Source organism: Nocardia sp. NPDC055165 (assembly GCF_053606985.1).
This window is the reverse complement of record NZ_JBSGSS010000004.1, coordinates 286,318-343,418: the sequence shown is the minus strand read 5'-3', so window position 1 is coordinate 343,418 and position 57,101 is coordinate 286,318. Positions and strand designations below refer to the sequence as shown.

The following is a 57,101-nucleotide window of genomic DNA, read 5'->3' as shown; positions in this document are numbered from 1 at the left end:
GAGATCGAATCTTCGGGCTCACGGGTGGGGGTGATCGTCGGGCGTCCGTTGGGTGGGGTGAGCGTCGGCGAGGCCGAGGGAAAATCTGGTCGTCTGTTGTGTGGCAGTTCCTGGGATGGAAGTTGCCGTGAGCGAGCGTGTTCGGCAGCGCGTGTTTGCCGATCAGCAATGAACGTTGGTGTCCTATCGGAAGATGTGTGGCATCGGTTTTTCTCGGCGGCAGCTGGGCTCCGCTTTTCTCGTTGAGTAGCGCCACGGTGGTCGTCGCGGGCGGCGTGTTCGGCCGGACGCTAGTCGACCGCTGGGTGTGTGGAGATCGGTGCGGAGAAGTCTGGTGGTGATCGGGCGTCGTTTGGTCCACGTAGGGGTGGGGTCAGAAACTTGGCGGGTCGGATGTCCGCGTGACGGGCTGGGACTGTTGGCCGACGATTCATGTGGCTCTGTGTGAGATGGGCGCGGGGCGAGCGGTGAATTGGTTGGGGTGCTGTGCTGATGCTGAGGGGTGCTTCTCTGCTGACTCCGGGGTGCGTGGGTGATGGGGAGTGCGGGTGGGATTTGTGGCTGGGATTGGGTGTTCGGTAGTCCCAGGGGTTTGAGGCTGTGTTTTTGGCGCGCTGGCGCGCGCGTGTCCGCGGCCCTGAGGGGCCGCCGGTCAGCGCTCGAGACTCGCGCCTGCGGCGCATGCGCTTCGAGCGCTGACCGGCGACCCGGCCGCGGACCGGCCATTTCGTGGCCGCCGCTCCCTAGGGGTCGCGGGTGCGGGGTTGGGTGTGCGGTCATGGCGGATCTGGGGAGTGCGGTGTGGCTGGGCGTGCTGTCTGGATGGGAGTGCGGTGCGCGGTCTGGATGCTGGGTGGGAGTGCGGACCCCAGATGGATTTGAGGGCAGGGGTGGATGGGACGGGCTGAGTGTGGGAGCTCTTGGGCGAGCTCGGACCATGCGTTGCGGCGCTCATCGGCCGTCTGATGTGGCGCCCCGCTCCCCCGTTGTTTCCCGTGAAACATCGATCGCGGGCTCTAATTTGTGAGTGTTGGGTGTGTCCTTGTCGGCGTGCCGCGATTCAGCTTTCCTAAGTGTCTCGAGGCTGGCAAGCTGTCAGAGTCGGGCGGGAGTGAGCCACCCTCCTCGAGTCTTCGAGTTCTCCACCGACACAGTTAGTTTGTGACGACACGGCGCCGACGTTCGTCGGGGATACGTGATCTGAAGTTTCTCGGGTTAGGAGCAATCTATGTCGAGCGGTCCGGCGAATGTTTCACGGGAAACAGCGTCGCGGGTCCCGGGGATGCTGGATTCCAGCAGCTTCGACGCGGAGACGTTCGGGAATACTCCTTTCGGGCACATCTCCCCGGCCGAGACCCCGATCGCGGCGGAAGCGCAACGCGCCAGCCAGATTCTGCATCCAGGAAAGGTCACTGTGCCGAAACCTCGCGAGCAACGGATCATCACTATCGCCAACCAGAAGGGCGGCGTCGGTAAGACGACTACGACGGTCAATCTCGCTGCGGCGCTAGCGCACCAGGGAATGACGGTCCTTGTGGTCGATCTTGATCCGCAGGGCAACGCGAGTACGGCGCTGGGCGTCGCACACAACTCGGGTGTGCCGTCCAGCTACGAGCTCCTGATCGGTGAAGTGACGGTCAAGGACGCGATCCAAGTGAGCCCGCACAGCGAGCGATTGCTGTGTGTCCCAGCCACGATCGACCTTGCCGGCGCGGAGATCGAACTGGTCTCGATGGTCGCCAGGGAAGGCCGGTTGAAGACCGCGATCCGCGAGGCGGGCATGGTCGGCTTCGACATCGATTACGTGTTGATCGACTGCCCGCCCTCCCTCGGTTTGCTCACGGTCAACGCGCTCGTGGCGGCCAAGGAGGTGCTGATTCCGATCCAGTGTGAGTACTACGCGCTGGAGGGTGTCGGTCAGTTGCTCCGCAATATCGGGCTGGTGCAGGCGCACCTGAACCCGGAGCTACACGTGTCGACCGTCCTGCTGACGATGTACGACGGCCGCACCAAGCTGGCCGACCAGGTGGCCGAGGAAGTGCGTAATCACTTCGGCGATGTGGTCCTCAAGTCGATGATCCCGCGCAGCGTGAAGGTCTCGGAGGCGCCGGGCTATGGGATGACCGTGCTCGATTACGATCCAGGCTCGCGCGGTGCGATGAGCTACATGGACGCGGGGCGCGAGCTGGCCGCTCGTGCGCAGCTGAAGCAAGACGCGTCTTAAGCGTGAGTTGGAACGAGGAAGGGATCGGTAGCCGATGAGTCAGGCGAAAAAGGGCGGTCTCGGTCGCGGGTTGGCCGCATTGATCCCGACGGGTCCGGCAGTGGCGCCGGGCTTGAGCAGTGCCGCCGCGAGCGTGATCGGAATCAACCCGATCGGCCCGCAACCGGCCGAGGCGTTCCTGCATCGTGTTCCGGACGCGGAGCCCGCGCCGGAGCCCGAGCCCGAATCCGATCTGGTCTCCCCCGGCGGCGCGGTGTACCGCGAGGTCCCCGCTGACCTGATCGAGCCGAACCCGAAGCAGCCGCGTCAGGTCTTCGAGGAAGACGCACTCGCGGAGCTCGTGCACTCGATTCGCGAGTTCGGTCTCATGCAGCCGATCGTCGTGCGCCGCGTCGAACCGGGCGTCGACAAGTTCCAGTTGGTCATGGGCGAGCGCCGCTGGCGCGCATGCCAAGAGGCCGGACTCGCCACGATCCCGGCGATCATCCGGGACACCGACGACGGCTCGATGCTGCGTGACGCGCTCCTGGAGAACATCCACCGCGTGCAGCTGAACCCCCTCGAGGAGGCGGCGGCCTATCAGCAGCTGCTCGAGGAGTTCGACGTCACGCACGAGGAATTGGCTTCGCGAATCGGTCGCTCGCGGCCGGTGGTGACGAATATGATTCGTTTGCTGAAGCTGCCGATTCCCGTGCAGCGTCGGGTGGCCGCCGGGGTGCTCTCGGCCGGACACGCCAGGGCGCTGCTCGGCTTGGATGCCGGCGCGGACGCCCAGGAAGAATTGGCTGCACGAATCGTCCGTGAGGGAATGTCGGTTCGGTCTACGGAGGAAGCGGTGCAACTCGCGAACCGCGAGCCCACGCCGACCGCTTCCCCGGCACCGAAGCGTAAACCGATCCACATGCCGGGTCTGCAAGATGTTGCCGAGAGACTGTCGGGGTCCTACGACACCCGAGTCACGGTCAGCCTCGGCAAGAACAAGGGCAAGATCGTTGTCGAGTTCGGGTCCGTCGAAGATCTCGAGCGCATCGTGGCGCTGATGGAGCAAGTCGGCCCCGAAACGTCACTGTGACTGAAAGAGGCGGCACGTACTGTGGATAGTGATGTGGCGTGAGCGTGGATGAATCCGACAGCTGGAGGCTGAACAGAGCGGTGTCGACCAGCGTCACGGCTTTGACTCTCGACGGGCTCGGTCAGCTCCCGGCGCACACCCGGCGGTGTGTGTTCTGGGAGCTCGACCCGGCTGTCGCCGCGGACTCGCACGCGTTCAGCGATCCGGTCTTCGAAAAGGAAGCCTGGCTCTCGACGGTGATGCTCGAGTGGGGTTCGTGCGGGCAGGTGGCCCACGTGGACAACAACCTCGCGGGCTGTGCGCTGTACTCACCTCCGAGTGCCGTGCCACGTTCCGCGCTGTTCCCCACGTCCCCAGTAAGCCCGGACGCGGTCCTGCTGACCACGCTGCAGGCCGAATTCCCCTACGATGAGGCCGATGTAGCCCATCGCCTTGTTCAGGCCGTGGTGGCCGATCTGGTGCGTCGTGGCGTGCGGGCGCTGGAAGCATTCGGCATTCGCAACGGCCCACCGTCGAGTTCGGTAGCCGATCGCGGCTTCGGATCGTCGATGCGGTTGATGGAACGGATCGCGGCGCCGCTGCGGGACCCGTCGTCCGCGACGAGGTGCACTCCCGAAACCTGCATGATCGACGCGGATTTCCTCGCCGAGGTCGGTTTCGAAGTGGTGGCCCCGCACCACCGCTTCCCCCGGCTGCGCCTGGAACTCGACTCCGATCACGGCTGGAAGGAAGATGTCGAGCGCGCGCTCGACCAACTCCTGGCGGCGGCGTCGATGGAACCGCCCTCGCGCGTCGGCGCGCACTGACCCGAGACAACAAGAACGGCCCCGCGGACAACCGCGGGGCCGTTGGTCTTGTGTGGGCTAGACGCGCGGGGCGGGCACGTTGCCAGCGTCGGCGGCCGCCAGCTCTTCGGCGAGCAACTCGGCGAAGGTGTAGGTGCCGGTCGGCTGGTCGTCCTGGCCGAGCAGATAGAGCCGCTTCACCGAGATCAGAATCGCTTCGGCGATCACGTCGCGCATGCGCGGGTTGGTGAGCACCGAGGCGTCGTAGTCGTTGGTGAGGTAGCCGAGGTCGACCTGCACGGTCGGCATCTTGGTCAGGCGCAACAGGTCCCAGGTGCGCTGATGAGTCCGGCAGTCCTGCACCGAGGTTCGGGCCACCACTTCGCGCTGGATGAAACCGGCCAGTACCTGACCGATCATCGACACCGAACCGTGCGAGTTGCCCCAGTAGAAGCCGGCCACTCCCTTCGCGGACGGGTTGTCACTGGTCGCGCAGCGCAGCGAGATCATCAGGTCGGCATCGAAGGCGTTGGAGGTGTCGGCGCGTTCGACATCGGTGGGGTTGGCGCCCCACGGCCGGGACAGGAAGGTTTCCATACCGGTCGCGGCCATCCGGCCCTCGAGCCTGGAAGCCAGATCCCACAGGATCTCCGACTCGTAGACGTCACCGTATTCGGTGGGTACCGCGAAACCCTTGTCGGCGCCGCCGAATCCGGGGTCGATGACGATCCGCTTGCCGGTGAGCTGCGGGCCCGCCCGGTGCACCACTTCTTCCTCGGCGATGCGATGCGGGTTGCCGCCGGTGACGCGCGCGCCGAGCAGATCCAGCGAGCGCAAGGTGTCGGGTCCGCAGATACCGTCGGCGGACAGGCCGATCTCGCGCTGGAACGCGCTGAGCCCGTCGTGGGTGTGCGGGCCGAAGTGCCCGTCCACCCGGTACACGTAGAAGCCGAGATCCTGCAGCTTGCGCTGCAGGGTGGCCACGTCGTCACCGTAGAGCGGCGCCGACAATTGGTAGATCAACGTGCGAGCACCCAGCCGGTAGGAGGCTTCCTTCAGCGCGCGATAGGTGGCCGGACCGACCACCCCGTCGACGAGCAGACCGCGCTGCTGCTGGAACGCGCGGATCGCCGAATCGAGGGGCCGATCGAACACCGCCTCGGTGTCCTTCCAATACTCCGGTCCGTCAGTGGATTCGACGTGTGGGAGATGCAGGAAACCGAGGCTTGCGAGGGTGCTCCGAACCTCTGCGACGGCTGGTCCTGAATCGCCGTGACGAAGTCGGTGCATGCGTAAGAGCCCTTTCCTTCGGCCGGAGCGTCCGTCGATTGTCTCAGACCCGGGCCGCTTTGCGGGAATCCCGGGTCCAGGCATCCTACGGCGCGTCGGCCGGTAGGAGACGCTTTTATCGGATGCTCTGTGTTAGATGAGACCGTCGAGCTCGCGCAGCAGCGCCGCCTTACCTTTCGCGCCGACGATCTGCTTCACCGGCTTGCCACCCTGGAACAAGATCATCGTGGGCAGCGACAGGATCTGGTAGTCGCGGGCGGTGCCGGGATTGGCCTCGGTGTCGAGCTTGGCGATGGTGAGCTTGTCGGCGTGGGTGCCTGCGATCTCCTCCAGCACGGGGGCGACCATCTTGCACGGGCCGCACCAGTCGGCCCAGAAGTCGACGAGCACCGGCTTTTCGCTGAGCAGGACGTCGTCGGCGAAGGACTGGTCGGTGACGGTGATGGTGTTGGCACTCTCGGCCATGGGTGTCTCCTCGACAGGGGTGGAACTCGAAATCAGTTGGCGCGCACGGCGGCCGGGCCGTCGGCATGGTCGAGCGTGTTGGCGGTGATGTCGCCCTGCTCGGCGAGCCAGCGTTCGGCGTCGATCGCGGCGCGGCAGCCGGTGCCCGCGGCGGTGATCGCCTGCCGGTAGGTGTGGTCGACGAGGTCGCCCACGGCGAAAACGCCCGCGACATCGGTGGCGGTGCCCGGATCGGTCACCTGCACATAGCCTTCGCCGTCGAGTGCGACCTGGCCCTTGACGAGTTCGCTGCGCGGATCGTGCCCGATGGCGACGAACAGGCCGGTCGCGTCGAGCTCGGACTCCGCGCCGGTGCGGGTGTCGCGCAGGGTGAGGCTGGTGACGCTCTTCTCACCGTTGACCTTCACGACCTCGGAGTTGAGCTGGAACTTGATCTTCTCGTTGGCCTTGGCGCGCTCGAGCATGATCCGTGACGCACGGAACTCCTCACGGCGGTGCACGATGGTGACACTCGCGGCGAACTTGGTGAGGAAGGTCGCTTCCTCCATGGCGGAGTCGCCGCCGCCGACCACGACGATGTCCTGGCCCTTGAAGAAGAAGCCGTCGCAGGTGGCGCAGGCGCTCACACCGCGGCCGAGCAGGTCCTGCTCCCCCGGCACGTTCAGGTAGCGCGCGGCCGAACCCATCGCGAGGATCACGGCGTAGGCCTCGAAGGTCTCGTCACCGACGGTGACCTTCTTCACGGGGCCGGACAGGTCGATCGCGTCGACGTCCTCGGTGCGCAGCTCGGCGCCGAAACGCTTGGCCTGGTCGCGCATCTGCTCCATGAGGTCGGGGCCCATGATGCCGTCGCGGAAGCCGGGGAAGTTCTCCACCTCGGTGGTGGTCATCAGGGCGCCACCGAACTGGGTGCCCTCGAAGACCAGCGGCGAAAGCTCCGCGCGGGCGGCGTAGACGGCCGCCGTGTAGCCGGCGGGTCCTGAGCCGACGATGATCAGGTCGCGAACTGGCGTGCTCATGGGGACCTTCCGAGAAGTAAAGCTGGGACGTGTCGGTCAACAACAGCCTAAACGGTGTTGTTCCCGGTATTTCTTTGCGGCTGGTCCCTCAACCGATGTCGCGCAGGGTGAGCCGTTCCGGGGTGCCGGTGGTGCAGCCGGTACCGACCACCAGGGCGGTGATGGTGGGGGCCTGCTCGCCCTGGACGAGGACCAGGACGGCGTCGGAGCCACGGAAAGTGATATTCGACGCTCCCAGTACCGCGCGGTCGATGCCGTTGGCTTGCACGCAGCGGGTGAGGGCTGCTTCGTCGGCCAGCGGGCCGATCACGTCGCGTTTGCCCAGTGCGCGGAGTGCGGCGGCGGTGGTGAGTTCGTCGGCGGCCGCCGGTTCGGTGAACGGCGCGGCGGTGGGGGTGCCCTCGGTGGTGTCGAACGTGCTGAACACGGCACCGGCGCCCGCCAGGACGGCCACGGTGGCGGCGGCCGCGGCGAGTAGCCCCAGTCGGCGCCGGGAGCGGTAGCGATCCAGCGAGATCGGGGCCTCGCCTGCCGGTGCGGGGGGAACAGCAGCGAGCGGCGTGATGCGCTCGGTCGGGCCCTCCCCCGCGTCGAGTTCGGCGACGAATCGGAACATGCGGTCGGCCACGTCGTCGGGCATGCGGTGCATGACCCGCTCGTCGGTGGCGAGCGTGCGGAGGTGGGTGTTCACCTCGTCGAGCTTGTTCAGGTAGTGCAGCGCGTCTTCGTCGGTGCGGACCACGGGCCACAGCTGCTCGCACAATTCGGGCGCGAGGTTGTCGGCATGCAGATCGGCCAGCAGTTCCGACGGGAACGGAGGCTGCGGCACGGATCGAGACACCCTCGCACCTCCCCTGTTCTGTCGATATCGGATCGCAGGATTTACATCGCTGACTTGTTCGTCACTGTTAATGACGCATCCCGACTACATCCGGTTCCCTGGATCCCGGAAAAATTCCAAACGTTCTTGCAAACGTACGCGCGCTCGGGCGCATCGGCTCTTGATCGTGCCCGGCGCCACGCCGAGCGCAGCGGCGGTTTCGGCGACGCTGCGGCCCTCCATCTCGGTCATGACCAGGGCCAATCGCTGTTCGTCAGGGAGGGTGAACAGCGCCTCGCTCACGACGGTGGACAGTTCGTAATGCGCGAAGGCATCGTGCGGGTCGACCGCCTCGGGCATGGTGTCGGGCAGGATCGACACGGCGCGACGGGTCTTGTTGCGCCGGATCCGGTCGAGGCAGGCATTCACCACGATCGCGTGCAGCCAGCTGCGCACCTCGGATTCGGCACGGAACGAGTCGGCGGTGCGATGGGCCGAGAACAAGGCGTCCTGCAGACAGTCGGCGGCGTCCTCGCGGTTGTAGGACGTGCGCAGCGCGGTCTGCCAGAGATGGTCGGAATGCCTGCGCAGCAGTTCGGCGAAGACATACGGTTCCCCGCGAACGTGGGCGGCAAGCAGTTGCTTGTCGCTGCCGTTCTCCAGGAACGAGCGGACGCTGGGCGCGACCTGCCGCGGTGGCACACCGCGGACTTGCTCGTTGACATCCGGCGACAAAACTGACCCCTTGGACAGCGCTCATTACGGCGACTTCGAGCCGACGAACAAGGCCGATCCATCACCTGACTACAACGCGGCGTCCAGGATCGACGTCAACAAATCCTGGGTAACTCTCAACCGAGAGCGCGGGGGGATCATATCGTTGATAACAATTACGCACCAACCGGACCGCGGTTCGATGAAGATCGGCAATGGGCCCGGAAATGATCGACCACCTGCGCAGATAGCAGAGGTGGGAGGGTTGTACGGCGCGATGAGACTAAGGGGCCGCGTCGAAGCGGACATCGGCGATCGCGGTCTGGAACTGACCGCCGGAATTCGCCAGTCCGGTGATCCAGACGAGCACGAAACGAGCGGCCTGATCGGTCTGCACGGCGATATCGGTGACGCCGTCACCGAGCTTGGCCGAACCGATCAGCTGGGTCTGGTCGAGCGTGGGCGCCTCGGTGGGCGAGGTACGGATCTCGACCGTGCTGCCCGCACTGGGTGAGGTGATCGACACATTGGTGAGCTTGGCCGGCGTCGGCAGCGTGGCCAGCAGCCCCACGCCCTTCTTGAGGGCGGGGAACTGCTGGAAGTACTGATCGGTGCGCCACACCGTCGCCGCGTTGTGGTCGAGCACCGCGCCCGCCGCCGCGGCGCCGTCGGGGGTGCCCTCCGGGGAGAACACCGCGGCACCGGTGACCGGCACCGGCACACTCGTCGGCGGTGCCGCGGGGTCGTCGGCGGGCGGTGCGGACGCCGCGGGCGGAGCCACACTCGAGGTGAGGCCGATATTGATCTGCTGGTCCAGCGGCTTGTCCGACGCGCCGGGCGCAAAGATGCTGACCATCCACCAGATCAGCACGCCGACCACCAGCGCGGCGAGCACGCCGAGGCCGACCATGATCCACATCATCCGCTTGGAGCGTTCCCGCTCGGCCGCGAGCAGTTCCGGGTCGGCGAGTGAATCGGCACCGGGGGCCACAGCCCGCTGACCCAGACGTAAGACCGGAATGAAGTCGGTCTTCTGATCGACGACCGAGGCCTGCTCGAGCACGTGCTGCACGGTGGCAGCGGTGCGCACGCCCTTGTTGGATTCCAGCGAGCGAACCGCGACGGCCGAGATCTCGAACGGCACCTCCGGCCGGATCTGCCGCGGTTCCACCGGCGTGCCGTCCGGCCCGAAATCGGCCAGTCGCAGGCCGCCGATGGTGGCCGCCGACCCGGTGACACCGCCGACGCGAATCGGCCAGCGTGCGGTGATCAGGGCGTAGAGCATCGCGCCGAGGCCGCGGACGTCGCCTTGCGCGTCGGAATCGCCGAGGGTGCCGGGGAACGCGAGGACAGCGTCACCGGAGGCACTGATCCGGATCCGATCGGGGTGATCGATCGACAGCGAGCCGCCGCCACGGTGCGCGAGTTCGGCCGCCGAAGCGAGCGCCCTGATGGCCCTGGCCGCGCCGACCGGTGACGGCACGGTCTCGGCCATCTCACGCAGCGAACGACCGGGGGTCCACTCGGCCACGACGATGCCGCCGGAGCTGCCACGGACCACGTCGAGCACCCTGGCCAGGCCGGGCGAATTGATCCGGCCCAATCGCAGCGTGCGCGACAGCACCGCCTGCGGGCCGTCGTGACCGGAGTTCTCGCCCGAGGTCTGATCCGCGTCCACGAAGGTCAGCGCGACCTCGCGATCGAGCTTGATATCGAGTGCCTGCCAGAACTTCAGCCCGCGCGCACCCCCGTGACCGGCCAGCAATCGGTACCGGCCACCGGCGACGGACGCGCCGGGGATGAGCTTGGGGCCACGCTGCCCACGGTTGGCCGCGGCGCTCGGGGGCACCTGCGGGGGAATCGGCAGCATGCCGGTGTCGTATGTCGGATCGTGCGGCGGCATGGCCGAACGTGCGTCGTCTTCGTGCGTATCGCCTTCGTCTGGCGCGTCGGTATGTTCGGAATCCGTCGAGTTCGGCGCATCGGGCCCGACCTCGGTGGACATTCCTGCTGCCGCGCGCGCCGCAGAATCAGCGGCCGGGACGCCGCCCACCGCGTCATCGCTCACCCTCGGTCCTCCTTCGGCCTGAAAACCCGTGTCGGTCTGCGGAACAGCGTACGGGAACTGTGCTTTACCGGTGCTGTCAACAGCGCCCGGTCGAATGACGGGAAGCACCATGGTCTGGGTGTCCAAAGACTGCCCATATGCGGGGAATCCGTAGGTATCGGGACGGCGCAGGACGGTGGTCGCGTAAATGTCGTCTGCCGGGGTGTCGTCGAGTCCGAGATCCGGCGCGGGCGGGGTGATGCCGAGCTTGCGCGAGATCGCCACGGTGATGGCGACGACCTCGGGGATACCGGCCAGACGCATCAGGCCGAAGGCCACCGAGAACATGACCAGCGAATCGACGACGACGCGCAGCAGCGAGCCCGCGCCGCCGGAGACGCGGTCGAGTCCGGTCACCGAGTCGACGATCAGCATCACCGCGCCGCCCGCGATCGAGGCGAGCAACACTCTGGTCACAGTTCGGCCGACATTGACCATTCGCAGGTCGCCGAGGCTGCGGTGCAGCAGCACGCCGCCGATCACCGCGCCCGCGGTGAATCCGAGGCCGGTGGCGACACCGAGAACGATCACCACGTCGTCGCTGTCGCGGGCGATAACCGGTGCCAGCGCCGAGATCAGGATCTTGATCGTCGTGATGCCGAGGATGATCCAGGTCGGTGTCCATGCCTGCTCGCGCGCGTAGAACACCCGCAGATGGATGAGTACGAGCGAATACGGGATGAGCGAGAACGCCGACCAGCTCACCGCGCTGCCGAGCCGTTCGGCGTCACCGGAGAATCGCGCGTAGCCGTAGAGCGCCTGGCCGATCTCCGGGCCCGCGAGCGTCATGAAGGTGACGATCGGCAGCATCGCGATCATCGTGAGTCGCGTGGCTACGGACAGGTCGTCGACCACGGCGGGAGTGTCGTCGTCGGCGGCGCTGCGGCTCAGCCTCGGCATGATCGCGGTGAGCAGGGTTACCCCGATCACGCCGTAGGGCAGCTGCAACAGCGCCCACGCGTTCGCGAAGATCGCGGGACCCGCTTCGTCGGCCGAGGAGGCGATGTTGTTCGCGACCACCAAGCCGACCTGGCTGATCAGCACGTACAAGATGATCGCGATGCCCATCTTGCCGAACTGCTTGAGCCGCGCGTCGACTCCCCACAGCGGACGCAGGTTGATCCCGTGCCTGCGGATCGCGGGCAGCAGGCAGAGTGCCTGTGTCGCCACGCCCGCGGTGATGCCGAGGCCGAGGACCAGCAGTTTCGGGTCGCTCATGCGCACCGGGTCGAGCGTGATCTCGCCGGGTGTCAGCGCGTAGACCGCCAGCACCGTCAACGCGACCACATTGTTCATCACGGGTGCCCACGCACCCGGTTTGAACGCCTGTCTGGTGTTGAGGATCGCGGTGAACAGCGCGGACATGCCATAGAAGAGCAGCGCGGGTGCCAGTAGGTAGGTCAGCGCGACGGTCAGGTTCGTGTTCACCTTGCCGTCGGAGGAGACGAGCACGTGACCGGCCAGGATCGGCGTGGCCGCCAAGGTGAGCACCGTGGCGACGAACAGCACGGTGAAGGCCGCTGTCACCAATCTGCGCACGAACGCGGCGCCGTTGTCGGCGTCCTCCTGCTCGGCGCGGATCAGGGTCGGCACGACGATGGCGGTGAGCACGGCGCCGAGGACGAGCTCGGCGACCATGTTCGGGATCAGGTTCGCCGAGATGAACGCACTCGCGATGGCCGGACCGAGCACGGTCAGCAACAGCAGCTGCTTGGCGAATCCGGTGATCCGGCTGATCAGCGTCGCGACGGCGATCGAACCCGAGTCCTTGAGCAGCTTCGCGTTGGCACTCATCGGGGCGCCGCCCGCCTTGGCGGCAGGTTCGGCCGCTACCTTCTGCGGCCGGGCGATGACCTGAGTCCGCTCCGCTGACCGATCGCCGGCGGGCACACCGCTCGCGTTCCGTCCACGATCGCCGAATCCGGCGCCTGCCTGGCGGCCATCCCGCGCGGGGTCCGCGGCGGGCATCCCGGGGAAACTCCCCCGCGACGGCATCGGACGTCCCTGCTCCGGCGGAGCTTGCCTGCGGCCACCGGCCTGATCGGGCCGATCCTGTCTCGGAATGGCGCCGGACTGCCCACCGCGCGGCGGGACCGGTCGTTGCTGGGGGAACTCGCCCGACGGGTTCGGCCCGGATCGCCGCGGGGCGAATCCGTCCGGTCCGGGACGTTGCTGCTGCGGAAACTCACCCGAGCGCCCGGCGGAACCAGGTCCGGGGCGCTGCTGTTGCGGGAATTCGCCCGAGCGGCCGGCGGAACCAGGTCCCGGGCGTTGCTGTTGCGGAAACTCACCCGAGCGCGCGCCGGAACCAGGTGCGTGGCGTTGCTGGGGAGGTACAGGGCGACCGTCCGGCCCGTAAGCAGGGGGGCGCGGGGGTAGGCCGGGCGGACCGGCAGGGGGCTGCGGTGCGCCGGGAGGGACGCCTACACCGGGGCGCGGCGGCGGTCCGGGCCGTTGCTGCTGCGGGAATTCACCCGAACGATTCGCCTGGCCGGGCGGTCGTTGACGTGGAGCGGGTCCGCGCCCTTGGGGGTCGCCCTGGGGCGGGCGCTGCTGATCCGGGCGGTAGTCGGCCGGGCGTGGTTGACCCTGTGCCGGGCGGAACCCGGCCGGTGGCTGTTCAGTGGGGCGACCGGGAGCCGGCGCGGCGCCGTGATCCGGCCCGGGACGGTATCCGGCCTGTTCGGGACGCACCCCGGGCCGAGCACCTGGCGCAGCGGGATGACGTGGCGCGCCGGGCAGATCCACCGCGGGCCGATTCCCCGGCTGACGAAATCCACCGGGCTGTTCGAACGCCGGATCACCGGGGCGTACCGGCGGTCGGCCATCGCGAGGTGCGGCGTCCGGTCGATGACCAGGCGCGCCGGGCCGCCGATCCACGTGCTGTGCGGCCTCGTCGCGGTCGGCGTCCTGTCCGGCCGTCATCCCGCGTTCCCACGGAGCACTGGGCGCCCGGCGCAGGGTCGGGTCGTCGTCGTGGTCACGCCGATGAGCGGAATCATCGTCGCCCATCATGCCTCCTGTACCCGGCGTAACCCGCGAATCCCGCCGGTCCGATGAGCGTTTCGCTCACCAGTGCCACTCTCGTCCTTGTCTGTCATGGTGCCCTGACCGCGCGTCAGGCGCGGGTGTTCACTGCCGTTGCAGCCGCTGACGTGCCCGCCGCAGTCGACCCGCCCGTTCGACCGTCTCCGGGGTGAACCCTTCGTCGGCGGGGTCGGGCTGTCCGCGGAACCGCCGCAGCAGTCGGCGCCCGGCCAGCAGCAACAGCAGTATCGCGGCACATGCGGTAATTATGGCCAGGGCCTGACCGTAGGCGTTCGAGCGCACCGAGACCGAGGTCGCCTCTCCTAGCGCTATCCCGTCTGGGGTGGTAAGGGCGATCGGAATGACCAGCTTACGGCTGTCGCTCACCTCGGTCGGGATCTGGAACGACCGGGTCCCGGACGGCGGAAGCAGCTGTTCGCCGATATCGGTGATGTTCGTCTCGGCAGGCGCTTCGATCCGGAACATCACCCGGATGGCGACGGGCAGTTCATTGCGCGCCACCAGCAACAACGGGCTCTGCTCGGAGGCCAGCGTGTACACCCCGCCCGGTGGCAGCACCGAGACCGAGGAGAACATCGTGTCCAGTTCGCGGGTCGCCTGGTCGATGCGCCGCTGGGCGTGCAGGTCGGCGAGCGTGTCGTTGTCGGCCCTGCGGTCGGACAGGCTCAGCGCGCGCAGCAGATCCTCGCGTGCCGGGGTCAGGAACGCGTGCGGGGTGAGCTCGGATTCGGGCAGTTCGACCAGCGCGCGCATCAGCTCGGTCACCCGGGCGCCTTGGTCGTGCACCGGTCCGATGAACTGTTCCGGCGCGGCGTCCTGGGCGGCGCGCGGCAGATACTCCAGCGCGAACGGCCGCGGATCGGGTGCCTGCGTGACGAGGTCGGTGAAGCTGCGCGGGCTGGCGAGGTTGTTGCGGGTGAGCAGTTCGACCTGCTTGAGCAGCGCGACGCCCTCCTCCCGGCTGGCACCCCACTGCTGCGGTGGCATCAGCAGCTGCGAGCGCGGCCGGTCCGGCGACGGATTGAGCGCACTCCAGGCCATCGCGCCGAGCGCGTCCTGCAACCGGGCCGCGCGTGAGTCGTTGGTGACGTCGAAACGCACCTTCGACGGTGTGAACGACGGCGTCGGGGGGTTCGAGCCGACCGCGGCCAGCGCGGTCGCCGACCAGATGTCGAAGGTGGTCACCCGCAGCGCGGGATCGGTCCCGGCGGCGGCGCCGGCGGGCGGTTCCACGCTCACGCCCGGCACCCGCACGACATCGGGCGCGGACTGTTCCCCACCGACGACCACATCGGGCGTAAGCGTGGTCGGAGCGGAGGTGAGCGCGTTGTCGGTATCGGCGGGCGACCCGTCACCCGACACCGCGGAACCGGCCAGCACCGCCGTGCCGTATCCGTGCTCGCGCAACAACAGCCCGGCCGGATCGTCGATGCTGCCCGAATCGGGCAGGCTCACCCCGCGCAGCGACTGCGTGCCGAGGATCGAGTCCACGACGTCGGCGGGCGCGAGCAGTGCCCGCGCCGACAGACCAGGATCGTTCACCGCGGCCAGTGCCGACACGTCGACCTGCGCGAACGGGAGGGCCACCGTGCACATCGACCCGGCCAGCGCGCGCAACCGGTCGAGCCAGGCTTGCGCGTTGGCCGCCCCGGTCCCCTCCCTGGTCGCCCCGCTCGGATCCGACGGACTGGCCAGCACCCGATAGCCGCGCGTCATCGTCTGCACGGTCGAGACCAGGTCGGGATCGATGGCGATACACACCGATCCGGCCACACTTCTGTCTTTGCCCGGTGCGGGCACCACCGATTCCAGCGCGGCGACGAGCTGTTCGAGGCGCCCGCCCTTGCCGACCGAGGCCGCCAGTTCGTCATCGAGCAGTTCGGCCTGGCCGTTCACCGAGCCGGGCTTGCCCGCGACCATGCGCGGCCGGTCGGCCAGCGGCCAGATCATCGTGGTCGCGATCGGTGACGCTTCCGGCGGCGGTGTCACCGCCGGTTCCGCGCTGCCGTCCACACCGGTGGGCGGCAGTCCGAGGACGGGGAGCAGGAAGCGCGCGTCGTCGAGCCTGGCCTGGGTGCCGTAGGCGGGTTCACCGTTGACGTTGAGCAGCAGCGGATACACCCCGGGATCGGTGAGCCCGAGCGATGCCTCCGAGCCCGCGCGCAACGCGATGCTCACCGAGAACTGTTTGCGCTGACCGGGACTCAACTGCGGCGCCACATCCTGGAACGGACCGGTCACCTCGTAGTTCACCTGGTCCAGCCGTAGCGAACTGCGCAACCCACTCGGCGAAGCCACCGCGGCGGCCCGTTGGATCCGCACGCTCACATCGTCGACGACCCGGTCGCCGATATTGGTGACTGTGCCGGAGATGGTCAGCTTCGGGTCGCTGCCGGTGGTGACCGTGCCCGGCGCCACCGCGTCCAGGGTCAGCTTGAGAAACTTCGGCGTTCCCGACCCGTCCGTTTGAGCGTGCGCGACCGCGGGCAGCAGCGTCATCGAACCCAAGATGGTCAGGACCGCCGTGATCAGCCGGATCAGTCCACCCGTCATCGCTTGCCGGTCTCCATCCGGTCGATCAATCGGTTCGCCACTTCGGCCAACCGCCGTTCATCGGCGTAGGCCAGTCGGGAATCCAACTCGCTCAACGGAACCCACGCAACCTGGGTCACTTCGACGTCGGCGTCGGACAGCTCACCGCCCAGACACCGCAGCAGAAAATGGTGCACGGTCTTGTGTACCCGTCTGCCCTCGGTGACGAACCAGTAATCGATGCTGCCGAGCTCGGCAACCACTTCCCCGTCGATTCCGGTTTCCTCGGCGACTTCGCGGATCGCGGTCTGCTCGGAGGTCTCGCCCTCTTCGATATGCCCTTTGGGCAGCGACCACAACAGCCGTCCGCGACGGTCGGTGCGCCCGATCAGCGCGGCGGTGCGCTGTTCCTTGGGGCCGTCGAGCCCTTCGACGACCAGGCCGCCCGCCGAGGTTTCCCGGACGGTGCGCATGCGGGGTTTGCCGGCGTTGTTCGCCGAACCGCGCCGCCGCGGCTGGCGGCGTCGACTGTTCGCGCGATCGGCCGGAGGAGACACCTCGCCAGCTTAGCTGGGTTTGTTTTTGCGGCACCTGCGGTGCCGCGGGGTTTGCGCCCCCTGGTGTCCCGCAGTTGGGGGTGCTCAGAGGCGGCAGGGGCGCAATCGATTGGACCGGGTCGGTAAAGTCGACGTTCGTGGTTTCCCCCGATGTTGTCCCTGATGCTGTGGCGGATCGTCGTGCTCGCCTGCTGGCGGGGGCGGCGGTGACTTTGGGGCAGCTCAATGATGTTTTGGCGCCGTTGGGGGCGATGTTCGCCGAGAAGGGGCACAGTCTTTATCTGGTCGGTGGCAGCGTGCGTGACGCGGTGCTCGGCCGGCTCGGCAACGACCTGGATTTCACCACCGACGCGCGGCCGGAGGTCGTGCAGGAGCTGATGCGTGGGTGGGCCGACCACCTGTGGGATACCGGCGGCTTGGCCTTCGGCACGGTCAGCGCGGCCAAGAAAGATCAGCAGCTCGAGATCACCACCTTCCGCGCCGATACCTACGACCGGGTCTCGCGTAATCCCGAGGTCACCTTCGGCGACTCACTCGAGGGCGACCTGGTGCGCCGCGATTTCACGGTGAACGCGATGGCGGTCAAGATCGCCGCCGACGGGTCGCTGGAATTCGTCGACCCGCTCAACGGGATCGAAGCGCTGCTCGAAGGCGTGCTGGATACTCCTGCGGCGCCACAGGATTCGTTCGACGACGATCCGCTGCGGATGCTGCGGGCCGCGCGCTTCGTCGCCCAGCTGGGTTTCGAGGTCGCGCCGCGGGTGCGTGCGGCGATCATCGAGATGGCCGATCAGATCGACCGGATCACCGCCGAGCGGGTGCGCGCCGAACTCGACAAACTGATCGGCGCCGACCACCCGATCGACGGCATCAACCTCATGTGCGACACCGGACTGGCGCAGCGCGTGCTGCCCGAGGTGCCCGCGATGAAGCTCGAGATCGACGAGCACCACCAGCACAAGGACGTGTACCAGCATTCGCTGACCGTGCTGCAGCAGGCGATCGACCAGGAGGAAGGCGACGCCGACCTGGTATTGCGCTGGGCGGCACTGCTGCACGACATCGGCAAGCCCGACACCAAACGCAACGAGCCCGCGGGCGGCGTGAGCTTCCACCACCACGAGGTGGTCGGCGCGAAGATGGTGCGCAAGCGGATGCGAGCGCTGAAGTACCCGAAGGCGTTCACCGAAGAGGTTGCGCGCCTGGTGTTCCTGCACCTGCGTTTCCACGGTTACGGCAAGGGACAGTGGACGGATTCGGCGGTGCGCCGATACGTCACCGACGCCGACGACCTGCTCGAACGCCTGCACAAGCTCGTGCGCGCCGACTGCACCACCCGCAACAAGCGCCGCGCCGCGGCCCTGCGCTCGACCTACGACGAGCTGGAGGAGCGGATCGCGGCGCTGCGCGAGCAGGAGGACCTGGCCCGGGTGCGCCCGGATCTGGACGGCAACGCGATCATGGAACTGCTCGGGCTGCCGCCGGGGCCGCAGGTCGGTAAGGCATGGAAGTACCTGAAGGATCTGCGACTCGACCGCGGCCCGATGACCCGCGACGAGGCCGAAGCCGCCCTGCGGGAATGGTGGGCCACGCAGAACTGATCAGAAGACGATCAGCGTTGTTCCCGCGATGATGGCGTCGCGGATCTGGGTCAGGTCGAACGAGCCGGTGGTCTCGGGCAGTTCGAGCCGGAATTTCACCACGTCACCGCGCCGGTGCGCGTAGGAGATGCTGGCCCGGTTGGGCAGGTCGTCGAGCAGTAGCGCGGGCGCGGGCACCACGCGTTTGGGGAGCCGGATGCCGTACCAACTGGCCTTGCGGATGTCGAGGGTGAGCAGGTTGTCGTAGACCTGCCCGTCGACGACCGCCCGCATCTTGCGCGTGCGATGCGTCGCGACGATCTGTCCGCGCTGGTCGAGGCGCACCCGCCAATCCAGGTTCTGGGCGTCCACCCAGTCCGCCAGCGCGCCGATGCCGATGGCGCCCTCGATGTCGAGCTGCTGGACCCGGACCTTGGTGGGCACACCGGGAATCAGCCGCACACCGTGCGCGACCACGGTGACCGTGTCGAACGGATGTGAGTCCCAGACCAGGTTCGACAACACGGTCTTGCTCTGGAAGTGAGCGCCGCGTCTGCGCAGCTTGAACGTGTCGAGGGTGGCGGTGAGGTCGTGCCCGAGCAGCGTGGCACTGATCTCCTGGCCGCCGAAACGGCTGAGGATGCCCTCGCTGAGCACGGTCATCAGCACATCGGGCATGAGCGCGGTGACGGTGCCGGAACCGAGGTCGGCGACGGGGTCGGCCCAGGACGTGGTGAAGCCGAGCCACTGGTCGATCCATGACGGGTCGAGCAGACGTTTGCCCATATCGACAGCGCCTGCCAGTGACCAGGACTTCGGATCGAAATACGTGGCCATGATGGCTCCGAGCGTACTTGGCCGCGTCGCCGGTGGCCATGAAGTGTGACCCGATTATGGGATATCACCACCGGTTGCTTCCGAAGGTGCGGAGTTGTTTTCTTGTTACATCCGAATCTGCGGACATATCCTGATCGGGTGGCGAAACTGCGAATCAAGGAAGCGGCCGATCTGCTCGGCGTCAGCGACGACACGGTGCGTCGCTGGATCGACACGGGCGCCCTCACGGCGACCAAGGACGCCGCGGGCCGCCTGGTGCTGGACGGCCGGGAGCTGGCCGAACACGCCGTCGACCAGGCACGCACGCCACACACCCAGGTGGGTAGTGCCAGCTCGGCACGCAATCGGTTTCCGGGTCTGGTCACTCGCGTGGTGACCGACACGGTGATGGCACAGGTGGAGATGCAATGCGGTCCTTTCACAGTGGTTTCGCTGATGAGCAGCGAATCGGTGCGCGAGCTGGGGCTCGAGCCGGGCAGCGTCGCGCTGGCGAGCGTCAAGGCCACGACAGTGGTGGTCGAGAAGGCCGCCGAATGATCGGCCGGGTCGCGCTCGGTGCCGCGCTGGTGCTGGTTACCGTGAGTGGTTGCGGGAGTGGCGATACCGAGCAATCCACGCTCACCGTGTTCGCCGCGGCGTCGCTGAAGAGCGTGTTCACCGGTTTGGAGAAGGACTTCGAGACCGCCAATCCCGGTGTGGATGTGCAGTTCTCGTTCGCCGGTTCGTCGGACCTGGCCGCCCAACTCCAAGCGGGAGCTCCCGCTGATGTTTTCGCCTCGGCCGACCAGCCGACCATGGACAAGGCGGTCCAGAGCGGCCGAATCACCGCGGCCCCGGCCACTTTCGCCACCAACGTCCTCACCTTGGTCACCGCACCGGGAAATCCCAAGGGCATCACCGGAATCAACGACCTCGCCGACGCCACCCTGGTGGTCTGTGCTCCCCAGGTTCCGTGCGGCCGGGCGACGAAGAAGGTCGCCGACGCCGCGGGCGCCACGCTGCGTCCGGTGAGTGAGGAGTCCTCCGTGGCCGATGTTCTCACCAAGGTGACCTCCGGCCAGGCCGACGCCGGCTTCGTCTACGTCACCGATGCGTCCGCCGCGGGCGCGAAGGTGGGCGTCGTGGCGGTGCCCGAGGCGTCGGCGGCCGTGAACTCGTATCCGATTGCCGTGGTGGCGGATTCGAAGCAAGCCGCGAACGCGCAGAAATTCTCCGAACTGGTCACCGGCCCCACCGGTCGGGCAGCCCTGGCCGCGGCGGGGTTCGGCGCGCCGTGATCGGTGTCGGCATCGGCGGCGCAGGCGGACCCGGCATCGCCGCGTGTTGCGCGGGCCGTGCCCGGTCCTGCTGGTTGGCTGGTGTCGTGAAGATTCCGGATCGGCCGGGGGTCGGTGTCGCGTGAGCACCGGGTTGCCTCGGTGGTTGCCGGTGCCCGCCGTCATCGGGTTCGCGCTGGTGGTGCTCCCGCTGGCCGCGTTGGCCTGGGGAGTGGAGTGGGGTCGGTTCGTCGAGCTGGTGAGTACCGAAGCATCAAGGGACGCACTGTGGTTGAGCCTGCGCACCGCGACCGCGAGCACCGTGCTGTGCCTGGTGTTCGGGGTGCCGATGGCGGCGGTGCTGGCCCGGGCCCGGTGGCCGGGGATGCCGGTGTTGCGCGCTCTGGTGTTGTTGCCCTTGGTATTACCGCCGGTGGTCGGCGGTATCGCGCTGCTCTACACCTTCGGCCGACGGGGGCTGCTCGGCGAACACCTGGAAGCCGCGGGGATTCAGATCGCGTTCAGCACGACCGCGGTCGTGCTGGCGCAAACCTTTGTGGCACTGCCCTTTCTGGTGCTCACCCTCGAAGGGGCGTTGCGGACGGCGGGTAGCCGCTACGAGCAGATCGCCGCGACGCTGGGTGCGGGCCCGAATACGGTCTGGTGGCGGATCACCCTGCCCCTGCTTCGACCCGCGCTGATCTCCGGCGCGGTCCTCGCCTTCGCCCGCGCCCTAGGCGAATTCGGCGCCACCCTCACCTTCGCGGGCAGTCTCCAAGGCCGCACCCGCACCCTCCCGCTGGAGATCTACCTCCAGCGGGAAGCCGATCCCGACGCTGCCGTCGCCCTGTCGGTGGTGCTGATCGTCGTCGCCGTCCTGATCGTCCTGCTCGCCTACCGCCGCACCAGTCCGATCCCCGGCACCCAGCTGCGCAGCGGCGCCGGTGCTCCGCGAGCGATCGGCGGCGTGAAGTGACCGAGGAATCCGCGCTCTCGCCCGCTGCGGCGTCGAACCGTCCGACCGGTCTGTCGGTATCGGCGCGGATCGCCGCCCGCGATCTCGACGTGCGGATCGACGTCGCCCCGGGCGAGGTGCTTGCCGTGCTCGGCCCCAACGGTGCGGGCAAATCCAGTCTGCTCCAGGTGATCGCCGGGCTGATCGTCCCAGACGAAGGCCACGTACGACTCGGCGATCGCAGCCTTACCGACACCGCCGAAGGCATCGCGCTACCGCCACATCGACGCGCCGTCTCCCTCCTCGCCCAGGATCCGCTCCTGTTCCCCCACCTCAGCGTGCGCGACAACGTCGCGTTCGGCCCGCGCAGCCGCGGCGCGAGCACCCGCACCGCCCGGAAAATCGCGGAAGGCTGGCTGACCGCGGTCGACGCGACCGCCTTCGCCGACCGCCACCCCGGTGCCCTCTCCGGCGGCCAAGCCCAGCGCGTCGCCCTGGCCCGCGCCCTCGCTGTCGACCCCGACCTGCTGCTCCTCGACGAACCCATGTCGGCGCTCGACGTAGACGTGGCCCCGGCCATGCGCACCCTGCTGCGTCGTGTCCTGCGCGACGAACCCGGCCGCGCCCACCCCCGATGCGCCGTCCTGGTCACCCACGACATCATCGATGCCATCACCCTCGCTGACCGCCTCGTCGTTCTGGAGGCGGGCCGGATCGTCGAGTCCGGCCCGGTCGCGGAGGTGATGTCGCATCCGCGCAACCCCTTCGCCGCCCGCGTCGCCGGCCTCAACCTCCTGCGCGGCACCGGGGTCGAGTCGGCGCTGCTGCCTGCGTCGGCTCCATCCTGGGATCAGCCGAGTTCAGCGGACCAGCCAGGTGCCGACGAACCGGCGATGCCGCGTACGCCCCTCGACGAGCAGGCCCCGGCCTTCGGGACTGTGCTGGTCGAAGACCTCGGCGTCGACGGCCGCGTTGTCGGGGATTTCGTACCCGGTGCCCGCGCGGCCGCGGTGTTCTCCCCGGCCGCGGTGTCGGTCTTCCGCACCCGGCCCGGCGGCAGCCCACGCAACGTCTTCACCGTCGACATCGCGGAGATCACCGACCGGGACGGCATCGTCCGAGTCCGCGGTGACGCACCGCGGGCTCCCGGCCTGTGCGCCGATCTGACCCCGGCGGCCGTCGCCCAACTCCAGCTCACCATCGGTGCGCGGGTGTACTTCGCGGTGAAGGCCACCGAGGTCCGCGTGTACGCCTGCTGAACCACGCCCCGGGTGATAACGGTATGAATCTGTGCGTTCATGCTCGAAATACCGGGGTACATTCCCGGCGAGTGACCCGCGAAGACCGGAGGGCATCACATGCCGCTGGACCTGAACAGTGATCTGGGCGAGGGCTTCGGCCCGTGGCGGATGGGCGACGACGCCGCCATGCTCGACATCGTGACCAGCGCGAACATCGCGTGTGGTTTCCATGCAGGCGATCCGGCCACCATGCGCCGCACCTGCGAACTCGCCGTGGCCAAGGGGGTGCGGATCGGCGCGCACGTCGGCTATCGCGATCTTGTCGGTTTCGGCCGCCGCGATATCGCCATCGCCCCGGCCGATCTGCGCGACGAGGTGCTCTATCAGATCGGCGCGCTCGCGGCCTTCGCGCGGGCGGCGGGCGACCGGGTTCGCTATGTGAAACCGCACGGCGCGCTCTACCACGCGGCCGCCCGCGATCGCCTGCTCGCCGAAGCCCTTGTCGCCGCGGTGGCCGAAGCCGAACCCGGTCTCGCGCTGCTCGGACCGGCGGGTACCGAACTGGAACGGGCCGCTCAGCGGGTGCGTTTCGTCGGTGAGGGATTCGCCGACCGGGCTTACACTGCAACGGGTTCGCTGGCCCCGCGCGGAGTTGCCGGGGCGGTGCTGTCGGCCGACGACGCCGTGGCCCAGGCGACAACTCTTGCGCTGTCGGGGACCGCGCGTACCGTAGACGGTCCCGGTACGGTCGCCGTGTCCGTGGCCAGCGTGTGCGTCCACGGCGACTCTCCGGCGGCCGTCGAGATGGCCCGCCGGATCCGGGGGGCGCTCGACGAAGCCGGGATACCGGTGGAGCCGTTCAGCTGAGGGGTGGGAGGCACGATGGACATCGATTGGAACGCGCGGATCCGGCCCGCGGGTGACCGCGCCGTGCTCATCACCCTCGACGACCCGCGCCCGGTACAGCGGTTGGCCTCCGCGCTGCGCGTGCACGCGATAGCCGGTGTCGAGGATGTGCTGCCCGCGGCGGAAACCGTGCTGGTCACCATGCATTCGGTGAGTTATGGCGTGCAGGTCCGCCGTGAACTCGTCGCGCTGCTCGACCGGCTGGATCACGAGCCACCGCAAGCGGATTCGCCAGATGTTTCCCGTGGAACAGTGCCGGATACCGAGGCGGTCGTGGAGATCCCGGTGCACTACGACGGCGCGGACCTGCCCGAGGTGGCCCGGCTGCTCGACCTGTCGATCCCGGAGGTGATCGCGGCGCACACCGGCACTGTCTGGCGGTGCGCGTTCGTCGGTTTCGCGCCCGGTTTCGGCTACCTCACCTCGCCCGACGGCAGGCTCACGGTGCCACGCCGCACCCATGCCCGCACGGCCATCCCGGCGGGCGCGGTGGCGCTGGCCGGCGGATATTCGGCGGTCTACCCGCGCGGCACGCCGGGCGGTTGGCAGTTGATCGGCACCACCGATCTGCGAATGTGGGCGGTGGACCGCGATCCACCCGCGCTGGTGCGGGCGGGTTCGGCGATCAGGTTCGTCGCTTCCGAGGAATAGCTGCTTCGGCGGAAAATCAAGGGCTGCTCAACGGTGCGCCGCCTCGACAGCGAATCGGGGAGAGATCGAATGCTGATCTTCATCGAACGGGTGGGGCCGCTCGCGACAGTGCAGGACCTGGGCAGACAGGGCTGGTTCGATTCCGGCGTCGGCCAGGCGGGTGCGGCCGACCGCGGGTCGCTGCGGCTGGCGAACCGGCTGGTCGGCAATCCGGAGAACTTCGCCGCCATCGAAGCACTGCTCGGCGGCCTCGCCCTGCGAGCCGACGGTCACCTCACCGTCGCGGTCACCGGCGCGCCCGCCCCCGCCACCGTCGACGGCACCCCGGTCGGGCATGCGAGTGTGCTCGAACTCGACGAGGGCCAGGTGCTGCGACTCGGCCTCGCGAACACCGGTCTGCGCAGCTACGTGGCGGTGCGTGGCGGAATCGATGTGGCCAAGGTGCTGGGTTCGCGTAGCCGCGACACCTTGTCCGGCATCGGTCCCGACCCGCTGGTGGTCGGCACGCAGTTGCCGGTCGGTCCCCCGCCGCGCACCCTGCCGACCGTGGAATTCGCGCCGGTTCCGCTGCCGCCGAAAGTGCTCACGGTCCGAGCGTGTCCGGGCCCGCGCGCGGACTGGTTCACCGATCCCGATCAGCTGTTCCGCGGTTCCTGGATCGTTTCCACCGACACCGACCGGGTCGGCGCCCGGCTGGATCGCGCCGACGGACCCCCGCTGGTGCGGTCGATCGGCCGCGAATTGCCCTCCGAGGGTGTAGCGCTGGGCTCGGTGCAGGTGCCACCGAGCGGTCAGCCCGTCGTCTTCCTGGCCGATCACCCGATCACCGGCGGTTATCCGGTGATCGCCGTCGTCCTCGATGCCGATGTCGACCGTGTCGCGCAGGCTCGCCCCGGCGACCGGCTGCTGTTCGTAGCGGCGTCCTGACTCAGCGCGGCGGATTCAATCGCGCGTGCATGAGGTACACGTTGTAGCTGTCCCACGCCGACATCGTGAAGTAGAGGTCGTGCGCGGTCGACCAGGGATGGATGAACCCGCCGTACGCCTTCGGATACATCTCGGTGGACACCAGCGGCACGGTCGAGGTCCAGGCGCCCTGTGGCTGGCCCGCGGTCCGCAACACGATCTGGCTCGCGGCCGAATCGAGATAGACCATCTGCCACTGCCGGCTTTCCTCGTCGAACCGCACCGACAGCTCGCTGGCCATCCCGTTCACGAGCGGTGTCGCCGAGTTCTGCGCCGCGGGCGCCCAATTGCCGTCCACCCAGTACTGATAGGCGGTCTTGTTGAGCACGTCGGCCTTGCGCACCCTGGCCAGGCCGATCATCCCGATCCGGCCGTTGGGCGTGCCGAACATGTAGACGTAATCCCCGTGCGGCACCATCGCCGCCACCTGGAACTGCCCGAGACCGAACATGTTCTCCCAGCGGGCATGCTGATCTTTGGTCCAGGTCGAGCCGCCGTCGTCGGAGTAGGCGAGTCCGCCGTAGTTCGTCATCCACATGCCGGGGATCTTCGACCAGTGGTTCACCGACATGTAGCTCATGAACTGCCGTTTGCCGAGCGCGAACCCCGAGGTCGGGATCGTGGTGGTCTCCCAGTTCTTGATCTTGCGGCTGCCGAGGAGTTCGGCGGCGTGACAGGGGCTGTCCTGCACCATCGAGTCGATGGTGATGCCGTCGTTCAGATCCTTGTCGGTGCTGTAGGCCAGCACATTCGATCGCCAGTCGGCGCCGTCGGAGCCCGCGCCGCCGTAGGCCCAGCCCTCGCCGAAGGTGTCGCCGAACACCATGGCCACCTTGCCCGGTTCGGTTTCCCAGAACAGCCCGAGGTCGGTGCCGTCGACCTGCCAGCGCATATCGGTCCGGTTGGTCGAGCCGTGTCCGGTGACCTGGTCCACGAGGCGGACGGATTCCACCTTCGCGGGCGCGACCGGCGCCGCGAGCGGGCCACGTTCGATCGGCCGGATCACCGGTTCCGGCGCTTCCTGGGCCGGTTCGCTCTCGCCGCCGGGCACCGGGATCGGAATCGGCTCGATCTCCGGGTTGATCCTGATCCGCGGCAACGCGATCGCCGATCCGGTCGAGGTGGACTCGTCCGAACTTTCGGGTTCGGGTTCCGGCGTGTCACGGACCTCCGGGCACGGATTGCGGCACGGATCGGTGGGCAGCGGAACCTGTGCGACGCGCGTGTTGTCGTGCGGCGGGTCGGGAATCGGTACCGGCGTCAGCTGCGGCACCCAGACGGGGATGTCGATGCTCGGCGGCAGGACCGGCGCCGGCGGTGCGGCGGGGTCCGGCAGCCGGTTGACCGGGTCGAATCCTGTTTCTCCGCAGAGATTCACCGGCGGGGGCACCCACGGCAGTGGGCCCGCCTGCGCGGGGACGGCGAGGATGGCGGACAGCACCACACCCACGGCGGCAGTTCCGTGCGATACCGGTCTTGCGCGCATCTGGCTCCCTCGAATCGGTGTCGGCGAGGAACACCTGTGATCTTGTGAGAACTTACCGGAACCGATCGCTGTTGCCGTGCGTCCAAACACATGTGAACGAAATCGAGTACGTCTTCGGAACCGGCGACGCGGTCGTGCACCACTGGTCGAGCCACGACGAACTGGCCGACACGAGCGTCGTCGACGCCCTCTGGATCGATTACGACACCGGGATCGACCACGACACGCTCCTCCCCGATATCCCGCTGGCCACCGCCGATCACCGCACGGTGCTGGCCCAGGAAACCGCGGGCACGCTCAGCAGGCCACCCTGGCTCGACGGGAATTGAGCGCGATGGCCGCGATGCCGAGGGCGTACACCCCGGCGCCGGCCAGCACCACCCCGATCGAACGTCCGTCGGCCGGGATCACCAGCGCGGTCACCGCGATCGCCAAGACGAAGCAGACGTTGAAAACCGTGTCCTGCAGGGCGAATACCTGCCCGCGCTGGTCGTCGTCGATGTCGATCTGCATGCTCGCGTCGCCGGTGAGCTTGATCGTCTGCCCGGCGAGGCCGAGCCCGAACGCGCCTGCCAGCAGCAGCCGGTGCGCGTTGTCGACCGCGGGACCGGTGGCCAGCGCGATGGGCGTCACGAGCGTGAGTTGCACGATCACCGCCGTCGAGAGCCCCACCAGTACCGTGCGCGGCCTGCCGAGGCGCGGAATCAGGATCGGCGCGCCGATCGCGGCCAGCAGCATGCCCGCCGCCGCGAAGCCGATCGCGACCCCGAAGCCGACCAGCCCGCCGCTCATCTCGGTGCCGTCGGTGGGCTGACGCAGCACCAGCACCATGATCAGCGTGTTCATCCCGAAGACGACGCGATGCGCGCCGATTCCGATCATCGCCGTGGTCACCTGGGCCGAATGCCACACGGCCCGCGCGCCGGTGCGCAGACCGGTCGCGATGGCGTGCACGGTGCTCTCGGTCCCCGCCGAGCCGCGGTCGGGACCGAGCACATGCGGGCGGAACCCCAAGGCCAGCACCGCGCCGACCAGCGAGCCGATCCCGCTCAACGCCACCGCGACCGCCGAGGCCGCGTCACCCGCGCCGATCAGCGCGATCACCGCCACCGACGCCGCGGCGCCGATCCCGGCACATACCGAGGCCACCGTCGCCAGCACCGAATTCATCGGCACCAGCCAGCGCTGTTCCAGCACGCGCGGCAGCGCCGCCGACACACCGGCCAGCACGAACCTGCTGATCCCCACCGTCGCCAGCGCCAGCACCAGCAGCGGCGTCTCCCCCACGCCCACGAACAGCCCGATCGCGGCCACGCCGATCAGCACCGCCCGCGCCACACTCGCCACCAGCAGCACATTGCGCCGATCCCATCGATCCAGCAGCGCGCCCGCGTACGGCCCGAGCACCGAATACGGCAGCAGCAGCACCGCGAAACCGGCGGCGATGGCCAGCGGATCGGTCTCGCGTTCCGGGTTGAACAGGATCGCGCCCGACAGGGCCGCCTGGAACATCCCGTCACCGAACTGCGCGGCCAGCCGCAGCAGGGCCAGACGTGGCACCCGCGGGTTCCGGCGGACCACCTCGCGGGTGTCGCGAAGCAGATGTCTCATCGAGATCGGCTGCTCATCCGCCGTATTCGAGCCGTCAGGGGGATGAGTCGACACGTCATGACCATAGTGGTGCCAGAATTGAAGGGTGACGCCCACATCGACGACACCGCCGCGGATCGAACTACACCGCGGTGGCGACCGGATGAAGACGCGGATCCCGTGGCTCGACTCCAAGCATTCGTTCTCCTTCGGCGAGCACTACGACCCCGACAACACCCATCACGGGCTGCTGCTGGTGAACAACGAGGACGTGGTGCTGCCCGGCGAGGGCTTCGACACCCATCCGCATCGGGACATGGAAATCGTCACCTGGGTGCTCGGCGGCAGCCTCGTGCATCAGGATTCGCTCGGCCACAACGGCGTCATCTATCCGGGCCTGGCCCAGCGGATGAGCGCGGGCACCGGCATCCAGCACTCGGAGAAGAACGATTCGTGGCGCCTCGACGGCAAGACCCACGACGAGCCGGTGCACTTCGTGCAGATGTGGGTGGTTCCGGATGAGCCGGGCGTCGACCCCGGCTACCAGCAGCTCGAGATCGACGACGAACTCGCGCGCGGCGATCTGGTGACGGTCGCGTCGGGCCTACCCCGCTATCGCGACCGCACGGCCATCGCGATCAATTCCTCACATGCCGCCATGCACGTCGCCAGGATGACGGCCGACAGTCCCGGCGTCACCCTCCCCGATGCTCCCTACCTGCATGTTTTCGTCGCACGCGGTGAGGTCGACGTCGAGGGTCTCGGCACCCTGTCCCAGGGCGACGCGATTCGGCTGACCCGCTCCGGTGGTCAGTTGATCCGTCCGCACGGCGACGCCGAGGTGCTCGTCTGGGAGATGCACGCGCGCCTCGGCGGCGGGTAGCTCAGGCTGAACCCGGCTGCCGGGTCAAGGTCGCCGACTTGGCATTTGTCCTGGTAGCGGCGACGATCTGCGCGAATTCGGGTCGGAAGTCGCCGTCTGGCGCCTGCATCCAGGTGCGATATCCGCTGCGCTCGTCGGCCGGCGACGGCAGCACCACCTCGCTACCGGGCAGGGCGACCGAGGCGCAGACCCGGAACAGCTCGGCGAACAGCACGGTGTCGAGGTAGGAATTGTCTACCGGGCCGGTGAGGAAGGTCCAGCGACCGGAGCGCGGGTGGGCGATGATCGGCCCGCAGCGCAGGCCCCGCGTGACGAGCAGCCCGCGGACCCGTTCGCCCAGCGTCGACGGCATCACCACCGCGCCGACCGAGCCGATCTCGAGCACGATCCGCCCCAGCGCCGCGTCGACGACGCCGTAGAGGCCATGGTGCTTGCGGTATTGGCGACAGCGCGCCAAAGCATCCTGGGTGGCCGAGTATTCCTCGGCCGCCGTATACCCGCCCTTGTCCTCATCGGTGTGCAACGTGCTCATCACGACCTCGTCTCTGTCGACGGTGGTTCGATGTAGCTGTGAGTTCGCTCGATCGGGGCGAAACTCGGTGGGTGGTGGAGCATCACGACCGGGTGGCGCGGGAAACTTTTTCATAACGGCAGGACGTGAGAGAAAAAGACCGTTCCGGACAGCCTATAGCCGCACAACCATGCTGACAATAGTCAGTAGCTGGCGTGTCGATCGGCGTACGATATTCGCCCATGGCTCCCGTTTCGCCGACCGTCGCGCGCTGGGAACTCGTCCTGCGGCTGCGCGAACTCCGCGAGCAGCGCGGATTCGATTCGGCCGGGTTCGCCCGTCGTGTCGGGTTCACGCCCGCGAACTGGTCGCATGTCGAGAAGGGCAGGCGGGTGCTCACCCGCACCACCATCGAGCCGGTCCTCGATGTTCTCGATGTGACACCCGACGAACGCCGCGAACTGCTCGCCCTGCTCGAGGCGAGTAAACAGCGTGGCTGGTGGACGACGGCCTCCTCGGCGCTGATCGGTCCCGAGTTGCAACGGCTGTACGGGATGGAGGCGGGCGCGCAGAGTATCCGCAGCTACGACAGCATGATCGTGCCCGGTCTGCTGCAGACCGAGGCGTACGCGCGGGCGCTGATCAGTGCCGATGTGATGATCCGCCCGGTTCAGGTTGACCAATTAGTCTCGATACGACTACGCCGCCAGCAGCGGCTGCGCGGGCCCGATCCGCTGGAACTCACCGCGGTGCTCGGTGAGGCGACCTTGCGTCAGCAGACCGGCGGTGGCGAGGTGCTGCGCGGGCAGTTGCGGCACCTGGTCGCGCTGGTGCGCGAACTCGACACCGTCGACGTGCGCGTCATCCCGTTCAGCGCGCCCGAGGGGGCCGTGCTCGGCGGTTCCAGCTTCCATCTGCTCGACTTCGCAAGCGATCAGCTACCTACCTTCGCCTGGGCTGAGAGCGCGGTGTTCGGCGGCCATGTCGACGATGCCGAACAGGTCCGCGATCTCGGCTTCGCCTACGTGCGCGCCCGCGAGCAATCCCTTTCCCGCACCGAATCTCTCGCCCTGATCAGGGAGTATGCAAGCGTGTAAGATTCTGGTTATGTCCACCACCGCTCGCCGCCGCCCGGCCGAACACGGCTGGTTCACCTCGTCACGCTCGAATAACGGCAACCAGTGTGTCGAGGTTCGTTTCGACGGAGACGCTGTCCAGATACGAGACAGCAAATTTCGCCGCAACCCGATGAACGCCGGCTTGGTCGAGCCCATCATCACTGTCGACGCCCCCCTGTGGACAGCCTTCCTCCACTGCCTGCTCACCGCCCGCCCCCACCCGGACCTGGTAGCCCACACCTCCTCCGACGGCTCGACCACGCTCCGCCACGAAGCCGTCCTGCTGCACTTCACCCCCGAAGAGTGGAATGCCTTCACCGCCGGCGTCCGAGACGACGAGTTCGCCTGCGCGTAAGACCACGTCGCCGGCCATCGGTATTTCGGCATACTGGGGGGCGTGACTTCTGATCTGAGCGCTCCCTCCGGTATTGATCTGTCCTTCCGCGATCAGGATGTGCGGGTGCAGGACGATCTGTTCGCGCATGTCAACGGGCAGTGGTTGGCCGGGTACGAGATCCCGGCCGATCGCGCCGTCGACGGTGCGTTTCGCACGCTCTACGACCAGGCCGAGCTAGATGTGCAGGCGATCATCACCGATAGCGCGGCCGGTGCCGCCGACGATGCCGATGCCCGCAAGATCGGGGATCTGTTCTCGAGCTTCATGGCCACCGATGTGGTCGCGGCGGCCGGGTTCACGCCTGTCGCCGAGGAGCTGCGCGCGATCGCCGAGGTCGGCGATCCGAGCGCGTTCGCCGCGCTGCTCGGGCGCTTGCAGCGCACGGGGGTCCGTGGCGCGCTCGCCTACTACGTGGACACCGACGACAAGAACTCCACCCGCTACCTCGTGCACGCGACCCAGTCGGGCATCGGGCTGCCCGACGAGTCCTACTACCGCGCCGACGAGTTCGCGGACATCCGCGACGCGTACCTCGCGCACATCACCAAGACGTTCACCATCGCCGCCGCGGACGCGTCGCTGGCGGGCCTGCTCCCCGCCGACCCGGCCGACGCCGCCCGTCGCGTGTTCGAGCTGGAACGCACACTCGCCGCGGGTCATTGGGATGTCGTGCGGCGCCGCGACGCCGAGAAGAGCTACAACCTCACCACTTTCGCCGACCTGGTCGCCGAGAACCCGGAATTCGACTGGGCCGCTTGGGTAGACGGTGTCGCCACCGGACTCGACCGTGACGGCAAGGACCTGTTCGCCGAGCTCGTCGTGCGCCAGCCCGGCTACCTGCGCGCCTTCGCCACCGCCTGGGCCGAGGTGCCGCAGGCGGATTGGCAAGCGTGGGCGGCGTGGCAGGTGCTGCACGCGCGCTCAGGGTTCCTCACCGACGAGATCGTCGAGGAGTACTTCGACTTCTACGGACGCACCCTCACCGGTGCCGAGGAGAACCGCGAACGCTGGAAGCGCGGAGTGTCGCTGGTGCAGGAACTGCTCGGCGAAGCGGTCGGCAAATTGTATGTGGCCCGGCACTTTCCGCCGCAGGCCAAGGCCCGCATGGTGGAGCTGGTGGCCAATCTCCAGGAGGCCTACCGCCGCAATATCGCCGACCTCGAATGGATGGGGCCCGATACCCGCGCGGCCGCACTGACCAAGCTGGAGAAGTTCACCCCCAAGATCGGCTACCCCGACACCTGGCGCGACTACTCCGCGGTCGAGATCGACGCGAGCGACCTCGTCGGCAACTACCGCCGTGGCCATGCCGCCGAGCACGACCGCGACCTGGGCAAACTGGGTGGCGAAGTCGATCGCGGCGAATGGTTCATGACCCCGCAGACCGTGAACGCCTACTACAACCCCGGCATGAACGAGATCGTGTTCCCCGCGGCGATCCTGCAGCCGCCGTTCTTCGACATGAACGCCGACGACGCCGCCAACTACGGCGGGATCGGCGCGGTGATCGGCCACGAGATCGGGCACGGCTTCGACGACCAGGGCGCGAAATACGACGGCGACGGCAACATGCAGGACTGGTGGACCGACGAGGATCGCGCCGAGTTCGGCAAGCGCACCAAGGCCCTGATCGACCAGTACAACGTGCTCTCCCCCGCCGACCTGGACGACGAGCACACCGTGAACGGCGAATTCACCATCGGTGAGAACATCGGCGACCTCGGCGGACTGTCCATCGCCCTTGCCGCCTACAAGATTTCGCTCGAAGGCAAGCAGCCTCCGGTGATCGACGGCCTCACCGGTCTGCAGCGCGTCTTCTACGGCTGGGCGCAGGTCTGGCGCACCAAGGCCCGCACCGAGGAGGCCATCCGCCGCCTCGCCGTCGACCCGCACTCCCCGCCGGAGTTCCGCTGCAACGCGGTGATCCGCAATATCGACAGCTTCTATGACGCTTTCGGCGTGACTCCGGAAGACAAGCTCTACTTGAAGCCGGAGGAACGTGTGACCATCTGGTGACGAGGTCTCGACCCTGCCGGTCGCCGGTAGGGTCGACACCACTCCATCGCAGAGGGGCAATCTCATGCGTCACCAGCAGGTAGCCGACAACGTCTTCACCATCGCGGGTACTGACGTGAACATGGTCCTACTCCGCGAGGGCCGTGACCTCACGCTGATCGACGCGGGGTGGTACGGCGACGCCGGCCTGCTCGAAGCCAGTGTCGAGGCCCTCGGTCATCGCGTCGAAGACATCGCCGCGGTTCTGCTGACCCATGCGCACCTGGATCACGTCGGCGCCCTCAACCACCTCCAAGCGAAGTACGGCATTCCCGCCTACACCAGCCGGCTCGAGGTGGCCCATGCCAAAAGTGAGGTCCATGAGTCCGCCACTCCGCTCGACGTCATCAAACGGCTCACCGACGTCTCCACCTGCGGCTGGGCGCTGCGGATCACTCGCGCGGGTGGCCTACGCAAGAACCCGGTCCCCCATATCCAGCCCTTCCGCACCGCGGGCGAGCTGGATCTTCCCGGCCGCCCCACGCCGATCGCCACCCCGGGACACACCTCGGGCCATTCGGCCTTCCATCTCACAGCGGCCGGTGCGGTAGTCACCGGCGACACCCTGGTTACCGCGCATCCCACCTCGAAATTCACAGGCCCCCAATTACTTCCCGACTTCTTCAACCACTCGACCCCGGAAACCCTCACCGCACTCGAGGCCCTCGAGCCGCTCGCCGCCGATCTGGTTCTCCCCGGCCACGGTGCCCCCTTCACCGAGGGCATCCGGCAAGCTGTCGACCGTGCGCGAACCCACGCGAGAACCGAACGGCGCAAATAACGAGTAGTCAGCTGATTGCTGTCGTCACTCTGGGCAAACGCGAGTAGTGACCAGGTTAGTAGAGTTTGTGATAGCGAAAGTACAGTAAGAGCAGATGGATTGGCCGGCCCACCGCACGGAACAACATTCCTGGCAGGCGCGTGACGGACGAAGTCCGCGAGTCGGCCCCGTCCCCGAGCAGGCAGCTGTGTCGATCCCACCGCGCATCGCCGAACTCGACTTCGCCACCAGGCGAACAACATCGGCGAGCGAGGCCGCGGTGATCGCGGTGACACATCTCGAAGCCGGCCAGGGCCAGTATTCGGCACCGCTGCGCGAATTCCTGCTGCGCAGCGAGGCTGTCGCGTCGTCGCGGATCGAGCACATCGATGCGGGGTGGCGAGCATTCAGCAAATCCTTCGGCGGCGCGACGACCGGACCTGAGGCGGCGTCACAGGTCAGTGCGGTCCGGGCTCTCACCGGACTGGTCGACAGTGCGGCGACCGGCCGGATCACGGAGGCGAATCTGCTCAGCGCCCATCGCGTGCTGATCGCTCCGGAATGGGAGAAGGCGGGACGCTTCCGGACCGTCCAAACCTGGATCGGCGGAAGCGATTACACGCCGCTGCACGCCCTGTACGTACCGCCGCCACCGGAACTCGTGCCCGAATTGGTCGCCGACCTGCTGGCCTTCGTCGCGCGTGGTGATCTGCCGATCCTGGTCCAAGCCGCGATCGCGCACGCGCAGTTCGTGTCGATCCACCCGTTCGTCAGCGGCAACGGCCGGATCGGACGCGCCCTGGTGAGCGCCATTCTGCGCAGACGCGGGCTGACCGACAGAGTCACCGTTCCCCTGGCATCGGTCATGCTCGCCGACACCTCGCGCTATTTCGCCCAACTGGCCGCCTACCGCGCCGGCGCCGCCGACGAATTCGTCATCTATCTGGCGCTCGCCGCGGTGTACGCCAGCGAGGCGGCGATCGACTCGGCCCGCACGCTCGCCGCGCTCCCCCAGCGATGGCGAGACCGCGCCCGCCCTCGCGGCGGTTCCGCGGACGAAGCGCTCCTGGCGAACCTGGTCGAGCACCCGATTCTCACTGTCGCCGGCGCGAACGCCATCACGGCGACCACCGATTCGGCTACCTACCGTGCCCTCGAACGACTCGTCGACGTGGGGATCCTCGACGTCGTCTCCGACTCCAAACGAAACCGAATCTGGGCCGCCACCGACATCCTCGCCGAACTCGACGCCCTCAACGCCGCGATCGGCCGACGCACCGCGGCGGGCCTGTCCTAGCGCAGGCCGCTCGGCCGCGTCGCGGTACCGCCTGACCGAATGCCCTGATCAGCGCAAACGCAGTTCGGTGCCGGCGTCGAAGAAGAAGACTTCCTCCGGCTTCGGCCGCAGGTGCAAGGTCTCGCCGAGCGTGGTCTGGAATCGGCGATCGACTCGGACCACGATCTTGCCCGAGCGGGTGGACCAGTCGGTGCCCGCGCCGTGGGTGTAGACGAAGGATTCGGCGCCGAGTTCCTCGAGTAGTTCGGCGACGACGGTGATCCCGGCGGGATCGGTGGTCACTTCCCAGGATTCGGGGCGGATGCCGAGAACGACGCGCGTACCGGAAATAGTGCGGGGCACCGGGATTCGCAGTCCGTCGAGCACCGCCTCGCCGTCGACGACGGGCGCTTCGAGCAGGTTCATGCCGGGCGAGCCGATGAACCCGGCGACGAAGGTGTTCAGCGGATTGTCGTACAGCTCACGCGGAGACGCGATCTGCTGCAACCTTCCGTCGCGCAGCACCGCGACACGGTGCCCCATCGTCATCGCCTCCACCTGGTCGTGGGTGACGTAGACAGTGGTCGTGCCGAGTCGCTGCTGCAACGCGGCGATCTGGGATCGGGTGCTCACCCGCAACTTCGCGTCCAGGTTGGACAGCGGCTCGTCCATGCAGAACACCTGGGGGCGGCGCACGATGGCCCGGCCCATGGCCACGCGCTGACGCTGACCGCCGGAGAGCTTGGCCGGTTTGCGGTCGAGCAGCGGCTCGAGTTCGAGCATCGCCGCGGCTTCCTTCACCCGAACCAAGGTGTCGGACTTCGACATTCCCGCGTTGCGCAGCGCGAAGCCCATGTTCTCGGCGACGGTCATGTTCGGGTAGAGCGCGTAGCTCTGGAACACCATCGCCACGTCGCGGGCGCGCGGCGGCAGGTCGGTGACATCGCGCTCACCGATCCGAATCGTGCCCGCCTCGACGGATTCGAGGCCGGCCAGCATCCGCAGACTGGTCGACTTGCCGCAGCCCGATGGGCCGACCAGCACGAGGAATTCACCATCGGCGATGTCGATGTCGAGTGCGTCGACGGCGGGGGCGTCGGCGCCGGGATAGCGATGGGTCACACCGTCGAACTGCACTGTCGCCATGGCGAATTCTCCTAGCGGGGAAAGCGAAACGGGCCGGTGGTCACAACGAACCACCGGCCCGTGGGGGAACTACTTGGGCAGCTTGGGCGTGATCTGCCGGTCGATGATCGCCTGCACGTCGGCGGCCACCTTCGCGAGAACTGTTGCCGGATCGGCGTTCTGGAGACCGATCTGCTCGTAGCCGGTACCGATGATCTGATCGGCGCCGGGCACGAACACGCGCGCGTAGTCCTGCGACTTCGCTACCGAGAGCTGGTCGATGGCGACCTTGGAGTTGGGGTTCTTCGCCAGGAAGTCGATCTCGCTGGGGTCGGTCACGGCCGACTTGCGCACCGGCATATAGCCCGTGTTCTGCGTGAAGTACGCCGTGTTGGCCGCATTGGTGATGAACTCGATGAACTTGAGCGCGTTGACCTTTCGCGTATCCGAGATCCGCGACGGAATCGCCAGTCCGGCGCCGCCGGTGGTGACGCCGGGGCCGTTCGGGTGCGGCAGGAACGCGGTGCCGACCTCGAACTTGCCGTCGGCGTTCTTCTTGATGCCCTTGAGGTCGCCGGTGGAGGCGATGGTCGAGGCCGCGACGCCGGTGCCGAAGTCGACCGCGATCTGCGGGCGGATCGCCGCGTACTTCTTGACGTTGATCGAGTCGCGCAGGTACGTGGCCGCGGCGATCGAACCCGGATCGGTGAATTTCAGCTTCCACTGATCGGAGTAGGCGCCGCCGAAGGTCCAGTTCGGGCCCTGGAAGGTCCAGCCCAGGTAGTTCTTCGCGTCACCCCAGGCGTGCGCGAACTTGTCGGCGCCGACGAGCGACTGCAGCTTCGGGCCCCACTCGTCGAATTCCTGCCAGGAGTTCGGGCCGCGATCGGGCAGTCCGGCCTTCGCCCAGACGTCCTTGTTGTAGTAGAACAGCGGCGTCGAGCGGGCGTAGGGCAGCGCGTAGTGCTTGCCGTCGAACAGGTAGTCGGCGGCGAGAGAGTCGACGTAGTCGCTCAGCTGCACACCCGCGGCGCCGAAGTGTCCGTCGAGCGGTTCGATGGCCTTGCTCAGCGCGTAGTTGAACCACCAGACATCCGACAGCACCACAACATCGGGCAGGTCACCACCGGTGAGCGCGGCGTTGAACTTCTGCGCCACCTCCTCGTAGTTCTTGCCCGCGTCGACCAGGTTCACCTTCAGGTCGGGGTTCTTCGCCTGGAACCGGTTGATCAGCTCCAGCTCCAGCTCCTTGGAGGTGCCTGGGTGGTTGGACCAGAAGGTGATGGTGTTGGCGTCACCGGAATCACCGGATCCGCCGCCGGTGCCCGCGCACGCGGACAGCGCCGCGGCAGCGGCGACGCCGCCGGTCAGGCCGAGGAAGCCACGGCGGCTCAACGCCGGGAATCGTGAGTTGGACACTGGCGAACTCCTGTTCGAGATCTATCCCTTGACCGCACCGGAGGTGAGGCCCTTGATCATGTGACGTTGCAGGGCAAGGAAGACGATGAGGATCGGCAACATGGTGAGCACGGTGCCCGCCATCACCGGCCCCCAGTTGGTGACGCTGGGGTTCTCGGTGTTCTGCAGCAGGGTCAGCCCCACCGGCAGCGTCGCGACATCGGCGGAATCGGCCATCAGGAACGGCCAGAGGTACTCGTTCCATTCGTTGACCAGCGTCACCACCGCGAACGCCACCATCGTCGGTCCCGACATGGGCAGCACCACGCGAGTGAGCAGCCGCCACCAGTTCGCCCCGTCCATCCGCGCCGCCTCGATCACCTCGGCGGGCAGCGACAGGAAGTGGTTGCGCATCAGGAAGGTGCCGAAGGCGACCCCGCAGAGCGGAATGATGATGCCCTGGAAGGTGTTTCGCCAGCCGAGCTGCGCGATGAACGCGTAGTTGGAGATGACGGTGATCTGGTTGGGCACCATCAGCGCCGCGATGATCACCAGGAACACGATGTTCTTGCCGGGGAAGCGCAGGAACACCAGGCCGTAGGCGCTGAACACCCCGAGCGCGAACTTCACCACCGACACCACGCCGGTGACGATCAGCGAGTTGCGCAGGAAGGTCCAGAACGGCACCGTGGTGGTGGCGTGGCTGTAGTTCTCCGGATGCCAGCTGTGCGGCCAGTAGACCGCGGGCTGGGTGTAGATGTCGGAGCGGTCCTTGAGCGAGGTGATCAGGATCCAGAACAGCGGGACTCCGACGATGATCAGCACACACACCATCGCCGCGTAGCCGAGTCCGGTGACGGCACGTTCGCGCCGCTTGTACGAGAGTGTTTGCGGGCCTACATGTTTCATCGTTCGCCTCGGTCCATCACGCGCACCTGGATCAACGTGACCACCAGCAGCACCACGAACATGATCGTGGCCACGGTGGCGCCGTAGCCGGCCCGGAAATTGCGGAACGACTCCTCGTACACCTGGAACACCATCGTCGTCGTGCCGTTGCCGAGCGGTCCGCCGCGCGTCATCACATTGATGATGTCGAAGACTTGCAGCGAGTTCAGCAACACGGTGATCGACAGAAAGAAGGTTGTCGGACGCAGTTGCGGCAGAAGAACTTTCGTGAATCGGGTCCAGCTGCTCGCGCCATCCATTTCGGCTGCTTCGAGCAATTCGGCGCGCACGCCTTGCAGCGCGGCCAGATAGATCACGAAGGCATAGCCGAGGTTCTTCCAGATGTAGGTGAGCGTAACCATGAACAGGGCCCAATTCGGGTCCTGATAGAAATCCGGCACATTGTCGACGCCGAGTCGGTGCAGGACGTCTTGTACCAGACCGAAACTCGGATCGAAGATGAATTGAAAAGCTACGCCGATCGCCGCGCCCGAAATCACGAACGGGGCGAAAATCGCCGAGCGGACTACATTGCGCCCGAACAGTTTTCGATCGAGCAGCATGGCGAGCGCGAGACCGAGCGCCATACTCACCACAACCGCCGCCACGGTGAAGATCAGCGTATTGCTGACGACCTTCCATGAGTCGTCGCGCTGCCACCACTCGATGTAGTTGTCGAACCCGACCGAATTCGCCACCGGGTCAGCGATATTCCAGTCGGTGAACGATAGCCGGATGTTATCGGCAAGCGGTCGGTAAACGAACAGGGTGAGCAGCGCCAGGTTCGGCACCACGAGTACCGCGAACAGCGCGTAGTCCTGCCACGGACGGCTTCTCCCGGGGAGTACCCGCTCTGGACTCTTTCGCACCGCGGCAGCTTTACGGTGCACGGCGAACCATTGGTTAACCCTGCCCGCCGATTTCCTGAACATCGGGCACACAGTGCCGATTACAGCAAAAACCCGAACAACACGACCTCGATTGATCGTATTGTTCGGGTTTTGTTCAGCGCAGTGCGCTCAGTACATCAGTTCCAGTCGCCGAGACCGTCGCCCGCACTGAGGGTTCCGCCCTGGGTGCCGGTGATGACCACGGCGTCACCGCGGTGCGAGTTCTCCAGGAACCACTTCGCGTCCTCGGTGCTCACGTTGAGGCAGCCGTGGCTGGCGTTGGAATAGCCCTGCTGCGCAACCGACCACGGTGCGGCGTGCACGAAGATGCCGCTGTTGGAGATGCGGGTCGCGTATTCGACCTCGAGCTTGTAGCCCTCGGGATCGGTGACCGGCACGCCGTAGGTGGACGAGTCCATGGTCATCTTCTCGAGCCGCTCACCCACGATGTAGGTGCCGTTGGGGGTCTCGTGGCCGGTCTTGCCGAGCGAGGTCGGCATCTCGCGCACGACTTCACCGTTGATCGTCACGACGATCATCTTGGTGGCGTCGTCGACGGTGGCGACGAACGCGTCACCGATGTGGAACGCGCTGGAGGTACCACCCGCGACCACGGTCACGTTGGTGTTGGCCGGCCAGAACTCGGTGGGCTTCCAGCGGACCTGCTTGCTCGAGGTCCAGTAGAAGTAGCCGGGCGCGTTGGTGCTCGAGGTGACCTTGATGGCCCGCTCGGCGGCCGCGCGGTCCTCGACCGGCTCCTGGAAGGTGATGATGATCGGCTGCGCGACGCCGACGGTCTCGCCGTCGGCGATGTTGATGTTCGGCGGCGCGAAGGGCGCCTGCTGCGCGGGCTCGTTCACCGCGGGCTGGCTCGAACCGGCGCCGAAGCCCGGCAGAGTCGGCTGAGCCTGCGCGGGCACGGCGATCAACGCGCCGGTCGCTGCGATCGCCGCCGACAGCAGCAGACCCCGGCGGAGCCAGTGCGATTGCCGCATATTTGCCTCGTAGTGCATAGGTTTCTCGTCCATTCCATCTCTCGTTCCGCATGCGGCGGCGCGAGATCTACTCAGTGACGCTCGTTCTCATGTGCCGTAGAGGCCGCAACGGGTCTCTACGGGGTAACGACTTCCCCGACCCTGACCCTCCATTACTACCCGCACCAGGTGACACGGTGCCAGCCGCGCCGAGCGGTGATAACAGGCGCGCAACTATGTGCCGTGGGTCACATAACATGCTGTTATTCATCGGCTTCCGTCAAACGCCGCGCTCACAGCGGCGAGTCGGCGGCGGTGCGTGCGAACAGCGGGGAAACACACCGGTGTGACTCTCAAACGTCACGTGAGGCAGATCACCCGGTGCGTGTGAAGTGGATCGCCCGATCCGGTGCGGTCGCGAGATTGCGGGGCACGGTGCGCGGTCGTCCACCGAGCGCCAGCGCGGGATCCAGGGTCAACCGGACCTCGGTCAGCAGCGTTGCCAGCACGATCCGCAGCTCGTAGTCGGCCAGCGTCGCGCCGATACAGCGCCGGTGACCACCGCCGAACGGCGCGAACTCGAACGGCGTGACGGTGCGGTCGAGGAACCGGTCGGGGTGGAACAGGTGCGGTGCGGGCCAGGTGGACGGTTGGCTGTGCAGGACGCCGACGGCGAGGCCGATGGTGGCGCCCGCCGCCACGTCGACCCCGAGCCAGCGCAGTGGCTCCTTCACCGTGCGCAGCACGATCGGCACCGGTGGATGCAGGCGCAGGGCTTCCTGGCAGACGGCGTCGAGCAGCGGTAGCTGGGCCTGCTCGGCCGGGTCGCCGCCCGCGGCGGGTAGCTCGGTGAGCAGTCGGGCGAGCAGGCCGGGTTCACGGTGCAGGTGGTAGAGCGCCCAGGTGAGAGTGGTCGCGGTGGTTTCGTGGCCCGCGACGAGCAGGGTGCGCAGCTGCTCGCACAGTTCGGCATCGGTGAGGGTGGCGCCGTCGTCGTAGCGGGTGGCGAGGAGAAGATCGAGCAGGTCACCGTCGGCGGGGCCGGTGCGGCGCCGGCGGGTGATGTCGGCCAGGATCAGCTCGTCGAGCCGCTCCCGAGCCGCGGTGAACCGCTCCCACGGACCGAAACCGCCGATGTCACGGCGCAATACGGGTGCCACCAGAAGCGGGGTGGTGAAGGCGGTGAGGAAATCGGTGACCACGCCGCCGTATTCGGCCGCGCGATCGGAATCGGCGCCGAACACCGCGGCGAGGATGACGCGCAAGGTGATGGCGCGCGCGGCCGCGAGCGCATCGATTCGCGTGCCGAGTTGCCAGGGACCTCGTGCACCATGATGGATCTCGTTCAGTGTCGCCTCGCGAATCACCTTGCCCAGCAGTCGCACCCGCGCGCCGTGCAGTGCGGGCGCCAGCAGCGCGCGATCGGTGCGATGGCGCGTCCCCGAACTCAGAATCAGCGACGCGGCCCCGACCATCGGCTCGATCGGATTGGGCCGCGGCGGCTCCAGCAACGCCACCGGCGCCCGGAACAACGCGCGTGCGCCCTCGGCCGTTCCGGTGAACAGCACCGGCGGAAACCCGGGGAACCCGACTGCGAACGGATCACTGCGCGCGGCGCGTCGTCGCAGGTAGCCCTCGAAATCCCGCCCCGCGGCCACGCCGTGCAGCAGGGACAACCGCGGCGCGGTGGGCGCGGGGCTCGGCGAACTCATACCTGGTACTACGTGGCATCTCTTCGAGAGGTTCGATCGCCCCGCACCGTCCCCTGCGCCATCGCCGCCAGCTTGGCCAATCGCGCGTCACCGAGCGCCGTCACGGCCCCGCCCAGCCGATTGGTGACGAACGCGATCGACATCCCCAGATCGGGATCGGCATAGGCACCGGAACCGCCGACACCGTAGTGGCCGAAGGCATGTCGTGGTTGCTGCTTGGTCATCAGTACCGGCCGGTGGTAGCCGAGGGTGAACCGCAGTGGCAGTCCGAGGACATAGTCGCGGCTGCTGGTCTGCTGGGTGTGGTTGATCGTCTCGATCGTCTCCGGGCGCAGGAACCGCACGTCGCCCACCTGCCCACCGTTGGCGAGGGCCCCGTACATCCTGGCCAGCGCCCGCGCCGAGAACACCCCGTTCCAGCCGGGCATCACCGCGTCGTGCACCCGTGGATCGCGGACCAGTTCGTCGAAGCTCTCCGGCATACCCGCCTCGGCCAGACCACGCGCGGGTCGCACCCACGACAGCACCGACGACGCGGTGTTCCAGCGGATCCCCGGTGGCGCCAGATGCGGAAAGATCTTCGCGATCCGATGCCGTTCGCCCGGCGGCACCTGAAACCAGAACTCGTCGATGCCCAAGGGCTGGGCCACTTCTCGGCGCAACACCGCCGTGAACGGATCGCCGGTGATCCGCTGCACGATCTCGGCGACCAACCAGCCGAAGGTGATCGCGTGATAGCCCGAGGTGCGGATGCGGCGCGGGTCGGCGGGGCTCTCGGCGAGGGCGGCCACCACCGCGTCGTAGTCGAGAATGCCCTCGCGACCCGGCACCAGCCCGCGTACGCGGTGCAGGCCCGCGCGATGGGACAGCACATCGCGCACGGTGATGTCGTCCTTGCCGTGCGACCCGAACTCCGGCCAGTAGGTGGCCACCGGCTCCTCGTAATCGATGAGCCCGCGCTCGGCCAGCCGATGCAGCACGGTGGCGGCGACACCCTTGCCGGTGGAGAAGGTGAGCGCGATGTTCTCGCCGGTCCAGCGCTGATCCTTGGCCGCCCAGCCCGCCCAGATATCGACGACCGGGCGTCCGTCCAGGTAGATGGCCAGCGCCCCGCCGCCACGACTGGGCTGGGTGAACATCCCGAAGAAATGATCCGCGAGCCGGATGAAGCGCGGATCGACCACCATTTGCCGTGGCGCCGCGAAGTCGTCGACCGGTGCTGACACGATGGATACCTCCTGATACACGCGATCGGGGGCCCCGCGCCGCACACGGCGACCGGAATCCCAAGGGTATCGCAGGGACAGACCCGCCGGTTGGAGTCGACGGGGGTGGCACCGGTGGTGTATTCACAATGGGTGTTTGCAGATTTGCCAATCGGCCGGCTCGTCGGCGCGATCGCCATCACCGTGACCGCGTTCGTCTCGACCGGTTGCGGAGGCACCATCGACGGCCACGCTCAGCCGGCGATCGATGTCGTCCCCGCGACCAGCACCGCGACGCCGACCACCAAGCCGGGCAAGTCGACCACCGGCAAACCCACCGCCAGCAAGCCCGCGCCGACATCGAGCAAGGGCGGCAAGACCGACTTCCAGGCCAACGTCGGCGACTGCGTCGCGCTCGGCGGCACGGTCAACGACGCGACCATCGAGAAGGCCGCGTGCGGTAGCCGTTCGTCGAACTACAAGGTCATCGGCAAGGCCAAGACCAGCAACGGCTGCGTCGGCGACCGCGACAACTTCTACGCAGAGACGCTCAACGGCATCGAGACCGGCGCGCTGTGCCTCGACATCGACTGGGTCGTCGGCGGCTGCATCGACGTGGGCGGCGACGAACCCAAGCGCATCGAGTGCGGCGAGGGCGGCACCGAACCGGTCAAGGTCATCACGATCAACAAGAACTCCGACAGCGTCGACGACTGCCCCGATGCCGCCGATTCCGGCTTCAAGTACGCCGAGCGCCACGTCGTCGTCTGCGTGGAGAGCCTGTAGTCCCGGCGAAAGACGTGGGTGGCGGCTAGTTTGGAGTAGTGCCACAGACGGTTCGGCTGAACTCGGCCACGGGCCGGTGGATTCTGCTCGCCACCATCCTCGGCTCGTCGATGGCGTCGTTGGACGCCACCGTCGTCTCCGTCGCGCTGCCGCGGATCGGCGAATCGCTGCACACCGATGTCGCCGGGTTGCAGTGGACCGTGAACGGTTACACGCTCACCCTGGCCTCCTTCATCCTGCTCGGCGGTTCGCTCGGCGACCGGCTCGGCCGCCGGCGCGTCTTCGTCTGGGGCATTGTCGGATTCGCGATCACCTCGCTGCTGTGCGCGGCCGCGGTGAACATCGAGATGCTCGTGGCCGCGCGCTTGCTCCAGGGCGTGGCGGGCGCGTTGCTCACGCCGGGGAGCCTGGCGCTGATCTCGGCGTCGATCGACAAAGGCGACCAGGGCAGTGCGATCGGACTGTGGTCCGGTCTCGGCGGGGTGGCCGGTGCGTTCGGGCCACTGCTCGGTGGTGGCTTGATCGATCTGGTCGGCTGGCGGGCGATCTTCCTGCTCAATGTGCCGCTCGCGCTGGTGGTCGCCGTCGTCACGCTCAAATATGTCCCGGAGAGCCGTGATCCGGAGGCGCCCGCGCGGATCGACATACCGGGCGCGGTGATCGTCGCGCTCGCGCTCGGTGCGCTCACGCTGGGACTCATCGATTCCCGGGTGGTGCTGGTGGCGGTCGGGCTGGCCGCGCTGGCGTGTTTCGTACTGGTGGAACTGCGCAGCCCGAATCCGCTGGTACCGCCGTCGCTGTTCCGGTCGCGGGTGTTCACGGTGGCGAACCTGGTGACGTTGTTCGTGTACGCCGCGCTCGGCGGCGTCTTCTTCCTGCTGGTGCTGCAATTGCAGCTGGTGGCCGGGTACTCGCCGATGGCGTCGGGCGCCGCCGGACTGCCCGTCACCCTGCTGATGCTGGTGCTCTCGGCGCCCGCGGGCCGATGGGCGCAACAGCACGGACCGCGGATTCCGATGACGTTCGGTCCGCTGCTGGCCGCGGGCGGGGTGTTCGCGTTGCAGCGGATCGGACCGGGCGCGGACTATCTCACCGATGTGCTGCCCGGCGTGTTCGTCTTCGGGCTCGGACTGTCGGTGCTGGTAGCGCCATTGACCGGCGCGGTGCTCGCCGCGGTGCGCGAGGGCGAGGCCGGCATCGCCTCCGGGGTGAACAACGCCGTGGCGCGAACGGCACAGCTACTCGCCGTGGCGGCGTTGCCAGGGCTGGCCGGGTTGTCCGGCGCGTTCGGCGATCCGGTCGCCTTCGCCGCCGGCTTCGACACCGCGATGCGCTGGTGCGCGGTGCTGCTGCTGCTCGGTGGGGGTGTCGCGGCGGTCCTGCTCCGCGTGCCGCGTCAGCTTCCGCAGCCCGAACGCGTCGACTGCCTGCCGCACTGCGCCGGCGCCGACGGACCCGCGCTCGCACCGAAATCGCTTGCCACATAGCAAGAGCGGGCCGCGTGGACAACCACGCGACCCGCTCGACATCCGGGGAGTACGGGCGAGGGACTAGATCGGGTGATACCCCGAACCCACGCCGCCGCGGGCGTTGATGTCGGCCATGATCGAGTTCATGTTCGTCCCGACCTCCGGCCCGAAGCAGGCCAGCGCCAGATAGGCGTTGACCATGCCCACCAGTGTCGAGCCGACGACGACCGGCGCGCCGGAATCGCCCTCGACCACGCACATCTGCGACCAGGTCTCGGTATTGGTCGCGAACACGTCGCCCCAGGTGATGCCGCAGGTATTGCCGGTGGTCCGGCCTTCCTTACAGACGATCGTCGGGAACTGCGCCGGTCCGCCGACGCCGGTGATGGTGACGTTGCCGATCCGGTTGACCGGGATGATCCGGCCCGGCGTGAACTCGATGACCGCGTAGTCGAGTTCGGAGTTGCTGTACACGAAACGGCCGATCTCGCCGTAGCCTCGATCCACCTCGGCGCTGACCGGAGCGCCCGCGTCGCCGCAGTGGCCCGCGGTCAGTCCGACCAGCCTGCCCGCGCCGTCGTACCCCACCGTGGTGACGGTGCACTCGAACGCGTTGTCGATCACGATGCCGGAGCCGCCGCCGATCACCGGGGGGCCTGCTTGCGCGTTGGCCGCACCGGTGCTCAGCAGAGCTGCACCGAGGGCGAGGGCGAAGGCGGTGTTGGCCACCTTGGCGAGTTTGCTGAACATGTCCCTCCAGATGTCGGAAGTTCGCACAGTATCAATACGGTCTGTCTATCGTGCCTGTATTCGGTCCCGGGCGCGCCTCCGGACCGGTGCGTTTGCCGCCGTGTCGTGCTGGTCTTCCCGAGTTGGTTGTCATAGCGATTCCCTATTGCAATCGCGGCGCGGCGCGTCGTTCGTGTTTCTCGCGTGATGTGTTCGGATAATTCGACGAGGACTTCGTTATGAATGACAAAATTCCGCAATATTCCTTTACCGCGACCGCTGGTACTGGGAAACCATGCTGGAAAAGGACTTCGCGGGTAATCCCTGGAATCCCGGAATTACGGGCGGTAGGGTCCGGCATGGCCGGTCTCATAGCCGTTTCGGACAGTGACCTCTATCTATGACAGCGCTCACATGTCGGTGATGTGTTCTGCGCTACTCCGTAGTAAGGTGCGTCAAGCAAACAAGTCGCCGGGGCGTTGAGGGCCCGGCGTCGAGAGGGGTTATGCAGTGCAGTCGACCGAGAGTCCGCCCACACGTTCACGAGTCAGCGAGGCTGTCGACTGGACGAAGGGCCTTTGGGACGACCATCCGAAGAAGTCGCTGGAAACCTTCGGTCGACAGATCACGATGGGTATCGAAGCGATCACGGAGTTGATCGTCGCGATCTTCCGTCGGCGTTTTCCTTTCGACGAGTTCGTCCGGCAGTCCGCCTTCATGGCCAGTGTCGCCGCGGCGCCGACGCTGCTGGTCGCCATCCCGATCGCGGTGATCGTCTCGATCCAGGTCGGCGCGGTCGCGGGCCAGGTCGGTGCCACCTCGTTCATCGGTGCGGCCAACGGGCTCGGCATCATCCAGCAGGGCGCCCCGCTGGTCACCGCGCTGATGATCGCCGGTGCCGTCGGTTCGGCCATCTGCGCCGACCTCGGTTCCCGCACCATCCGTGAAGAGATCGACGCGATGAAGGTCATGGGTGTCGACCCGCTGCGCCGCCTGGTGGCTCCCCGCCTGGGCGCCGCGATGCTGGTCAGCTTCCTGCTCTGCGGCTTCGTCGTCTTCGTCGGCTTCCTCACCGGCTACATGTTCAACATCTTCGCCCAGGGCGGTACGCCCGGCTCCTACATGAGCACCTTCGCCTCGTTCGCGGTCACCCGCGACCTCGCGGTGGCGCTGTTGAAGTCGGTCCTGTTCGGTCTGATCGCCTCGATCATCGCCTGCGACTGCGGCCTGAACGCTCGCGGTGGTCCCGGTGGTGTCGCCAACGCGGTGAACTCCGCGGTGGTCAGCTCCACCGTCATGCTGCTCGGTGTCAACGTGGCGATCACCCAGATCTACGCCGCCGTCTTCCCCCCACAGGTGGTCTGAGCCATGTCATCCACATACGTACCTCCGCTACTGCGACCGATCCGGTCGCTGCAGAAGGCCAGCAAGGCGCCCGGCGACCTGCTCGCCCGCCTCGGCCACCAGGTCTTCTTCTTCCTGCGTTCGGTCGGGTCCATCCCGCTGGCCTTCAAGCAGTACCCGAAGGAGGTCTGGCGTCTGCTCTCCGACGTCACCTGGGGTAACGGCAACATCGTCGTCGGTGGCGGCACCATCGGCGTCATCTTGATCATCAGTGCCTTCGGCGGCATGACGGTGGCCATTCAGGGCCACACCTCGCTGAACCTGCTCGGATTGAGCCCCATCACGGGCGCGATCTCCGCCTTCGCCACCACCCGCGAGCTCGGCCCGCTGCTGGCGGCCCTGGCCTTCGCGGCCCAGGCGGGCTGTCGATTCACCGCACAGCTGGGCGCCATGCGCATCTCCGAGGAGATCGACGCGCTCGAGTCGGTGGCGATTCGCCCGCTGCCCTACCTGGTCAGCACCCGGATGATGGCCGCGGTGATGGCGATCGTGCCGCTGTACGCCCTCGGTTTGACCATGGCCTACCTGGCCTGCTCGGTCACCGTGCAATTGATCGGCGGTACGGCGTCGGGCACCTACTCGCACTACTTCTTCCAATTCCTGGTGCCGACGGACGTGCTCTACTCCCTGCTCAAGGCGATCATCTTCGTCATGATCACGACGTTCATCCAGTGCTACTACGGCTTCTTCGCCTCGGGCGGTCCCGAAGGCGTCGGTGTGGCGGCAGGCCGCGCGATCAAGATGTGCATCATCCTGGTCGTGTTCGCCGACCTCGTCATGACGTTGGCGATCTGGGGCATCAACCCCGGCATCAGGATCTCGGGGTAAGGGCGCGATGATCATCGATCCGAGTGGGCGCGGTCCCACCATGAAGCAGCTGTATGTGGCCGGCGCGGCCGGTCTGATCGTCTTCGGCGTCATCCTGGCTTTCCTCACGGCCCGCTACCAGGGCTACTTCGTTCCCAAGGTCAACGTGGTCGCGAACCTGTCGACCACCGGTGACGGCCTGCCGTCGGACGCCGACGTGAAGTTCCGCGGTGTGCTCGTGGGCGTGGTGAAGAACGTCGAGATCGGCAAGGACGCCGAGCAGAAGGTGAACATCGAGCTCAAGCCCGAGTTCGCCGACGGCATCCCCAACACCGTCACCGCCCGCGTGGTGCCCTCCAACCTGTTCGCGGTCACCTCCGTGGAGCTGGTCTACAACGGTGCGAACAGCCAGCACCTGAAGGAGGGCTCGCAGATCCCCGAGGACCGCAGCCAGGGCACCATCGCGCTGCAGGACACGCTCACCACGGTGCGCGACATCCTCGACGAGGTCGATCCGGTGCAGTTCGGTCGCGTGCTCGGCACGCTCACCCAGGCACTCGACGGCAGCGGCCGGGTCCCCGGCTCGACCATTCAGCGCCTCGACCACTGGCTGACCACGGTCGCCGACGCGGGCCCGAACGTGGGCGGCATGCTGGACAACTTTTCCAACTCCGCGCACGCGCTGAACCAGTCGGCGCCGGAACTGCTCGACGTGCTCGGCTCCTCGGTGCAGACCGCGAACACCATCGCCACCAAGCGCGAACAGCTGATCGCGCTGCTGGCCGGTGCGAGCGCCACCACCGACCGGGTGAACGACCTGTTCGCGTCGAATCCCGATGTGGGCAAGGAAGTCACGGTCGGCATGAACGCCACCCTGGGTGCGCTGGCCGCCGACCCCGCGTCGATCACCAGGACCTTCCAGGTCTTCGGTCCCTCGCTGGCCCAGCTCAACACCACCTTCCACGGTGGCCCGAGCGGCAAGCAGATGGTGTGGAACGCCGGCCTGACCTTCACGCCGTACCAGCCCAACACCGTCGCCGACTGCCCGCGCTACGGCGACCTGCTCGGACCGAGCTGCTTCACCGCACCGGCCGAGGCCTCGCTGCCGGCGATCCCGGACAACCTGCGTCCGCGCAGGCTCGACACGGCCGCGGGCCTCCCGCCGCTGGTGTCGATCCCGGGCATGCCCGACATCCCGGGTCTCACCAGTCCCGGTGTCGCGCCGATGCACACGGCCAACGGCACCGAGATCAAGCCGTTCCAGGGCACCCCGCTCGAGGGCCTCGTCCCGTCGATCCAGATTCCGGGCCTGCCCGGTGTGCTGGGCGGCGCGCCCGCTCCCGCGGCCGCTCCGGCCGCGGCGCCCGCTCCGGCGAGCGTGCCCACCGCGACACCGATCTCCTACTCCGGTGACGCGGCGATGACTCAGCTGCTCGGTCGCAAGCCGAACGCGTCCGAATATCTGCTGCTCGGTCCGATTTTGAAGGGCGGAACCCTGCAAGTGTCCGAAAACGGGGGTGGCGCATGAGTATCCGTAAGCCACTGATCGGGTTCAGTATCTTCGCGCTCGTCTCACTGCTGGTCACCGTGGTCGTGTGGAACACACTGGCCCGCACGGTCGACGGTGACACCCGCAAGTACACCGCGATCTTCACCGACGTCCTCGGGCTGCGGCCCGGCGACGATGTCCGGATGGCCGGCGTGCGCGTCGGCAAGGTCGAAACCATCGAGCTCGACGGCAAGAACGACGCCAAGGTGTCGTTCATCGTGCAGAGCGACCAGACCCTGTTCAACGACACCAAGGCGCTGGTCAGGTACCAGAACCTGATCGGTCAGCGCTACGTTGCGCTGACCCCGGGCGCGACGCCGAGCCCGGAGCCGCTCAAGAGCGGCTCCACCATTCCGCTCGACCGCACCGAGCCCTCGTTCGACATCTCGGCCCTGCTCAACGGTTTCCAGCCGCTGTTCCAGGCGCTCGAGCCCGCCGAGGTCAACGCGATGTCGGAGACCCTGATCCAGGCGCTGCAGGGCGATGGGGTCTCGCTGTCGGCGTTCATCGTTCAGGCGGCCCAGCTGGCCACCGATTTCCAGCGTCGCGACGCGATCCTGTCCGACGTGATCACCAACCTGTCCGGTGTGATGGCCGGGTTGGCGAAGCGAGGGGATGAATTGGAGACCCTGATTACCCAGACCAGGGCACTGATCGGCGGACTCTACGACCAGGGTCAGTCGCTGCAGGCGTCCACGGTCACCCTCGCCGATTCCACGACCGCGCTGGTCGGGATGATGACCAAGATCCAGCCGAAGCTGGCTGCGACCCAGAACTCGACCACCGCGGCGCTGAATCTGCTGCTGGCCAACGGTGCCAAGCTCGACCAGGTCGCGATCGACATGCCTTCGATGCTCGCCGACCTCGGCCGGATGACATCGGAAGGCACCCACGCCAACGCCTACCTGTGTGGTCTGGACATCTCGCTGTACGGGGTTCTGTTCCCGCGCGGCCTGGTCAGCCAGATCGGTGGCACCGGCCATTCCGAGGTGTGCAGATGAGCAAGATCAAGTCAGCCTTCGTCGGCAACCGCAACTTCTGGCTGGGGGTGGTCGGTGCGCTGTGCATCGTGCTGCTGCTGGTCGGTTCGAGCATCTTCCAGTTCATCGGGCTCGGAAAACAGTCCATCGACGCCGAATTCGTGCAGGCCGCGGGCATCAAGACCGGTGACAAGGTCGCTGTCTCGGGTGTGCAGGTCGGCACGGTCTCCGGCGCCAAGATCGAGGGCGATCACGTGGTGATCACCCTCGACGTGGACAGCTCGCTGAAGCTCGGTCCCGACGCGCACGCCGCGATCAAGATGGCGACCCTGCTCGGCGCGCGCTACGTCGACCTGCAGCCCGGCGACGGATCGGGTCTGAAGAACAAGACGATCCCGCGCAGCAACACCGACGTGCCGTACAACATCGCCGATGTGGTGCAGGTCGGTACGCCGAAGTTCGAGGCGCTCGACACCAAGAAGCTCGCCGCCTCGCTCAACACCATCAACTCCCAGCTCGGCGATTCGCCGGAGCTGGTCGCCCAGGCGCTCGACAGTGTCGGCGCGGTCGCGAAGGTCGTCGACCAGCGCAAGGGTGAGGTCGACAGTCTGATCAAGGACCTCAACCGGGTCACCCAGCTGCTCGCCGACAACCGCAACTCGATCCTGCTCGTGATCACCCAGGGCGAGGCCATCGCCAACCGGGTGATGGAACGGCAGAGCCTGCTGCGCCAGCTGCTGGACAACGTCGCCACGCTGACCCGTCAGCTGGAGGAGATCGGCGCCCAGAACGGCGACCAGTTCGGCGGCACCATCAGCCAGCTCAACACCATGGCCGAGGGTCTGCAGAAGAACAAGGACAATCTCGACAAGCTGCTGCAGATCGGTCAGCCCACGGCGCGCTACTTCAACAACGCGCTCGGCAACGGTAACTACGGCTCGGTCGCACTGCCGTGGTTGTTCCCGGACAACTGGCTGTGCTTCGTTCAGGTGATCCAGGGGTGCCAAGGATGAAACTGACCAACAGGCTCCGCATCGCGCGGACCATGATGATCGCCACCACCGCGCTGGCCCTCGGCAGCTGCTCGCTGATGCCGAGCCAGTTCGACGACGCGCTCGGCCGCTCGACCAAGATCACCGCCGACTTCGAGAACATCGCCGGCATGTACGAGGGCAACGAGATCATGGTCCTCGGTCTCGCGGTGGGCAAGGTCGACAAGATCGTGCCCAAGGGCACCTACGTCGAGGTCCACATGACCATCGACGCCGGCGTCAAGGTCCCGAAAGACGCGATCGCGGCGATCATTTCGCCCTCGATCGTCACCGATCGCCACATCGAGGTGAGCCCGCCGTTCACCGGCGGTGAGACACTGAAGTCCGGCGATCACCTGCCCAAGGCGCGCACCAGGACCCCGGTCGAGCTGGACACGATGATCAAGACCATCGACCAGTTCGCCGCCTCGCTGAAGCCCGAACCCGGCCAGGAGGGTCTGGGCCCGCTGTCGGGCCGGGTGCTCTACCCGGTGCTCAACGGCAACGGTCAGAAGATCCGCGAGACCCTCGACGCGCTCTCGGGTGCTTTGAAGGTCGGTGTCGACAACAAGGACGCCATCGCCAACATCATCATCAAGCTCAACGAGCTCACGACGATGCTGGCCGACAACGATCAGTCGGTGCGCGACTTCAGCGACCGGGTGACCGCCATGTCGGGGCTGCTCGCCGACCAGGCCCCCGGTCTGCAGGCCACCCTCGACCAGCTCAACCAGTTCCTGAACAACACCTCGACGACCTTCGCCGGGCATCAGGAAGAACTGGCCGCCTCGCTGACCGGCCTGACCACCGTCACCAACCAGTTGCGCGCCAACTCCGGCGCGATGGTCGAGATCGTCGACGTGGTGCCGCTGCTCATGCAGAACATCGACGGCGCGATCAACAAGGAAAAGGGCTTCGTCCGCCTGCAGGCGCTGATCGGCACCGCCCTCTCGGGCGAGATCGTCAGCGCGTTCTGTGAGCGGATCCAGATGCGGCCCGATGGGTGCCGCACCACCGGCAACGTCCAGGACTTCGGCCCCGACTACGGGCTCACCGCCGCACTGCTCGGACTGACGAAATGAACCGACGAATGACGATGAAGGCCCGCCGCGCGCTGCTCTCCGCGGCCGCACTGGCCACGGTCACGATCACGACCGGCTGTGGCTTCACTGTAGAGGACCTGCCGCTGCCCAAACCGGGCACCGGCGGCGACACCTACACCCTGCACGCGAAGTTCGAGAACGCGCTGAACCTGCCCGATCAGGCCAAGGTGAAGGTCGGTGGTTCCGATGTCGGCGTCGTGTCGGCGATCACGACCAAGAACTTCGAAGCTCTGATCGACATGGAGATCAACACCGATTTCAAGCTGCCGAAGGGCAGTACGGCGGAGTTGCGCCAGGCCACTCCCCTCGGTGACGTCTTCATCGCGCTGAGCAGCCCGAAGAACGCGGCGGGCGCGCCCGATATGGCCGCGGGCGACACGTTCACCCTGGAAGCCACCTCGGCCGGCGCCACGGTGGAAGAGCTGCTGGTCTCGGTGTCGATGCTGTTCAACGGCGGCGGTGTCGCCAGCCTGAGCCGGCTCGGCACCGAACTCGGCTCGATTCTCAACGGGCACGGCACCGAACTCGGCCATCTGATCTACGAGATGACCGGTGTCATCGGCGAACTGAACGCCAACAGCACCAAGGTCGACTCGGTGCTGACGGAGTTCAACACCCTCGCCAACACCATCGAGGCCAACAAGGGTCAGCTCGGCCAGGTGGCCGACACACTGCCCCAGGCCATCGGCGCGATCGCCGAGAACAACCGGGCGATCGGCGACCTGCTCAGCAAGCTCGCCACGGCCACCGCCGCCATCGGCGACTACTCCAACACCACCGGTGACCAGCTGTCCGAGCTGCTCACCAATCTCGACAACCTGATGAACGCGCTGGCCGCGACCGGCAGCGACTTCGGGTATGTGATGGATCAGTTGCACGCGATCCGACCCGGCGCCAACCAGACGTTCAAGGGCAAGAGCCTGGCGCCGTACGCGACGCTGACCAACCTCGATGTGGGCCTGTTGACCGACCCGGCGAACAGCAAGCTCTGGGACTTGAAAGATGTGAACGATTTCGTCGGCAGCTTCATCCAGGTGCTGCAGATCGTTCAGGGCCGAGTGGGAGGCCACCGATGAGCAGGCTGAAGAAGTTCGCGAGCAGCAAGATCTTGCTGGCGAACAGCGCGCTCGTAGTCGTGCTGTTGCTCGGTGGGTCGTACCTGCTGGTCAACGTGATGCGGGTCAACCCGCTGCGGTCCGAGTACGACGTCACCGTGAACCTGGATCGCTCCGGCGGTCTGCAGCCGGGCAACGACGTGACCATGCGCGGGTTCCGGATCGGCAAGGTCACCTCGATCGAGCTGATCAACGACGGCGAGGCGATCGCCGCCAAGACCCGGATCGACAAGGATTTCAAGATCCCGGTCGACACCATGATCCAGGTGGCGGCGCTCTCGGCCGCGGGCGAGCAGTACATCGACTTCCGTCCGAAGAGCGATGTCGGTCCGTTCCTCCGGGACGGCGCGGTGATCAAGTACAACCCGGAGCAGATCCAGACGCCGGTTCCGGTGTGGGCTGTGCTCGACGACACCAGCGCGCTGATCGCCCAGGTGAATCCGAAGCAGTTCGACGTGATCCTCGACGAGCTCGACATCGCGCTCGGTGCCGGTCCCGATCAGCTGCGCGGCCTGATCAACGGCGTCAGCCTGGTGGTCGCGGGTCTGGACAACCTGCTTCCGCAGACGGTGAACCTCATCGCCAACCTGCGGGTGATCGCCGAGACCACCTCGCACGCCCAGCCCGATCTGCAGACGCTCACCCAGAATTCGGGTGCGCTGCTCACGCAGTTCAACAACGCCAACGCCGAGCTGCAGAGCGTGCTCGACAACGCGCCTGCGCAGTTCGAAACGCTCGGCGCGGTGCTCGACGCGACCGCCGATCCGATCAGTTCGCTGGCGGCCAACTTCGTGGCGATCACCAAGGCCGCGCAGCTGCGTACGCCCGCGCTGCGGCTGCTGTTCCCGTCGCTGGCACTGGGGCTCGGGTCGATCAGCGCTCCGGCGCACGACGGCGAGTTCCACACCATCATCGACATCTGGCCGCGCCCGACGTGTAACTACGACACCGCGTACCGGCGCAACGAAGAGGTACAGGACGGCAGCATTCCGAAGTGGAACTACTGCACCAACCCGACCTCTGACCTGCAGATCCGTGGTTCGGCCAACGCCCCGCGGCCGAACGTGCCCAACAACGGCGCGCAGATGCCGCCCGGTGTCGACCCGAATGAGCGGACACCCATTCCCGCCAAGTGAGATGGTGCCCGGCCAGGCTGTTCACAGCTCGACCGGGCATACTCGCGGGGAAGAACGTGTGGCCCGGCTCACGGACCACGATCGGAAATCGGTGCGATATGTGCGCCGGGAAAGAGCAGGATTGATTCGATGACCAGCGACGATGCCCAGAGTAAGTCCGATGCTGCCGCAGCAGACAAGCCCGATCTGGCGAAGGCCGACGACACTGTGAAGGGTGCGGCGGCGACTCCCGAGGTCGATCAGCCGACTGTGCAGGCACAGACCGTGACCGAGGCGCCGGCTCCGGCCGCTGCCCCGAGCGCGGCATCGAGCTCGAAGGGCTGGATCGCCGCAGGTGTGGCCGGTGTGGTCGCGGTCGGCGCGATCACCGCGGGCGTGGTGTTCTTCCTGCAGAACAGCAACAAGGCCGAGAAGCTCGACGCGATCGCCGAGTCCACCAAGGCCGCCTGTGATTACGGCGCCATCCTGGCCAACTACGACTACTCCAAGGATCTCGACGGCTACATCGCGTCGATGAAGGCGGGCGCCACCGGCGACTACCTCAAGGAGTTCAGCGACGCCAGCGATGCGCTCAAGGGCGCCATGGTGCAGGCCCAGGTCAAGTCGACCGGTGAAGACGTGCAGTGCGCCTACATCTCGGGCAGCACCGACGATGTCAAGGCCATGGTCACCATGACCCAGTACCGCACCAACTTCACCCAGACCCAGCCCGACCGGATGATGTTCGCGATCGAGATGAGCCTCGAGCACTCGGGCGACAAGTGGCTGGTCAGCAAGCTGGACTCGCCGTTGCTCAAGAACGGCGGCGGCGAGGCCGCCGGTGGTACGGCGCCCGGTCAGGCCGTTCCGTCTCCGGCTCCCGCGCCTGTCCCGACACCCGGGAACTGAGCGCACAGGAAACCGAGCCAATCGAAACGCCGCGGGCAGATTCATCGCCCGCGGCGTTTCGCTGTGCGGTCCCACTCCGGTCGCACCGCACCTAGAACAGGGTCAGAGTCCCTGCTACCGGCACTTCAGCTGCGACCGACTTCCCTGTGGAGACCGAGTTCGTGGGGACAGGCGCCGCGGGTTCCCGGCGCCGAATCCTTGCCGGTTCCGGCGCGACCGGGGCTGACTCGCGGCCGAGAGCCGGGTTCTCGCGGACGGCTCGTGCCGCTTCGCCCGCCAGTTTGTCGGCTTGTTCGTTGAAGTAGTTGCCCACGTGGCCGCGCACCCAGCGGAACCGCACCGGTCCTTCGCGGCCGGTGATGGCCCGGTCGATCTGCTTGATGATCTCGACGTTCTTCACCGCGCCGCCGGTGGAGGTGCGCCAGCCGTTGCGTCGCCAGCTGGTGATCCATTCCGAGGCGCACTTGATGGCGTACTGGGAGTCGCTCTCGATGAGCATCGGTTCGGCGCCGGGGTGGGCGAGGATGGCTTCCAGTACCCCGCGCAGTTCGGCGATCTGGTTGGTGCCGCTGGCCGCGCCACCACTGTCGGCGGGCCCGGAATGATTCACCCATGCCCAGCCGATGGCACCACCGGGATTGCGCAGGCAGGACCCGTCGGTGCTCACGATGATCATGACCGCCACCCTAGGCGATGCGGCCGACAAGATCGGTACCGTGGAATGCCTCTATCTCCCTTCGCAACCGCGATT

52 protein-coding genes (1 of these 52 running past the window's edge) are annotated in these 57,101 nt (G+C 67.2%); 30 read left to right on the top strand and 22 right to left on the bottom strand.

From position 1 onward, the window contains the following. Positions 1–1,228 precede the first annotated feature (1,228 nt). The 3 genes from ACWFRF_RS10970 to ACWFRF_RS10960 all read left to right on the top strand — a co-directional run bounded on the left by ACWFRF_RS10970 (position 1,229) and on the right by ACWFRF_RS10960 (position 4,102). A complete protein-coding gene (locus ACWFRF_RS10970; protein WP_378989374.1) occupies positions 1,229–2,224 on the top strand; it encodes a ParA family protein in 996 nt (331 codons plus the stop codon). A gap of 34 nt (positions 2,225–2,258) precedes the next feature. Further along, positions 2,259–3,296 (top strand): ParB/RepB/Spo0J family partition protein, encoded by a 1,038-nt coding sequence (locus tag ACWFRF_RS10965; protein ID WP_452449754.1) that lies wholly within the window; start codon positions 2,259–2,261, stop codon positions 3,294–3,296. Between the two features lie 80 nt (positions 3,297–3,376). Continuing rightward, on the top strand, positions 3,377–4,102 hold the full coding sequence (locus tag ACWFRF_RS10960) for a GNAT family N-acetyltransferase (protein WP_378635240.1): 726 nt from the start codon (positions 3,377–3,379) through the stop codon (positions 4,100–4,102). Between the two features lie 57 nt (positions 4,103–4,159). On the opposite strand, the gene ACWFRF_RS10955 is transcribed toward ACWFRF_RS10960, so the two are convergent. The 6 genes from ACWFRF_RS10955 to ACWFRF_RS10930 all read right to left on the bottom strand — a co-directional run bounded on the left by ACWFRF_RS10955 (position 4,160) and on the right by ACWFRF_RS10930 (position 12,290). Then, positions 4,160–5,371: an N-acetylmuramoyl-L-alanine amidase gene (locus ACWFRF_RS10955; protein WP_378989372.1), complete on the bottom strand. Its 1,212-nt coding sequence runs from the start codon at positions 5,369–5,371 to the stop codon at positions 4,160–4,162. Positions 5,372–5,503: 132 nt separating this feature from the next. Next, on the bottom strand, positions 5,504–5,836 hold the full coding sequence (gene trxA, locus ACWFRF_RS10950) for a thioredoxin (protein WP_189031738.1): 333 nt from the start codon (positions 5,834–5,836) through the stop codon (positions 5,504–5,506). A 32-nt stretch (positions 5,837–5,868) separates the two neighbouring features. Beyond that, positions 5,869–6,855, bottom strand: coding sequence for a thioredoxin-disulfide reductase (gene trxB / locus ACWFRF_RS10945; RefSeq protein WP_378634632.1), 987 nt, complete (start codon positions 6,853–6,855; stop codon positions 5,869–5,871). A gap of 88 nt (positions 6,856–6,943) precedes the next feature. Next, the gene (locus ACWFRF_RS10940) at positions 6,944–7,684 is read right to left on the bottom strand and encodes a hypothetical protein (RefSeq protein WP_378989371.1); all 741 of its coding nucleotides are present in this window, start codon (positions 7,682–7,684) and stop codon (positions 6,944–6,946) included. A gap of 96 nt (positions 7,685–7,780) precedes the next feature. Further along, positions 7,781–8,377: an RNA polymerase sigma factor SigM gene (gene sigM / locus ACWFRF_RS10935; RefSeq protein WP_378635242.1), complete on the bottom strand. Its 597-nt coding sequence runs from the start codon at positions 8,375–8,377 to the stop codon at positions 7,781–7,783. Between the two features lie 295 nt (positions 8,378–8,672). Then, entirely contained in the window at positions 8,673–12,290 is a 3,618-nt protein-coding gene (locus ACWFRF_RS10930; protein WP_387446175.1) for a murein biosynthesis integral membrane protein MurJ, read from the bottom strand. Between the two features lie 732 nt (positions 12,291–13,022). Between ACWFRF_RS10930 and ACWFRF_RS10925 the strand changes: the two genes are divergently transcribed. Continuing rightward, positions 13,023–13,556: a hypothetical protein gene (locus tag ACWFRF_RS10925; protein ID WP_452449751.1), complete on the top strand. Its 534-nt coding sequence runs from the start codon at positions 13,023–13,025 to the stop codon at positions 13,554–13,556. A gap of 72 nt (positions 13,557–13,628) precedes the next feature. On the opposite strand, the gene ACWFRF_RS10920 is transcribed toward ACWFRF_RS10925, so the two are convergent. Together ACWFRF_RS10920 and ACWFRF_RS10915 are read right to left on the bottom strand one after the other, a co-directional pair. Further along, entirely contained in the window at positions 13,629–16,097 is a 2,469-nt protein-coding gene (locus tag ACWFRF_RS10920) for a DUF6049 family protein (protein WP_452449749.1), read from the bottom strand. Next, positions 16,094–16,549: an NUDIX hydrolase gene (locus ACWFRF_RS10915; protein ID WP_228536794.1), complete on the bottom strand. Its 456-nt coding sequence runs from the start codon at positions 16,547–16,549 to the stop codon at positions 16,094–16,096. The genes ACWFRF_RS10920 and ACWFRF_RS10915 overlap by 4 nt, the downstream gene beginning before the upstream one ends. Before the next feature lie 221 nt (positions 16,550–16,770). Between ACWFRF_RS10915 and ACWFRF_RS10910 the strand changes: the two genes are divergently transcribed. Further along, positions 16,771–18,234 carry a CCA tRNA nucleotidyltransferase gene (locus tag ACWFRF_RS10910; protein WP_452449747.1) on the top strand — a complete coding sequence of 488 codons (1,464 nt, stop codon included), beginning with the start codon at positions 16,771–16,773 and terminating at the stop codon, positions 18,232–18,234. On the opposite strand, the gene ACWFRF_RS10905 is transcribed toward ACWFRF_RS10910, so the two are convergent. Continuing rightward, entirely contained in the window at positions 18,235–19,050 is an 816-nt protein-coding gene (locus ACWFRF_RS10905; protein ID WP_378989365.1) for a hypothetical protein, read from the bottom strand. It abuts the gene before it with no gap. Positions 19,051–19,188: 138 nt separating this feature from the next. Between ACWFRF_RS10905 and ACWFRF_RS10900 the strand changes: the two genes are divergently transcribed. The 7 genes from ACWFRF_RS10900 to ACWFRF_RS10870 all read left to right on the top strand — a co-directional run bounded on the left by ACWFRF_RS10900 (position 19,189) and on the right by ACWFRF_RS10870 (position 24,986). Then, positions 19,189–19,587 carry a TOBE domain-containing protein gene (locus ACWFRF_RS10900; protein WP_378653545.1) on the top strand — a complete coding sequence of 133 codons (399 nt, stop codon included), beginning with the start codon at positions 19,189–19,191 and terminating at the stop codon, positions 19,585–19,587. After that, on the top strand, positions 19,584–20,327 hold the full coding sequence (gene modA, locus ACWFRF_RS10895) for a molybdate ABC transporter substrate-binding protein (RefSeq protein ID WP_452449744.1): 744 nt from the start codon (positions 19,584–19,586) through the stop codon (positions 20,325–20,327). Before ACWFRF_RS10900 ends, modA begins: the two co-directional genes overlap by 4 nt. Before the next feature lie 121 nt (positions 20,328–20,448). Further along, on the top strand, positions 20,449–21,282 hold the full coding sequence (locus ACWFRF_RS10890; protein ID WP_379315135.1) for an ABC transporter permease: 834 nt from the start codon (positions 20,449–20,451) through the stop codon (positions 21,280–21,282). Next, a complete protein-coding gene (locus tag ACWFRF_RS10885; protein WP_452449742.1) occupies positions 21,279–22,520 on the top strand; it encodes a sulfate/molybdate ABC transporter ATP-binding protein in 1,242 nt (413 codons plus the stop codon). Before ACWFRF_RS10890 ends, ACWFRF_RS10885 begins: the two co-directional genes overlap by 4 nt. Positions 22,521–22,619: 99 nt before the next feature. Then, positions 22,620–23,369, top strand: a complete 750-nt coding sequence (locus ACWFRF_RS10880; protein ID WP_378989361.1) for a LamB/YcsF family protein — start codon at positions 22,620–22,622, stop codon at positions 23,367–23,369. A gap of 15 nt (positions 23,370–23,384) precedes the next feature. Next, positions 23,385–24,059 (top strand): 5-oxoprolinase subunit B family protein, encoded by a 675-nt coding sequence (locus ACWFRF_RS10875; protein ID WP_378989360.1) that lies wholly within the window; start codon positions 23,385–23,387, stop codon positions 24,057–24,059. A gap of 69 nt (positions 24,060–24,128) precedes the next feature. After that, positions 24,129–24,986: a 5-oxoprolinase subunit C family protein gene (locus tag ACWFRF_RS10870; RefSeq protein WP_378989359.1), complete on the top strand. Its 858-nt coding sequence runs from the start codon at positions 24,129–24,131 to the stop codon at positions 24,984–24,986. A gap of 1 nt (position 24,987) precedes the next feature. Here ACWFRF_RS10870 and ACWFRF_RS10865 read toward each other — a convergent pair whose 3' ends face one another. Further along, positions 24,988–26,511, bottom strand: coding sequence for a DUF4185 domain-containing protein (locus ACWFRF_RS10865; protein ID WP_452449739.1), 1,524 nt, complete (start codon positions 26,509–26,511; stop codon positions 24,988–24,990). 92 nt (positions 26,512–26,603) lie between these two features. On the opposite strand from ACWFRF_RS10865, the gene ACWFRF_RS10860 reads away from it, so the two are divergent. Further along, positions 26,604–26,840: a hypothetical protein gene (locus ACWFRF_RS10860; RefSeq protein ID WP_387446039.1), complete on the top strand. Its 237-nt coding sequence runs from the start codon at positions 26,604–26,606 to the stop codon at positions 26,838–26,840. Here the strand turns inward: ACWFRF_RS10860 and ACWFRF_RS10855 are convergent. Next, a complete protein-coding gene (locus ACWFRF_RS10855) occupies positions 26,809–28,122 on the bottom strand; it encodes an MFS transporter (protein WP_387446040.1) in 1,314 nt (437 codons plus the stop codon). The two genes, ACWFRF_RS10860 and ACWFRF_RS10855, sit on opposite strands and share 32 nt — an antisense overlap. Before the next feature lie 142 nt (positions 28,123–28,264). On the opposite strand from ACWFRF_RS10855, the gene ACWFRF_RS10850 reads away from it, so the two are divergent. Then, entirely contained in the window at positions 28,265–28,984 is a 720-nt protein-coding gene (locus ACWFRF_RS10850) for a pirin family protein (protein ID WP_378989548.1), read from the top strand. A gap of 1 nt (position 28,985) precedes the next feature. Here the strand turns inward: ACWFRF_RS10850 and ACWFRF_RS10845 are convergent, their stop codons facing one another. Continuing rightward, on the bottom strand, positions 28,986–29,516 hold the full coding sequence (locus tag ACWFRF_RS10845; protein WP_378989354.1) for a hypothetical protein: 531 nt from the start codon (positions 29,514–29,516) through the stop codon (positions 28,986–28,988). 221 nt (positions 29,517–29,737) lie between these two features. On the opposite strand from ACWFRF_RS10845, the gene ACWFRF_RS10840 reads away from it, so the two are divergent. From ACWFRF_RS10840 to ACWFRF_RS10820, 5 genes are all read left to right on the top strand, one after another. Next, the gene (locus ACWFRF_RS10840; protein WP_378989353.1) at positions 29,738–30,592 is read left to right on the top strand and encodes a helix-turn-helix domain-containing protein; all 855 of its coding nucleotides are present in this window, start codon (positions 29,738–29,740) and stop codon (positions 30,590–30,592) included. Positions 30,593–30,602: 10 nt separating this feature from the next. Then, positions 30,603–30,968, top strand: coding sequence for a DUF397 domain-containing protein (locus tag ACWFRF_RS10835; RefSeq protein ID WP_449966709.1), 366 nt, complete (start codon positions 30,603–30,605; stop codon positions 30,966–30,968). A gap of 42 nt (positions 30,969–31,010) precedes the next feature. Continuing rightward, positions 31,011–33,026, top strand: coding sequence for a M13 family metallopeptidase (locus tag ACWFRF_RS10830; RefSeq protein WP_452449736.1), 2,016 nt, complete (start codon positions 31,011–31,013; stop codon positions 33,024–33,026). A 64-nt stretch (positions 33,027–33,090) separates the two neighbouring features. Next, on the top strand, positions 33,091–33,846 hold the full coding sequence (locus tag ACWFRF_RS10825) for an MBL fold metallo-hydrolase (RefSeq protein WP_452449735.1): 756 nt from the start codon (positions 33,091–33,093) through the stop codon (positions 33,844–33,846). 94 nt (positions 33,847–33,940) lie between these two features. Next, positions 33,941–35,122, top strand: coding sequence for a Fic family protein (locus tag ACWFRF_RS10820; RefSeq protein ID WP_378989349.1), 1,182 nt, complete (start codon positions 33,941–33,943; stop codon positions 35,120–35,122). 48 nt (positions 35,123–35,170) lie between these two features. On the opposite strand, the gene ACWFRF_RS10815 is transcribed toward ACWFRF_RS10820, so the two are convergent. The 7 genes from ACWFRF_RS10815 to ACWFRF_RS10785 form a co-directional block, all read right to left on the bottom strand. Then, positions 35,171–36,247, bottom strand: a complete 1,077-nt coding sequence (locus ACWFRF_RS10815; RefSeq protein WP_452449732.1) for an ABC transporter ATP-binding protein — start codon at positions 36,245–36,247, stop codon at positions 35,171–35,173. Positions 36,248–36,316: 69 nt separating this feature from the next. Further along, positions 36,317–37,645, bottom strand: a complete 1,329-nt coding sequence (locus tag ACWFRF_RS10810) for an ABC transporter substrate-binding protein (protein ID WP_378634671.1) — start codon at positions 37,643–37,645, stop codon at positions 36,317–36,319. Positions 37,646–37,666: 21 nt separating this feature from the next. After that, positions 37,667–38,533, bottom strand: a complete 867-nt coding sequence (locus tag ACWFRF_RS10805) for a carbohydrate ABC transporter permease (protein ID WP_379315187.1) — start codon at positions 38,531–38,533, stop codon at positions 37,667–37,669. Next, positions 38,530–39,441, bottom strand: coding sequence for a carbohydrate ABC transporter permease (locus ACWFRF_RS10800; RefSeq protein WP_378989547.1), 912 nt, complete (start codon positions 39,439–39,441; stop codon positions 38,530–38,532). The genes ACWFRF_RS10805 and ACWFRF_RS10800 overlap by 4 nt, the downstream gene beginning before the upstream one ends. A gap of 158 nt (positions 39,442–39,599) precedes the next feature. Continuing rightward, the gene (locus tag ACWFRF_RS10795) at positions 39,600–40,490 is read right to left on the bottom strand and encodes a L,D-transpeptidase (protein ID WP_378989345.1); all 891 of its coding nucleotides are present in this window, start codon (positions 40,488–40,490) and stop codon (positions 39,600–39,602) included. A gap of 320 nt (positions 40,491–40,810) precedes the next feature. Further along, a complete protein-coding gene (locus ACWFRF_RS10790) occupies positions 40,811–42,148 on the bottom strand; it encodes a cytochrome P450 (RefSeq protein WP_452449729.1) in 1,338 nt (445 codons plus the stop codon). 8 nt (positions 42,149–42,156) lie between these two features. After that, positions 42,157–43,335, bottom strand: coding sequence for a serine hydrolase domain-containing protein (locus ACWFRF_RS10785; protein WP_452449902.1), 1,179 nt, complete (start codon positions 43,333–43,335; stop codon positions 42,157–42,159). 183 nt (positions 43,336–43,518) lie between these two features. On the opposite strand from ACWFRF_RS10785, the gene lppU reads away from it, so the two are divergent. Beyond that, positions 43,519–44,139: an LppU family putative lipoprotein gene (lppU, locus tag ACWFRF_RS10780; RefSeq protein ID WP_378634683.1), complete on the top strand. Its 621-nt coding sequence runs from the start codon at positions 43,519–43,521 to the stop codon at positions 44,137–44,139. A gap of 38 nt (positions 44,140–44,177) precedes the next feature. Then, positions 44,178–45,626: an MFS transporter gene (locus ACWFRF_RS10775; protein WP_452449727.1), complete on the top strand. Its 1,449-nt coding sequence runs from the start codon at positions 44,178–44,180 to the stop codon at positions 45,624–45,626. A gap of 63 nt (positions 45,627–45,689) precedes the next feature. On the opposite strand, the gene ACWFRF_RS10770 is transcribed toward ACWFRF_RS10775, so the two are convergent. Beyond that, a complete protein-coding gene (locus ACWFRF_RS10770) occupies positions 45,690–46,358 on the bottom strand; it encodes a S1 family peptidase (protein WP_452449725.1) in 669 nt (222 codons plus the stop codon). A gap of 489 nt (positions 46,359–46,847) precedes the next feature. Here ACWFRF_RS10770 and ACWFRF_RS10765 point away from each other — a divergent pair, with 489 nt between their 5' ends. The 9 genes from ACWFRF_RS10765 (at position 46,848) to ACWFRF_RS10725 (ending at position 56,350) form a co-directional block, all read left to right on the top strand. After that, positions 46,848–47,702, top strand: coding sequence for an MlaE family ABC transporter permease (locus ACWFRF_RS10765; RefSeq protein ID WP_266294734.1), 855 nt, complete (start codon positions 46,848–46,850; stop codon positions 47,700–47,702). Positions 47,703–47,705: 3 nt separating this feature from the next. After that, a complete protein-coding gene (locus ACWFRF_RS10760; protein WP_378989340.1) occupies positions 47,706–48,569 on the top strand; it encodes an MlaE family ABC transporter permease in 864 nt (287 codons plus the stop codon). Between the two features lie 7 nt (positions 48,570–48,576). After that, positions 48,577–50,076, top strand: coding sequence for an MlaD family protein (locus ACWFRF_RS10755; RefSeq protein WP_379314141.1), 1,500 nt, complete (start codon positions 48,577–48,579; stop codon positions 50,074–50,076). After that, positions 50,073–51,098, top strand: a complete 1,026-nt coding sequence (locus tag ACWFRF_RS10750; RefSeq protein WP_452449722.1) for an MCE family protein — start codon at positions 50,073–50,075, stop codon at positions 51,096–51,098. Before ACWFRF_RS10755 ends, ACWFRF_RS10750 begins: the two co-directional genes overlap by 4 nt. Next, positions 51,095–52,090, top strand: coding sequence for an MCE family protein (locus tag ACWFRF_RS10745; RefSeq protein WP_378989337.1), 996 nt, complete (start codon positions 51,095–51,097; stop codon positions 52,088–52,090). The genes ACWFRF_RS10750 and ACWFRF_RS10745 overlap by 4 nt, the downstream gene beginning before the upstream one ends. Further along, a complete protein-coding gene (locus ACWFRF_RS10740; protein ID WP_449966685.1) occupies positions 52,087–53,190 on the top strand; it encodes an MlaD family protein in 1,104 nt (367 codons plus the stop codon). Before ACWFRF_RS10745 ends, ACWFRF_RS10740 begins: the two co-directional genes overlap by 4 nt. 8 nt (positions 53,191–53,198) lie before the next feature. Continuing rightward, positions 53,199–54,287 (top strand): MCE family protein, encoded by a 1,089-nt coding sequence (locus ACWFRF_RS10735; protein WP_378989334.1) that lies wholly within the window; start codon positions 53,199–53,201, stop codon positions 54,285–54,287. Further along, on the top strand, positions 54,284–55,462 hold the full coding sequence (locus tag ACWFRF_RS10730) for an MlaD family protein (protein WP_378989332.1): 1,179 nt from the start codon (positions 54,284–54,286) through the stop codon (positions 55,460–55,462). The genes ACWFRF_RS10735 and ACWFRF_RS10730 overlap by 4 nt, the downstream gene beginning before the upstream one ends. 129 nt (positions 55,463–55,591) lie before the next feature. Continuing rightward, positions 55,592–56,350 carry a hypothetical protein gene (locus tag ACWFRF_RS10725; protein WP_378989331.1) on the top strand — a complete coding sequence of 253 codons (759 nt, stop codon included), beginning with the start codon at positions 55,592–55,594 and terminating at the stop codon, positions 56,348–56,350. Between the two features lie 91 nt (positions 56,351–56,441). Here ACWFRF_RS10725 and ACWFRF_RS10720 read toward each other — a convergent pair whose 3' ends face one another. Together ACWFRF_RS10720 and ACWFRF_RS10715 are read right to left on the bottom strand one after the other, a co-directional pair. Continuing rightward, positions 56,442–57,026: a ribonuclease H family protein gene (locus ACWFRF_RS10720; RefSeq protein WP_378989330.1), complete on the bottom strand. Its 585-nt coding sequence runs from the start codon at positions 57,024–57,026 to the stop codon at positions 56,442–56,444. Between the two features lie 10 nt (positions 57,027–57,036). Next, positions 57,037–57,101: the end of an SRPBCC family protein gene (locus ACWFRF_RS10715; RefSeq protein WP_378989329.1), read on the bottom strand. The gene runs 409 nt beyond the window's last position; 65 of the gene's 474 nt are visible here — the last part of the coding sequence; the start codon falls outside the window, past its right edge; the stop codon is at positions 57,037–57,039.

What these genes read in the sequence shown, in the direction of transcription:
- ACWFRF_RS10805 (WP_379315187.1), bottom strand. Translation starts at nt 38,533, where the DNA reads ATGAAACATGTAGGCCCGCAAACACTCTCGTACAAGCGGCGCGAACGT.
- trxA (WP_189031738.1), bottom strand. Translation starts at nt 5,836, where the DNA reads ATGGCCGAGAGTGCCAACACCATCACCGTCACCGACCAGTCCTTCGCC.
- ACWFRF_RS10920 (WP_452449749.1), bottom strand. Translation starts at nt 16,097, where the DNA reads ATGACGGGTGGACTGATCCGGCTGATCACGGCGGTCCTGACCATCTTG.
- ACWFRF_RS10870 (WP_378989359.1), top strand. Translation starts at nt 24,129, where the DNA reads ATGCTGATCTTCATCGAACGGGTGGGGCCGCTCGCGACAGTGCAGGAC.
- ACWFRF_RS10730 (WP_378989332.1), top strand. Translation starts at nt 54,284, where the DNA reads ATGAGCAGGCTGAAGAAGTTCGCGAGCAGCAAGATCTTGCTGGCGAAC.
- ACWFRF_RS10725 (WP_378989331.1), top strand. Translation starts at nt 55,592, where the DNA reads ATGACCAGCGACGATGCCCAGAGTAAGTCCGATGCTGCCGCAGCAGAC.
- ACWFRF_RS10955 (WP_378989372.1), bottom strand. Translation starts at nt 5,371, where the DNA reads ATGCACCGACTTCGTCACGGCGATTCAGGACCAGCCGTCGCAGAGGTT.
- ACWFRF_RS10755 (WP_379314141.1), top strand. Translation starts at nt 48,577, where the DNA reads ATGATCATCGATCCGAGTGGGCGCGGTCCCACCATGAAGCAGCTGTAT.
- ACWFRF_RS10965 (WP_452449754.1), top strand. Translation starts at nt 2,259, where the DNA reads ATGAGTCAGGCGAAAAAGGGCGGTCTCGGTCGCGGGTTGGCCGCATTG.
- ACWFRF_RS10735 (WP_378989334.1), top strand. Translation starts at nt 53,199, where the DNA reads ATGACGATGAAGGCCCGCCGCGCGCTGCTCTCCGCGGCCGCACTGGCC.
- ACWFRF_RS10905 (WP_378989365.1), bottom strand. Translation starts at nt 19,050, where the DNA reads ATGGCCACGTATTTCGATCCGAAGTCCTGGTCACTGGCAGGCGCTGTC.
- ACWFRF_RS10720 (WP_378989330.1), bottom strand. Translation starts at nt 57,026, where the DNA reads ATGATCATCGTGAGCACCGACGGGTCCTGCCTGCGCAATCCCGGTGGT.
- ACWFRF_RS10740 (WP_449966685.1), top strand. Translation starts at nt 52,087, where the DNA reads ATGAAACTGACCAACAGGCTCCGCATCGCGCGGACCATGATGATCGCC.
- ACWFRF_RS10790 (WP_452449729.1), bottom strand. Translation starts at nt 42,148, where the DNA reads ATGAGTTCGCCGAGCCCCGCGCCCACCGCGCCGCGGTTGTCCCTGCTG.
- ACWFRF_RS10760 (WP_378989340.1), top strand. Translation starts at nt 47,706, where the DNA reads ATGTCATCCACATACGTACCTCCGCTACTGCGACCGATCCGGTCGCTG.
- ACWFRF_RS10930 (WP_387446175.1), bottom strand. Translation starts at nt 12,290, where the DNA reads ATGAGTGCCAACGCGAAGCTGCTCAAGGACTCGGGTTCGATCGCCGTC.
- ACWFRF_RS10770 (WP_452449725.1), bottom strand. Translation starts at nt 46,358, where the DNA reads ATGTTCAGCAAACTCGCCAAGGTGGCCAACACCGCCTTCGCCCTCGCC.
- ACWFRF_RS10820 (WP_378989349.1), top strand. Translation starts at nt 33,941, where the DNA reads ATGGATTGGCCGGCCCACCGCACGGAACAACATTCCTGGCAGGCGCGT.
- ACWFRF_RS10795 (WP_378989345.1), bottom strand. Translation starts at nt 40,490, where the DNA reads ATGGACGAGAAACCTATGCACTACGAGGCAAATATGCGGCAATCGCAC.
- ACWFRF_RS10785 (WP_452449902.1), bottom strand. Translation starts at nt 43,335, where the DNA reads ATGGTGGTCGATCCGCGCTTCATCCGGCTCGCGGATCATTTCTTCGGG.
- ACWFRF_RS10825 (WP_452449735.1), top strand. Translation starts at nt 33,091, where the DNA reads ATGCGTCACCAGCAGGTAGCCGACAACGTCTTCACCATCGCGGGTACT.
- ACWFRF_RS10845 (WP_378989354.1), bottom strand. Translation starts at nt 29,516, where the DNA reads ATGAGCACGTTGCACACCGATGAGGACAAGGGCGGGTATACGGCGGCC.
- ACWFRF_RS10815 (WP_452449732.1), bottom strand. Translation starts at nt 36,247, where the DNA reads ATGGCGACAGTGCAGTTCGACGGTGTGACCCATCGCTATCCCGGCGCC.
- ACWFRF_RS10915 (WP_228536794.1), bottom strand. Translation starts at nt 16,549, where the DNA reads ATGCGCACCGTCCGGGAAACCTCGGCGGGCGGCCTGGTCGTCGAAGGG.
- ACWFRF_RS10970 (WP_378989374.1), top strand. Translation starts at nt 1,229, where the DNA reads ATGTCGAGCGGTCCGGCGAATGTTTCACGGGAAACAGCGTCGCGGGTC.
- ACWFRF_RS10745 (WP_378989337.1), top strand. Translation starts at nt 51,095, where the DNA reads ATGAGCAAGATCAAGTCAGCCTTCGTCGGCAACCGCAACTTCTGGCTG.
- ACWFRF_RS10850 (WP_378989548.1), top strand. Translation starts at nt 28,265, where the DNA reads ATGAAGACGCGGATCCCGTGGCTCGACTCCAAGCATTCGTTCTCCTTC.
- modA (WP_452449744.1), top strand. Translation starts at nt 19,584, where the DNA reads ATGATCGGCCGGGTCGCGCTCGGTGCCGCGCTGGTGCTGGTTACCGTG.
- ACWFRF_RS10875 (WP_378989360.1), top strand. Translation starts at nt 23,385, where the DNA reads ATGGACATCGATTGGAACGCGCGGATCCGGCCCGCGGGTGACCGCGCC.
- ACWFRF_RS10855 (WP_387446040.1), bottom strand. Translation starts at nt 28,122, where the DNA reads ATGAGACATCTGCTTCGCGACACCCGCGAGGTGGTCCGCCGGAACCCG.
- ACWFRF_RS10840 (WP_378989353.1), top strand. Translation starts at nt 29,738, where the DNA reads ATGGCTCCCGTTTCGCCGACCGTCGCGCGCTGGGAACTCGTCCTGCGG.
- trxB (WP_378634632.1), bottom strand. Translation starts at nt 6,855, where the DNA reads ATGAGCACGCCAGTTCGCGACCTGATCATCGTCGGCTCAGGACCCGCC.
- ACWFRF_RS10865 (WP_452449739.1), bottom strand. Translation starts at nt 26,511, where the DNA reads ATGCGCGCAAGACCGGTATCGCACGGAACTGCCGCCGTGGGTGTGGTG.
- ACWFRF_RS10835 (WP_449966709.1), top strand. Translation starts at nt 30,603, where the DNA reads ATGTCCACCACCGCTCGCCGCCGCCCGGCCGAACACGGCTGGTTCACC.
- ACWFRF_RS10750 (WP_452449722.1), top strand. Translation starts at nt 50,073, where the DNA reads ATGAGTATCCGTAAGCCACTGATCGGGTTCAGTATCTTCGCGCTCGTC.
- ACWFRF_RS10880 (WP_378989361.1), top strand. Translation starts at nt 22,620, where the DNA reads ATGCCGCTGGACCTGAACAGTGATCTGGGCGAGGGCTTCGGCCCGTGG.